Annotated in this window: 47 protein-coding genes, 1 tRNA gene and 2 rRNA genes; 21 read left to right on the top strand and 29 right to left on the bottom strand. The window is 64.3% G+C overall.

All coding sequences use genetic code 11. From position 1 onward, the window contains the following. The coding region (locus tag EO136_RS07610; RefSeq protein ID WP_127143128.1) for an IS630 family transposase at positions 1 to 536 on the top strand (536 nt) is incomplete at its 5' end. A gap of 107 nt (positions 537 to 643) precedes the next feature. On the opposite strand, the gene modB is transcribed toward EO136_RS07610, so the two are convergent. The 4 genes from modB to eda all read right to left on the bottom strand — a co-directional run bounded on the left by modB (position 644) and on the right by eda (position 3,143). Then, positions 644 to 1,327: a molybdate ABC transporter permease subunit gene (gene modB, locus EO136_RS07605; protein WP_127143868.1), complete on the bottom strand. Its 684-nt coding sequence runs from the start codon at positions 1,325 to 1,327 to the stop codon at positions 644 to 646. Next, positions 1,327 to 2,064, bottom strand: coding sequence for a molybdate ABC transporter substrate-binding protein (gene modA / locus EO136_RS07600; protein ID WP_127143858.1), 738 nt, complete (start codon positions 2,062 to 2,064; stop codon positions 1,327 to 1,329). The genes modB and modA overlap by 1 nt, the downstream gene beginning before the upstream one ends. A gap of 67 nt (positions 2,065 to 2,131) precedes the next feature. Next, on the bottom strand, positions 2,132 to 2,506 hold the full coding sequence (locus EO136_RS07595; RefSeq protein WP_127143857.1) for a winged helix-turn-helix domain-containing protein: 375 nt from the start codon (positions 2,504 to 2,506) through the stop codon (positions 2,132 to 2,134). A gap of 1 nt (position 2,507) precedes the next feature. Next, entirely contained in the window at positions 2,508 to 3,143 is a 636-nt protein-coding gene (gene eda, locus EO136_RS07590) for a bifunctional 4-hydroxy-2-oxoglutarate aldolase/2-dehydro-3-deoxy-phosphogluconate aldolase (protein ID WP_206513289.1), read from the bottom strand. 171 nt (positions 3,144 to 3,314) lie between these two features. On the opposite strand from eda, the gene nadA reads away from it, so the two are divergent. The 3 genes from nadA to EO136_RS07575 all read left to right on the top strand — a co-directional run bounded on the left by nadA (position 3,315) and on the right by EO136_RS07575 (position 6,804). Beyond that, positions 3,315 to 4,382 (top strand): quinolinate synthase NadA, encoded by a 1,068-nt coding sequence (gene nadA / locus EO136_RS07585; RefSeq protein WP_127143856.1) that lies wholly within the window; start codon positions 3,315 to 3,317, stop codon positions 4,380 to 4,382. An 82-nt stretch (positions 4,383 to 4,464) separates the two neighbouring features. Further along, positions 4,465 to 5,103 (top strand): class I SAM-dependent methyltransferase, encoded by a 639-nt coding sequence (locus EO136_RS07580; RefSeq protein ID WP_127143855.1) that lies wholly within the window; start codon positions 4,465 to 4,467, stop codon positions 5,101 to 5,103. A gap of 99 nt (positions 5,104 to 5,202) precedes the next feature. Beyond that, positions 5,203 to 6,804: an L-aspartate oxidase gene (locus tag EO136_RS07575; protein ID WP_127143854.1), complete on the top strand. Its 1,602-nt coding sequence runs from the start codon at positions 5,203 to 5,205 to the stop codon at positions 6,802 to 6,804. A gap of 14 nt (positions 6,805 to 6,818) precedes the next feature. Here EO136_RS07575 and EO136_RS07570 read toward each other — a convergent pair whose 3' ends face one another. From EO136_RS07570 to EO136_RS07555, 4 genes are all read right to left on the bottom strand, one after another. Then, a complete protein-coding gene (locus tag EO136_RS07570; protein ID WP_127143853.1) occupies positions 6,819 to 7,685 on the bottom strand; it encodes a c-type cytochrome in 867 nt (288 codons plus the stop codon). Positions 7,686 to 7,791: 106 nt separating this feature from the next. After that, a complete protein-coding gene (locus EO136_RS07565) occupies positions 7,792 to 8,217 on the bottom strand; it encodes a thioredoxin family protein (RefSeq protein ID WP_206513288.1) in 426 nt (141 codons plus the stop codon). Between the two features lie 23 nt (positions 8,218 to 8,240). Beyond that, on the bottom strand, positions 8,241 to 8,966 hold the full coding sequence (locus EO136_RS07560) for a cytochrome c biogenesis CcdA family protein (RefSeq protein WP_164730484.1): 726 nt from the start codon (positions 8,964 to 8,966) through the stop codon (positions 8,241 to 8,243). A gap of 137 nt (positions 8,967 to 9,103) precedes the next feature. Beyond that, a complete protein-coding gene (locus tag EO136_RS07555) occupies positions 9,104 to 10,060 on the bottom strand; it encodes a carbohydrate kinase family protein (RefSeq protein ID WP_127143851.1) in 957 nt (318 codons plus the stop codon). 145 nt (positions 10,061 to 10,205) lie between these two features. Between EO136_RS07555 and EO136_RS07550 the strand changes: the two genes are divergently transcribed. After that, positions 10,206 to 10,601 (top strand): GNAT family N-acetyltransferase, encoded by a 396-nt coding sequence (locus tag EO136_RS07550; RefSeq protein WP_127143850.1) that lies wholly within the window; start codon positions 10,206 to 10,208, stop codon positions 10,599 to 10,601. Between the two features lie 2 nt (positions 10,602 to 10,603). Further along, a complete protein-coding gene (locus EO136_RS07545) occupies positions 10,604 to 10,816 on the top strand; it encodes a SlyX family protein (RefSeq protein ID WP_127143849.1) in 213 nt (70 codons plus the stop codon). A gap of 15 nt (positions 10,817 to 10,831) precedes the next feature. Here EO136_RS07545 and EO136_RS07540 read toward each other — a convergent pair whose 3' ends face one another. Next, on the bottom strand, positions 10,832 to 11,404 hold the full coding sequence (locus tag EO136_RS07540; RefSeq protein ID WP_127143848.1) for a thermonuclease family protein: 573 nt from the start codon (positions 11,402 to 11,404) through the stop codon (positions 10,832 to 10,834). 289 nt (positions 11,405 to 11,693) lie between these two features. Here EO136_RS07540 and EO136_RS07535 point away from each other — a divergent pair, with 289 nt between their 5' ends. Both EO136_RS07535 and EO136_RS07530 read left to right on the top strand, forming a co-directional pair. Then, a complete protein-coding gene (locus EO136_RS07535) occupies positions 11,694 to 12,443 on the top strand; it encodes a GntR family transcriptional regulator (RefSeq protein WP_127143847.1) in 750 nt (249 codons plus the stop codon). Between the two features lie 112 nt (positions 12,444 to 12,555). Next, positions 12,556 to 13,482, top strand: a complete 927-nt coding sequence (locus EO136_RS07530) for a VOC family protein (protein WP_127143846.1) — start codon at positions 12,556 to 12,558, stop codon at positions 13,480 to 13,482. Here EO136_RS07530 and EO136_RS07525 read toward each other — a convergent pair. Next, the gene (locus EO136_RS07525) at positions 13,479 to 13,853 is read right to left on the bottom strand and encodes a RidA family protein (RefSeq protein WP_127143865.1); all 375 of its coding nucleotides are present in this window, start codon (positions 13,851 to 13,853) and stop codon (positions 13,479 to 13,481) included. The genes EO136_RS07530 and EO136_RS07525 overlap by 4 nt on opposite strands. A gap of 128 nt (positions 13,854 to 13,981) precedes the next feature. On the opposite strand from EO136_RS07525, the gene EO136_RS07520 reads away from it, so the two are divergent. Then, a complete protein-coding gene (locus EO136_RS07520; RefSeq protein ID WP_127143845.1) occupies positions 13,982 to 14,281 on the top strand; it encodes a GNAT family N-acetyltransferase in 300 nt (99 codons plus the stop codon). A gap of 65 nt (positions 14,282 to 14,346) precedes the next feature. Here the strand turns inward: EO136_RS07520 and EO136_RS07515 are convergent, their stop codons facing one another. The 3 genes from EO136_RS07515 to EO136_RS07505 all read right to left on the bottom strand — a co-directional run bounded on the left by EO136_RS07515 (position 14,347) and on the right by EO136_RS07505 (position 17,761). Beyond that, positions 14,347 to 16,107, bottom strand: coding sequence for a sensor domain-containing diguanylate cyclase (locus EO136_RS07515; protein WP_127143844.1), 1,761 nt, complete (start codon positions 16,105 to 16,107; stop codon positions 14,347 to 14,349). A 109-nt stretch (positions 16,108 to 16,216) separates the two neighbouring features. Further along, positions 16,217 to 16,822 (bottom strand): alpha/beta hydrolase, encoded by a 606-nt coding sequence (locus tag EO136_RS07510; protein ID WP_127143843.1) that lies wholly within the window; start codon positions 16,820 to 16,822, stop codon positions 16,217 to 16,219. Between the two features lie 3 nt (positions 16,823 to 16,825). Next, positions 16,826 to 17,761 carry a ring-cleaving dioxygenase gene (locus EO136_RS07505; protein ID WP_127143842.1) on the bottom strand — a complete coding sequence of 312 codons (936 nt, stop codon included), beginning with the start codon at positions 17,759 to 17,761 and terminating at the stop codon, positions 16,826 to 16,828. Positions 17,762 to 17,971: 210 nt separating this feature from the next. Between EO136_RS07505 and EO136_RS07500 the strand changes: the two genes are divergently transcribed. The 3 genes from EO136_RS07500 to EO136_RS07490 all read left to right on the top strand — a co-directional run bounded on the left by EO136_RS07500 (position 17,972) and on the right by EO136_RS07490 (position 20,544). Then, positions 17,972 to 18,592: a flavin reductase family protein gene (locus EO136_RS07500; protein WP_246018291.1), complete on the top strand. Its 621-nt coding sequence runs from the start codon at positions 17,972 to 17,974 to the stop codon at positions 18,590 to 18,592. 105 nt (positions 18,593 to 18,697) lie between these two features. After that, positions 18,698 to 19,591 carry an alpha/beta hydrolase gene (locus tag EO136_RS07495; RefSeq protein WP_246018290.1) on the top strand — a complete coding sequence of 298 codons (894 nt, stop codon included), beginning with the start codon at positions 18,698 to 18,700 and terminating at the stop codon, positions 19,589 to 19,591. Between the two features lie 50 nt (positions 19,592 to 19,641). Continuing rightward, complete coding sequence (locus tag EO136_RS07490) at positions 19,642 to 20,544, top strand: alpha/beta hydrolase (protein WP_206513287.1); 903 nt, start codon at positions 19,642 to 19,644, stop codon at positions 20,542 to 20,544. Positions 20,545 to 20,547: 3 nt separating this feature from the next. Here EO136_RS07490 and EO136_RS07485 read toward each other — a convergent pair whose 3' ends face one another. From EO136_RS07485 to EO136_RS07450, 8 genes are all read right to left on the bottom strand, one after another. Beyond that, entirely contained in the window at positions 20,548 to 21,726 is a 1,179-nt protein-coding gene (locus EO136_RS07485) for a pyridoxal phosphate-dependent aminotransferase (RefSeq protein WP_127143840.1), read from the bottom strand. A gap of 325 nt (positions 21,727 to 22,051) precedes the next feature. Further along, the gene (gene bfr, locus EO136_RS07480; RefSeq protein ID WP_127143839.1) at positions 22,052 to 22,537 is read right to left on the bottom strand and encodes a bacterioferritin; all 486 of its coding nucleotides are present in this window, start codon (positions 22,535 to 22,537) and stop codon (positions 22,052 to 22,054) included. Continuing rightward, entirely contained in the window at positions 22,503 to 22,796 is a 294-nt protein-coding gene (locus tag EO136_RS07475; protein WP_246018289.1) for a (2Fe-2S)-binding protein, read from the bottom strand. The genes bfr and EO136_RS07475 overlap by 35 nt, the downstream gene beginning before the upstream one ends. Positions 22,797 to 22,981: 185 nt before the next feature. Then, the gene (locus EO136_RS07470; RefSeq protein WP_127143838.1) at positions 22,982 to 23,305 is read right to left on the bottom strand and encodes a hypothetical protein; all 324 of its coding nucleotides are present in this window, start codon (positions 23,303 to 23,305) and stop codon (positions 22,982 to 22,984) included. 88 nt (positions 23,306 to 23,393) lie between these two features. Beyond that, entirely contained in the window at positions 23,394 to 23,876 is a 483-nt protein-coding gene (locus EO136_RS18705) for a lysozyme inhibitor LprI family protein (protein ID WP_206513286.1), read from the bottom strand. Continuing rightward, positions 23,873 to 24,631 (bottom strand): DUF599 domain-containing protein, encoded by a 759-nt coding sequence (locus EO136_RS07460; protein WP_246018288.1) that lies wholly within the window; start codon positions 24,629 to 24,631, stop codon positions 23,873 to 23,875. The genes EO136_RS18705 and EO136_RS07460 overlap by 4 nt, the downstream gene beginning before the upstream one ends. Then, entirely contained in the window at positions 24,618 to 25,319 is a 702-nt protein-coding gene (locus tag EO136_RS07455; protein WP_127143837.1) for a hypothetical protein, read from the bottom strand. The genes EO136_RS07460 and EO136_RS07455 overlap by 14 nt, the downstream gene beginning before the upstream one ends. Positions 25,320 to 25,418: 99 nt before the next feature. Then, on the bottom strand, positions 25,419 to 26,453 hold the full coding sequence (locus EO136_RS07450) for an aldo/keto reductase (protein WP_127143836.1): 1,035 nt from the start codon (positions 26,451 to 26,453) through the stop codon (positions 25,419 to 25,421). Between the two features lie 217 nt (positions 26,454 to 26,670). Here EO136_RS07450 and EO136_RS07445 point away from each other — a divergent pair. Continuing rightward, positions 26,671 to 26,747: transfer RNA gene (locus tag EO136_RS07445), tRNA-Met, on the top strand. A gap of 168 nt (positions 26,748 to 26,915) precedes the next feature. Here EO136_RS07445 and EO136_RS07440 read toward each other — a convergent pair. From EO136_RS07440 to EO136_RS07425, 4 genes are all read right to left on the bottom strand, one after another. After that, positions 26,916 to 28,406, bottom strand: coding sequence for a tripartite tricarboxylate transporter permease (locus tag EO136_RS07440; protein WP_127143835.1), 1,491 nt, complete (start codon positions 28,404 to 28,406; stop codon positions 26,916 to 26,918). Positions 28,407 to 28,421: 15 nt separating this feature from the next. Beyond that, positions 28,422 to 28,907 carry a tripartite tricarboxylate transporter TctB family protein gene (locus EO136_RS07435; RefSeq protein ID WP_164730483.1) on the bottom strand — a complete coding sequence of 162 codons (486 nt, stop codon included), beginning with the start codon at positions 28,905 to 28,907 and terminating at the stop codon, positions 28,422 to 28,424. A gap of 219 nt (positions 28,908 to 29,126) precedes the next feature. Beyond that, the gene (locus EO136_RS07430; protein ID WP_127143833.1) at positions 29,127 to 30,101 is read right to left on the bottom strand and encodes a Bug family tripartite tricarboxylate transporter substrate binding protein; all 975 of its coding nucleotides are present in this window, start codon (positions 30,099 to 30,101) and stop codon (positions 29,127 to 29,129) included. Positions 30,102 to 30,174: 73 nt separating this feature from the next. Continuing rightward, a complete protein-coding gene (locus tag EO136_RS07425) occupies positions 30,175 to 30,645 on the bottom strand; it encodes a cupin domain-containing protein (protein ID WP_127143832.1) in 471 nt (156 codons plus the stop codon). Positions 30,646 to 30,930: 285 nt separating this feature from the next. On the opposite strand from EO136_RS07425, the gene EO136_RS07420 reads away from it, so the two are divergent. Next, positions 30,931 to 31,359 carry a YciI family protein gene (locus tag EO136_RS07420; protein ID WP_127143831.1) on the top strand — a complete coding sequence of 143 codons (429 nt, stop codon included), beginning with the start codon at positions 30,931 to 30,933 and terminating at the stop codon, positions 31,357 to 31,359. A gap of 58 nt (positions 31,360 to 31,417) precedes the next feature. On the opposite strand, the gene EO136_RS07415 is transcribed toward EO136_RS07420, so the two are convergent. Beyond that, positions 31,418 to 32,158 (bottom strand): FCD domain-containing protein, encoded by a 741-nt coding sequence (locus EO136_RS07415; protein ID WP_164730482.1) that lies wholly within the window; start codon positions 32,156 to 32,158, stop codon positions 31,418 to 31,420. 383 nt (positions 32,159 to 32,541) lie between these two features. Between EO136_RS07415 and EO136_RS07410 the strand changes: the two genes are divergently transcribed. The 3 genes from EO136_RS07410 (at position 32,542) to EO136_RS07400 (ending at position 35,799) form a co-directional block, all read left to right on the top strand. Next, positions 32,542 to 33,528 carry a Bug family tripartite tricarboxylate transporter substrate binding protein gene (locus EO136_RS07410; RefSeq protein WP_127143829.1) on the top strand — a complete coding sequence of 329 codons (987 nt, stop codon included), beginning with the start codon at positions 32,542 to 32,544 and terminating at the stop codon, positions 33,526 to 33,528. A 247-nt stretch (positions 33,529 to 33,775) separates the two neighbouring features. After that, complete coding sequence (locus EO136_RS07405) at positions 33,776 to 34,219, top strand: tripartite tricarboxylate transporter TctB family protein (RefSeq protein ID WP_164730481.1); 444 nt, start codon at positions 33,776 to 33,778, stop codon at positions 34,217 to 34,219. Between the two features lie 38 nt (positions 34,220 to 34,257). Then, a complete protein-coding gene (locus tag EO136_RS07400; RefSeq protein ID WP_127143827.1) occupies positions 34,258 to 35,799 on the top strand; it encodes a tripartite tricarboxylate transporter permease in 1,542 nt (513 codons plus the stop codon). A 122-nt stretch (positions 35,800 to 35,921) separates the two neighbouring features. Here EO136_RS07400 and EO136_RS07395 read toward each other — a convergent pair whose 3' ends face one another. Then, a complete protein-coding gene (locus tag EO136_RS07395) occupies positions 35,922 to 37,010 on the bottom strand; it encodes a CobW family GTP-binding protein (protein ID WP_127143826.1) in 1,089 nt (362 codons plus the stop codon). A gap of 62 nt (positions 37,011 to 37,072) precedes the next feature. On the opposite strand from EO136_RS07395, the gene EO136_RS07390 reads away from it, so the two are divergent. The 4 genes from EO136_RS07390 (at position 37,073) to EO136_RS19085 (ending at position 41,722) form a co-directional block, all read left to right on the top strand. Next, positions 37,073 to 38,284, top strand: a complete 1,212-nt coding sequence (locus tag EO136_RS07390) for an LVIVD repeat-containing protein (RefSeq protein WP_246018287.1) — start codon at positions 37,073 to 37,075, stop codon at positions 38,282 to 38,284. Between the two features lie 87 nt (positions 38,285 to 38,371). Further along, on the top strand, positions 38,372 to 39,133 hold the full coding sequence (locus tag EO136_RS07385) for a hypothetical protein (RefSeq protein WP_127143825.1): 762 nt from the start codon (positions 38,372 to 38,374) through the stop codon (positions 39,131 to 39,133). Between the two features lie 161 nt (positions 39,134 to 39,294). After that, positions 39,295 to 41,181, top strand: coding sequence for a potassium/proton antiporter (locus EO136_RS07380; protein WP_127143824.1), 1,887 nt, complete (start codon positions 39,295 to 39,297; stop codon positions 41,179 to 41,181). A 388-nt stretch (positions 41,182 to 41,569) separates the two neighbouring features. Continuing rightward, a complete protein-coding gene (locus EO136_RS19085) occupies positions 41,570 to 41,722 on the top strand; it encodes a 4a-hydroxytetrahydrobiopterin dehydratase (RefSeq protein WP_425466592.1) in 153 nt (50 codons plus the stop codon). A gap of 451 nt (positions 41,723 to 42,173) precedes the next feature. Here EO136_RS19085 and rrf read toward each other — a convergent pair. Beyond that, positions 42,174 to 42,289, bottom strand: a 5S ribosomal RNA gene (rrf, locus tag EO136_RS07370). Positions 42,290 to 42,369: 80 nt separating this feature from the next. Beyond that, positions 42,370 to 45,104, bottom strand: a 23S ribosomal RNA gene (locus tag EO136_RS07365). Between the last annotated feature and the right edge of the window lie 363 nt (positions 45,105 to 45,467).

Here is a 45,467-nt window from a genome sequence, read left to right as displayed (position 1 = left end):
CCTATCTGGACCCCAATCGGCTGGTGTTCATCGACGAGACCTGGATCAAGACCAACATGGCTCCGATCCGGGGATGGGGACCAAGAGGTCAACGCCTGCGCGGCTTCGCCCCGAACGGCCATTGGCGCACCATGACCTTTTTGGGCGCTTTGCGCTGCGACGGGCTGATCGCGCCCTGCGTTTTCGACGGCCCGATCAACGGGACATCGTTCCGGGCCTATGTCGAACAAGTGCTCCTGCCCACCCTCCGGCCCGGCGATATCGTCGTCATGGACAATCTCGGCTCCCACAAGGCCGCCATCATCCGGCAGATGATCAAAAGTGCGGGAGCACGGCTCTGGTTCCTGCCGCCCTACTCACCCGACCTCAACCCCATCGAGCAGGCCTTCTCCAAGATAAAGCATTGGATGCGTATGGCCCAGAAACGAACCGTCGATGAAACCTGGCGACACATCGGGCGCCTCGTGCAGACAATCTCCCCACACGAATGTGCAAACTACATCCAAAATGCCGGGTATGCTTCCGTCACAAAATGACAGAGTCTAGAGCGTTTCCAGGACAAGTGGAAAACACTTTTCCGGCTCGGAAACGCGACACATCAAAGGCTTGGAGCTCCTGTTCTGATCTAATCAGAACAGGAGCGCTAAGGCTGGACCCGCGACAACCGCCGGTCCATGCCCATGGTGATCGCCAGCGCGACAAAGGCAAAGACGACCAGTCCGAGAGCGATCACATGCGCCTCGGCCCAGCGCAACTGCTCGACATAGTCGAACACCGCGATCGAGAGCACCTTGGTCTCGCCCTCGATATTACCCCCGATCATCAGGACCACGCCGAACTCGCCCACCGTATGCGCGAACCCCAGCACCGCTGCGCTCATATAGCCGGGCCGGGCAAGCGGCAGGATAACGAGCACGAAGGCCTTGCGAAACGAGAAGCCCAGCGACAGCGCCGCCTCGAGCGGTTCCTTGCCGATGGCGATGAACGCGTTGCGCAGGGGCTGGACGACGAAGGGCAGCGAATAGAACACCGAACCGATGACCAGCCCGGGAAAGCTGAAGGCCAGCGTTCGGCCCCCCAACAAGCCTGCCACCGCCCCGCCCGGGCCATTGGCACCCAGAAGGATCAGCATGTAAAAGCCGAGCACCGTGGGCGGCAGGACCAGTGGCAGCGCCACCACCGCATTGACCACCACCGTCCAGCGCGACCGCGAACGCGCCAGCCACCAGGCCAGGGGTGTGCCAAGAACCAGCAGGATCACCGTTGTCCAGCCGGCCAGCGCCAGTGTCAGCCTGATCGCGGGCCATATCTCGAGGAAAAGCTCCATCACCGATCGGCGACCGAATAGCCAAAGGACGCGATGATCGTGACGCCCTGTTCACTGCCGAGAAACTCAAGGAACGCCCGTGCGGCAGCGTTGTCGGGAGACAAAAGGACCGCATCCTGAGCGATCGGATCGTGCATATCCTCATCCACGATCCAGCGCGAGCCGTCCGCGCGGCCCATGACCTGGGACAGGGCGACGAACCCCAGCTCGGCATTGCCCGTATCGATGAACTGATAGGTTTGCGAGATGTTCTGGCCCACCACCAGCCGGGGCGAGACATCCTCCAGGAGCCCCAGCGCCTCCATGGTCTGGACCGCCGCGGCCCCATAGGGCGCGGCCGCGGGTTCGGCGATCGCAAGATTGGCGAAATCGCCCTCCAGAGCTTCTGGTCCCGTCACGCGGTCTGGATCCACGCTGAACAGGACCAGCCGCCCCACGGCATAGGAAAACAGGCTCTCGGACTCACCGAGCCCTTCGGCGACCAGTCGGGTCGGCGTGGCCGCATCGGCGGACAGGAACGCATCGAACGGCGCGCCCTGGATGATCTGCGCATAGAGCTGTCCGGTCGCCCCGAAGCTGAAACTCACCTCCAGCCCCGTCTCCTCGGCGAAGGCTGAACCCAGCTCCTGTGCCGCCGCTGTGAAATTCGCAGCCACCGCAATCTGGGCATCCCGGGCAATGGCCGGCAGCGACACCACACTGCCGGCGAAGGCGACAACAAGAAGGGAAAGGCGCATTGAGAACCTCGATATGTCTTACTGAACATATCGAACCTGACACGGATATCGATCGCACGGCAACCCGTTATTTCCCTTGGGACCGATCGCCCTTGAGTCGGCGCAGCGCCGCGACATCCTCGGCGATCGCCGCCGCGGTCTTGTCCTCGATCGCGCGATAAAGGCGCAGCACGTCATGGCCCGTCTCGGTCAGGCTCGCCCCGCCTTGGTCCTTGCCGCCGCGCGCGGCCTCGACCAGCGGTGAGTCAAATGCGCCGTTGAGCGCCTGCACCAGCCCCCAGGCGCGCTTGTAGCTCATGCCCATGGCCTTGCCCGCCGCGCTGATCGAGCCTGTCTGCGCGATCAGCTCGAGCAGATCGGCCCGCCCGGGCCCGATATAGGCGTCCGCGTCAACGACGATGCGCAGATGCCCGAGGCCCGAGGGCGGAACGGGCCGGGCCATCTCAGCCCTTGAGCGCCGCTGCTTCGGCGGCCAGCGCGACGATCTTGTCGAAATCGCCCGCCGCGATCGCATCGCCCGGCACCACCCAGGATCCGCCCACGCAGATCACGTTCGAGAGCGCCAGATAGGATTTGGCCTTGAACAAATCGATCCCGCCCGTGGGGCAGAATTTGAGGTCCGGAAGCGGGGACGCAAAGGACTTGAGCACCGGCGCCCCGCCCATCGCCTCGGCGGGGAAGAACTTCAGGAAGCTGTAGCCCATGAGCGAGGCCGCCATCGCCTCTGTGGGCGAGGTGACCCCGGGAAGCAGCGGCGGATCGATCGCCTCGGCGTCCTCGAGCAGTTTGACCGGCGCGCCCGGAGAAACCATGAACTGGCAGCCCGCATCCTGGGACGCCTTCATGTCGTCGAGCTTGCGCACCGTGCCCGATCCCACGATCGCGCCCTCGACCTTGGCCATCTCGGCGATCACCTTGAGCGCGTTGGGCGTGCGCAGGGTGACCTCGAGCACCTTGAGCCCGCCGGCCACCAGCGCCTCGGCGAGCGCCCGGGCGGTATCGACATCGTCGTGGATGATGACCGGCACCACCGGTGCCAGCGAAAGCGTCGAATGCAGGCGTGCTGCGTCCTGGGCCATGATGTTCTCCAAGCTCTGCAGTTCTCGGCGGGCGCCTTTTTGCGCTCACCCGAAAGTACGATCCCCTCTAGCACGGGCTTTGTTGAAAAGGGAGGCGAAACTGCCTAAGTATGCGCGCGGCCGCAGGGGCGGCCCCGGGCGCTCGAATGCGCCGACAAGCGGGGAGTGGACATGATCCAGCAGATCAATGCCATAACACCGCTCGCCGAAGCGCGGGCCGGTCTTGCAGAGGCCTTCGACCTCAAATTCACCGATGCGGTCGAGCGCGAAACGCGCCCGGTCTTCGACCGCATCCGGGACCGCATCCCGGAAGTCGAATGGCCTTTCCTCGCGCCCCTGATCTTCGAGATCAACCGGCTCAAGCGCGAGAAGGACGCGGTCATCCTCGCCCACAACTACCAGACACCCCAGATCTATTACGGGGTCGCCGACATCGTGGGCGACAGCCTGCAGCTCGCGGTCGAGGCCACAAGGGTCGAGGCTTCGGTCATCGTCCAGTGCGGCGTGCATTTCATGGCCGAGACCTCCAAGCTGCTCAACCCCTCCAAGACCGTCCTGATCCCCGACAGCCGGGCGGGTTGCTCGCTCGCCTCCTCGATCACCGCCGAGGACGTGCGCGCCATGCGTGCCCAGTATCCCGGCGTGCCTGTTGTCACCTATGTCAATTCCTCGGCCGCGGTCAAAGCCGAGACCGATGTGTGCTGCACCTCGTCCAATGCGCTCAAAATCGTCGAAGCGGTCGAGGGCGACACTGTGATGATGATCCCCGACCAGTATCTCGCCCAGAACACGGCGAAAAAGACCAAAAAGAAGATCGTCACCTGGGCCGGCGCCTGCGAGGTCCACGAGACCTTCACCGCCGGCGACATCGCCGAATTGCGCGCCGCCTACCCCGGCGCCCGGATCATTGCGCATCCCGAATGCCCGCCCGAAGTCATCGACGTGGTCGATTTCGCCGGCTCTACCGCCGCGATGATCGATTGGGTGAAGTCCGAAAAACCCGCCCGGGTCGTCATGGTCACCGAATGCTCGATGAGCGACAACGTCGCGGCGGAGACCGAGGGTGTGGCGTTCCTGCGCGGCTGCAACATCTGCCCGCACATGAAGCGCATCAATCTCGAGAACGTGCTCTGGAGCCTGCACACCGGTGACGAGGAAGTCACCGTACCCGAGCACCTCATCGCCCCGGCCCGCGCCGCGGTCGAACGCATGATCGAGATGTCCGCCCGCCCCTCCTGATCGCGCGAGCCTTTCCCGACCCCTTGCCAGCCGGCCCGTTCCAGCGCAATCGTTCTGGACCTGAGGACGGGGGGGCACGCACATGGACACCAGCGAACGCCAGATCCGGTTCTGGAACCGGATCGCGGCCAAATACGCCAACGATCCCATCGAGGACGAGGCGGGCTACGAACGCACCCTCGAGGTCACCCGCACATGGCTTGGGCCCGAAACCCGGGCCTTCGAGTTCGGATGCGGCACAGGCTCGACCGCAATCCGGCTCGCACCTCACCTCAGGTCCATCCATGCCACCGACACCTCTCCGGCCATGATCGACATCGCCAATCGCAAGGCAGAGGCGGCCGGGGTGCACAACATCACCTTTGCCGTCGGGTCGGCCGACGCCGCAGGCGGTGCGGACGCCCATGACGCGGTGCTCGCCTTCAACGTCATCCACCTCATCCCCGACTGGCGCGCGGTGCTGGCCCGCCTCGGCGAACGCATGGCCCCCGGGGCGCTCTTTATCTCCAAGACCGCCTGCATCGCCGAGCTCAACCCCATGATCCGCCTCGCCATCCCCCTGATGGGTCTCCTCGGCAAGGCGCCGCCCGTCGCGGTCTTTCCCGAGCGCGAGCTTCTCGACGGCATCAAGGCGGCCGGCTTCGAGATCCTCGCCAATGAACGCCACGGCACCCGCGGCAAGGACGTACGCGCCGTCGTCATCGCGCGTAAAAAGGCCTGATCCCGCTCAGGGCAGGCAGAGGCCGAGCCCGCCTGCCCCTTGTCAGCAGAGGGCCCCGGGCCTAAACCGGCTGGCGCACCAGAGTGCCCCGGGGAGCCCATGACCGTTTTCGACAACACGTTCAACGCCGAGGGCGTCGTCATCGTCGGCGCCGGCCTGGCCGGCCTGTTCTGCGCGCTCAAGCTCAGCCCCCGTCCCGTCACCGTCCTCTCGCCCATGCCGCTGGGTGCCGGCGCTTCCTCGGCCTGGGCCCAGGGCGGGGTCGCCGCCGCGGTCGGGGCCGGCGACAGCGCGCTGGCCCATGCGCGCGACACCGAAATGGCCGGCGCCGGCATCGTCGATCACGGCGCGGCCACCTCGATCACCGCCGAAGGCGCTGCCCGCATCGCCGATCTCGCGGCGCTGGGCATTCCCTTTGACCGCGACGATTTCGGCAATTTCATCCTCTCGCGCGAAGCGGCCCATTCGGCCAATCGCGTGGTGCGCGTCTCGGGCGACCGGGCCGGACACGCCATCATGCAGACCCTGATCGCGAAAGTTCGCGAGACCCCCTCGATCCGGGTGGTCGAGGGCATCACCGCGGTCGATCTCGCCCGTGCCGACGGTCGTGTCGTGGGCGTGATCTGCCGCAAGCTTGGTGACCGGTTCCTCGAGCCGGTCTTCATCCGGGCCCGCGCCACCGTGCTGGCCGCCGGGGGCCTGGGCGGGCTCTATGCGGTCACCACCAATCCTCCCTCGGTGCGCGGCCACGCCATGGGCATGGCGGCCCGAGCCGGCGCAGTGATCGCGGACGCGGAATTCGTCCAGTTCCACCCCACCGCCATCGCCTGCGACACCGACCCCGCCCCGCTCGCCACCGAAGCGCTGCGGGGAGAAGGCGCGCTCCTGGTCAACGAGACCGGGGAGCGCTTCATGCTCGACGTGCACCCCGATGCCGAACTGGCCCCCCGCGATATCGTCGCACGCGCCGGGTTCCGCCAGCTCCGCGCCGGGCACAGAGTCTTTCTCGATACCCGCGCGGCGCTGGGCGAAAGGATCCTCACCGCCTATCCCACCGTGGCGCGCTCGTGCGAGCGGGCGGGGATCGATCCGGTGCGCGACCCCATCCCCGTTACCCCCGCCGCCCATTACCACATGGGCGGGGTCAAGGTGGATACCGACGGGCGTTCATCGCTTCCCGGCCTCTGGGTCTGTGGTGAGGCCTCGTGCACGGGCCTGCACGGCGCCAACCGGCTGGCGTCCAACTCCCTGCTCGAAGCCGTGGTCTATGGCGCCCGCATTGCCGAGGATATCTCCGGGCTCGAACCGCTGAGTGCCCCGCTTCCCCCGTTTGAAGGCATTGCCTTTGATCCGGTCAAGGCCGCCGACGCAGAAGCCCTCCTGCGCAACCTGCCCGCCGTCCGGGATATGCGCACCGCCATGACCGCCCATGTGGGTCTCGAGCGCGACCGGGAGGGCCTGCGCGAGGCTCTGCGGATCATCGCCACCCTCGAGCGCACCGCAAGCGGGGTCACCCGGGCCTATCTCAACATGCTCACATCCGCCACGCTCGTGGCCGCATCGGCGCTCCTGCGCACCGAAAGCCGGGGTGGGCATTTCCGCACCGACCATCCGGTGCCCGATCCCGCCTGGGAACGCCATACCGAGCTCACCCTGCCCGAGGCGCTCGCCATCCGGGCCGAGGCCGCCGGAACGGCGTGAGCGTTTCGAGACGCTTAATCCTCGTCGAGAAGATAGGCCGCCACCGCATCGAGATCGGTTTCGGTCCAGTGCACGGTGCTCTCGGAAATCACCAGTGCCATGTCCCCGCCCGGAACATCGAACCCCGGCGTCACCCCGCCCATCAGGACCTCGATCATCCACTCCCGGTCATAGCCCATCTGCGCGAGCGCCTGGGGGGTGATGTCGGGACCGATCCCGCCCGAAAGCGGCCCGCTCGGGTCAACCGCGCCCACCACCGAGCGCGGAGAATGGCAGGCCCCGCAATGGGCCGGACCGTTGACGATATAGGCGCCCCGGTTCCACGCTTCGGACCGCCCGGGATCGGCGACGAAGGTCTCTGGGGAAAAGAACGCCGCTTTCCATGCCCCCAGCCCGAACCGCATCGAAAACGGAAAGCCCAGATCGTTCTCGCCCGACGCCTGGGCCACGGGGGGCACGTTTGTCAGCGCCGCGTAAAGGTCGACAACGTCCTGGTCGGTAAGCGAGGCATAGAACTCGTAGGGCAAGGCCGGATAATAATGGCCGCCTTCTGGGCGCTCGCCCCGGGTCATGGCCCGTGAGAATTCCGCAAGCGTCCAATCCCCGATTCCGTATTGGGGATCGGAAGTGATGTTGGGCGCAACAAAACGCCCATAGGGCGATTCGATCGGGGCCCCGCCCGCGAGATAGGCGCCCTGCCTCGCGACATCGGTGTGGCACGCCACGCACCCGCCGAGCCGGATGAGATAGTCCCCGTGCCCGGCATCGGCAGTGAGCGTCAGGTCCCGCTCGGGCGCCGAGGGGCTCAAAAGCACGAGGGCTCCGGCCCCCGCGATGGCAATCGCCAGCACCGACACTCCCGCGATCACCAGCTTGCGCATGCGCCCCGTCCCCTCTTGCCGTTGCGGCAAGAAACCAGAGCCGGCCCGCGCTGGCAATCGCAATCGCTCCCTTGTGAGGGCCTTCCGCCGGTTGAGGTGGCGGCGATCAGATCGCCATGGTGAACATGGCCTCGATCGCCTCGCGCCGGGTTTCGGCCACCAGACGCGAGATTTCCTCCTCTCCATCCATCAGCACGAGCGTGGACCGCCGCGGGATCGCGAGCCGGGCGACGAGCTCGCCCTGGCGTTCGCGGTCCCAGTCGACCCTTATGACCGGCACGTTGAGATAGGCTTGGCTCTCGGCCTGCAACTCGCCTATCACCCGCTGTTGGAGCGCGCAGGTCGTGCACCAGGACGCCCAGAAATTGACGATATAGGGCGATCCGGACGCCGCGAACTCCGCGAGGATTTCGGGCGTGTACTCATAATGGACCACCTGCGCGCTCGCCGCACGCATCAGGCCCGCACCCGCGGCAAGGCCGGCGCCTGCGGTCACACCAAGGGTCAGGAACAGTCTTCGCGACAGACGCATGGTCGAAATCTCCCTTCGAGATGTCAGATGGAAACCGATAGATCGAACAGGCCCTCGGGCAGGAGCGTGAGCGCCCAGAACTCCACCATCCGGTCCAGCCCGAACCAGATCGCGAGCCCCACCACCACGAGGGCGAACCCCATGAGCGGCTTGGCGATGCGCGCCACCGCCATCAGCCGTTCGCGCCGGCGCGCGATCAGCTCGCGCCCGCCATAAGCGAGCGCCAGAACGATGGTGCCCGCCCCCAGCGAAAACACCGCCATGATCGAAAAGGCATAGATGAGATTCTCGCCCTGGCTGGCCAGCGCGATGGCGCCGCCGAGCGTGGGCCCGATGCAGGGCGACCACACCACCCCCAAAAGCAGCCCCGCCAGCCCCTGGCGCCAGAGGCTGTCGGGCGAGGCCTTTTCGATCGCCGAGAGGGCCCGGTCACCCCCGCCCGCAAGGCTCCCGCTCATGCGCGCGAAGGCCGCATTGGCCTGCGGCACCAGCAGCACCACGCCGAACCCGATCATCACGATCGCGGCGATCCGCGCGATGTCCTCGGGGAAAAGTCCCAGCGACTGGGCAAGTCCGTATCCGGCGATCCCCGCGAGGGTGAACCCTGCCGAAAGCCCGCCGGCGAGCGCCAGGGGCCCGAGCAGGTTGCGTGTGGCCGAACCGGCAAGAATGATGGGCAGCAGCAGCAGTACGCAGGGGTTGAGCAGCGTGAGCAGGCCCGCCAGATACGCAAATCCGAAATCGACCAAATCCAATTCCCCCTGCCCCGCACGGGCTCAGGCGAAATCGGCTCGGGCGTGAAACTGTGCTGATGTGCACACATACGCCCCGCCGCAGGATTTGGAGGCTCAATCCGCTTTCACTTTGCGGTGAGCCAGGGGGCGCTTCAACCAGAGATGATCGCGTCCACCTCGGCCCGGCCGGGGGGATTGCACCCCACATGGGCGCAGTTAAGCCCTGCGGTCACCGTCCCAAAGCGCAAAATCTCGGTCAGCGCCAGCCCGTCCAGGGTGCCGGGCACGCCCGGACGCAACGCGTCCCGGTCGGCCAGCGCCGTCAGCACCCCCGCCATCAGACTGTCCCCGGCCCCCACGGTATCGCCCATCACGTCGGGGGAATGGACCGGGGCGGAGGCCTCCCCGCGCGTGGTGAATGCCCGCGCGCCCTTTTCGCCCATGGTCACCACCACCAGTTCGGCATTGGGCCGGGCCAGCAGCCCGCTCGCATGCGCATCGAGCGTCCTGCCCGGCTCGAGCAGCTCGAGATCCTCGTCCGAGACTTTGATCACATGCGCGAGGTCGAGGAACCGCTCGAGCCGCGCCTTGTAAGCGGGGAAATCCGAGATCAGCCGCGGGCGCACATTGGGGTCGATCGAGATCAGGCACCCGCGCGCCGCCACATCCCCGACGATCTCGAGCCAGATTTCGGCATCCTCGGGCTCGATGGGCAGGAAGCCCCCGATCTGGAACGCCGAGATGGTGTCGGGCAGCGCCGCGCGCAGGCGGTCGACCGAGATATCACGCTCGGCCGTGCCCTGCCGGTAAAAGGCGTAGCTGGGCAGCCCCTTGTCGTTGCGCGTCACCACCGCCAGGGTGGTGTTGCACGCCGAGCGCCCGGCAATGAGCTGGTCCACCCCGGCCGCGTCGAGAGGCGCGGCCAGCATCTCCCCGAAGCTGTCCTTCGAGATCGGGCACAGAAATCCGGTCCGGTTGCCCAGCTTGCCCAGCGCCAGAGCGCAATTGTAGGGCGACCCGCCCGCATGGGCGGTCATCTCCAGCCCCCTGGGCCCGGCCTGGGGCGCGGCAACGAGATCGATGAGGCTTTCCCCGGCGACGACGAACATGGCTTCCCCCTCGATTGGCCGATTGCGAACGCGTGAGGCGCTTTTAGCGCGTTTGGCCCGCAAGGGCCATGTGCGGCTTTGCGTGCTGCCGGATTTTCAGATAGCTCTGTGCGTGGGGGCTTTGTCAGACGATGGATATCAACAGATGAACGTGGAGATCAGGATCGATCCCTACCCGGGCCAGCACGACATTAACGATTTGTGGCGCGACACCTGGGAGATAGACGGCATCGCTGATTTCAATGCGGTGCTGACCCGCAGCCTCGTGCATGTGGGGGCCTTTATCGACGGCACGCGGCTGGTGGGCTTTGCCAACATGGCCTGGGACGGGGGCTTTCACGCCTTCCTCGTGGACGTGTGCGTCCATCCCGACCACCGCGACGAAGGGGTCGGCCAGAAGCTCGTGCAGACCATCATCGACATCGCCCGCAACCGCGGCGCCAAGTGGATCCACGTGGATTTCGAGCCCCATCTCAAGCCCTTCTACCTCAGCTGCGGCTTTGAGAGCACCGAAGCGGGCGTGCTCAAGATCAGGTCCTGACCATGGCCGAAGGAAACGAGGACCGCATCGTCGAACTCGAGATTCGCAACGCCCAGGCCGAAAACGCGATCGAGGACATGAGCGGCGCGGTCACCGACCAGTGGAGCCGCATCGAAACCCTCGAGCGCCGGATCGAGCAGCTCACCGACCGCGTCGCCCGGCTCGAGGCGGTGATCCGCGAGACCGGCGTCGAACCGCCCCCGCCCCATTACTGAGTGCAGCCGCCCCGATCAGCCGCACCAGCCCTCGCGGCGTCCGCCCCAGGGGCGCGCCAGCCCCTCATCGACCAGTATCATGCCCAGCGACTGCCCGTCGCGTTCGAGCACCCTGAGCTTGCGCCCGTACCTGTCGGTGTCCCGGCTGCCCTCGCGCACCATCTCGAACGGTCCGGAACTGACCAGCGATATCATCCGCTCGGTCGCCGCATCGCCCAGCGCCTTTTCGCTTTCGCACTGATAGTCCCGCACCTCAGGCGTATCGATATCGGCGATCCGTACCGATACCCCGTCGATCCGGATCGTGTCTCCGTCGATCACGCAGCTTCCCCCCCGGGATGTGCACGGGCCGAACCGGATATGTACGGTCTCGCTCAGCGCCGGAGCCCGCGAGGGGGCTAGGCCCAGCCCGGTTCGGTCCAGCGCCCCCTGACCGATCGCGCCATACCCGATAAGCGCCACCAGCACGAAGCCGAGCACGATCTCGGCCAGCCGCGGGCGCGGTCGCCGTGCCCTTCGGCCGGTTCTGCGCCCGCCCGCGATCACGATGCTGAAGATGGCGCGGCCGGCGCTGGCGAGTCTGCTCATGGGGCGGATCCTTTGTCCTCCCCCTCGCCTAACCCGGCGCTGCTTACCAATTGGTAAGAACACGATGAGGGGAGACCCCGAGGTGGCCTCGCCCCCGCTCTGGTCAGGGCCTCGCTCCGTGTTATAAGCGCAGAAGGCCAGCCTTCAGCGGCAGGCACCCAGAGCGTTTCCAGGAAAAGCGGGAACACTTTCCCGCTGGGCAACGCGACAAAACAATGACTTGGGGCTCCTGTTCTGATTCAATCAGAACAGCAGACGTTCCAGAGCGATCAGGCAAGACTGACCCGCAATGACCGACCGGCCCGGCGCCTACGCCTTTCTCGAAAGGCCCGAACATCTCCAGCGCGGATCGCTGGCGAGCCATGTGGCCGATCGGCTTCGGCAGGCCATCGTCTCGCTTCAGCTCCGGCCCGGCGCCATGCTTGACAAGGCCGAGATCTGTGCCCGGCTCGGGGTGTCGCGTTCTCCCGTTGCCGAAGCGGTGGCGCGCCTGCAGTCCGAAGGGCTGGTGGATGTCCTTCCCCAACGCGGCTCGGTGGTCTCCCTTGTCTCGCTCACCGCGGTGCGCGAATACATCGTCATCCGCACCGGGCTGGAATGCGAAACCGTTCGGCTCCTGGCCGCCGGGCGCCCCGAGGGGCTGATCGCTGCGCTCGACGAAAGCCTTGCGCGCCAGAGCGCCGCAGAGCATGAGGGCGATGCCGAGGCCTTCCACGCCGCGGACCTGCACTTCCACGAGATCCTCGTTGCCGCCACCGGATTCCGACGCATGAAGGCCGTGGTCGACACTGCGCGCAACAATCTCGACCGGGCCCGGCACCTTTCGGACCGGGTACGCATGCTGACCCTGGTCGTCGAGGAACACAGGGCCATCCGCGATGCGCTCGAGCGCGGCGATGGCGACGCCGCCGTCGCGGCCATGCGCACCCACCTCACCGGCATGGTCAATTCGGTCTTTGAGTTCGCGCGCACCAACCCCACGCTCTTCAGCGACGGCGAACTGGCGATCGACAGCCCGGGCGTCTCCCCGCCCGACTGATCGCCCTGTTGCCTGTTTGCGGACAGAGCGTTCCGCCGCCCGGGCTTAATCGCGCGCGGGCGAGGGCCTAGATTGGCCGTCGAAGGGACACCCATCCCAACGGAGTATTCCAATGGCCACCGACCTTGCCCCCATCGCCACCCGGGCCCTCGTTCCCGACACTACCCGGCTCGGGCCCGTCCACATCGCGGTCACCGACCCCGGGCGCGCGCTCTCGATCTGGCGCGATGTCGTGGGCCTCACCGTCATCGCGAGTGCCCCCGACCGTCTGGTGCTGGGGGTGGACCAGACCCCGCTCATCGTCCTGCATCCCGGCGCGCGCGGACCGGTGCCCCGGGGCACCACCGGGCTCTATCACGTTGCGCTGCACGTCCCGACCCGCCGTGATTTCGCCCGGGCACTCAACCGCGCCATCGCCGCCCGCGTGCGGGTTTCGCCCACCGACCACCTGGTTTCCGAAGCGCTCTATCTGTGGGACACCGACGGCAATGGCATCGAAATCACCTTCGAGACTCCCTGGCGCGGCCGGTTCGTTGAAGACGACGACCTGCGGGCCGAAACCCCGGAGGGCAAACACCACTCTGGCCGCGAGCCCATCGACGTGCCCGGGCTTCTCGCCGAACTGGACGGCGACCCCACCCCGCTCGCGCCCATGGCTCCCGGCACACGGATCGGACATGTCCACGTCCATGTAGGCGATCTCGAGCGCGCCATGGTGTTTTACCGCGACACGCTCGGCTTTGCCGGACAGCTTCTCAGCCGCCGATACGGCATGGGAGACGTGACGCTCTCTTATGCGCCCCACATCCTCGCCTTCAACGTCTGGTCCGGCCCCGACGCGCCACCGCCACCCCCGGGCTCCGCGGGCCTGCGCTGGTTCGAGATCGTCATGCCCGATGCCGCGTCACGCGACGCACTGCACACGCGGCTCGAAACCGCCGGCACCCCGGTCGAGCTTGCCGACGGGGTGCTGTACACTCAGGACCCCTGGGCCAACGCGATCAGGATAAGCGCCGCAGGCGAACCGGGGAGAGGCTAAGGCCGCTTGGCGATCAGGTCGATTTCCACCAGCGCCCCGACGGCCAGCCCCGTCACCCCGATCGTGGTGCGCGCCGGCAGGCGCATGGAGGCGAAATAGGACTGATAGGTGGCATTCATCTCGGCATAGTCGCGGTCGAACTCGCGCAGATAGATCCGCGCCATTGTGATGTTCTCAAGCCCCAGCCCCACCCCTTCGAGCACGATTATCAGATTGTCCATGACCCGGCGCGTCTGCGCCACGATGCCATCGGGAAGCGGCGCGTCGGGCGCATCGGGATCGGTGGGCATCTGGCCGGTGATAAACACCCAGCCTTCGGCCTCCACCGCATGGGAGAACGGTGCGACCGGGCGCGGGCCGCGCTCGATCATGTAATGGACGGGCAGGCTCATGAACGGAACTCCTCTTGTCGGAACGCGATTGTTCATCCGATGCTGGCAGCAACGCGGTCGACGCATCGGGCCCGCCAGACTCACCACCGTATGAAAGGAAACCGTCCATGACCAGCGAACTTGTCGTCACCCACGAGGCCGCCGACGGACGCGGCCGGTTCATCGCCGATCTGGGCGAAGGGCACGAGGCCGAGCTCACCTATGGCATCCGGGAAGCCGACGGCGCATGGATCGTCGATCACACTGGCGTACCGCGCGCCTTCGAAGGCAAGGGCATCGCCCTGCGTCTTGTGACCCATGTGGTGGAAAAAGCGCGCGAGGCAGACAAATCGATCGTCCCGGTCTGCCCATATGTGGTCATGCAGTTCCGCCGCCACCCCGACTGGGCCGACGTGCTGACCAGCTAAAGCGTTTCCAGGAAAATGCCTGTCCCACATCCCGATCTGAGATGGAAACTGCTCGAGGGCGCAGCTCAAGCGGAAACGCGCGCCGTATCATCGTCTTCTGTCGCGACGATCACCGCCCTGTCCCGGCCTTCATGCTTGGCGCGATAAAGCGCCTGGTCGGCAAGGTCGGTGGCCCGCTGCAGAGACTCCCCGGGGGAAACCACGCACGCGCCGATACTCGCGGTCAGCCCCGGCGACGCCGCGCCATCCTGGGGCACGGGCACGGTCCGCGTCATCTCGAGCAGTTCCCCCGCGATCCGGTTCAGCACAGCCGCATCGCACCCGCGGATCACCACCACGAATTCGTCCCCGCCCCAACGCCCGCACAAATCCGAGCGCCTTATCGCCTGCGAGAGCCTCTCGGCCAGCGCGATGAGCACCGCGTCCCCGGTCGCATGGCCCAGGGAATCGTTGATGGCCTTGAACCCGTCCACGTCGATCAGGATCAGCCCGATGGTGGTCTTGCGCTGACGCGCCCAGTCCGAGAAATCGGCAAAGCCCTGCGCGACACCGCGCCGGTTGAAGATGCCCGTCAGCGAATCGCGGTTGACCAGATCCTCGAGATCTTCGGTGCGTTCCTTCACCTGCCGTTCGAGATCGCGCTGGGACGCGGTGACCGCCGAGACCATGGCCACCAGAGTGCGTGAGAGCCGCCCGATTTCGTCATTGCCGCGGTCGAGCCTGATCTGGCCACGCTTGCCTTGCCGCAATCCGTCGATCCCAGCCTCGATCGTCTCGAGCCGGTCGAGCACCGCGGTTTTAAACAGCACCGTCATGCCCAGCGCCGCCGCCAGCAGCACGATGAGCGCCAGCCCGCCCACCGGCTGGAACAGGGATTGGCCAACGATGACGTCCGGGTCCATGAGCGTGACGTTGTACCAGTCTATGCCCCCCAGATAGCCCACGCCCACAAGCATGGGACTGCCCGCCAGAGACACCATCGCAGTGGGGACACTGCCCTCCCCACCCTCACGCGCACCCTCCATGAGCCGCGTCAGCGCGGTCCTGTCTGCCTCGGTGTCGAGCATGGCAAAGATCGTCTGCTGATCCGCTATGTCTTTGGTCAGCGAATGGAAATCGACCAGTGAGGCATCGGGATGCGCCTGGACGGCGCCCGTGGCGTCCACGAACATCGATTCGATTCCCGGTTGGTCAATATCGACGACCTCGCGAATGAAGGCGGACAGGTTGATGCCCGTGCCCACGATTCCCAGCACCCGCCCCTCGCGGTTGATGACGCAGTTGATCCAGACATTGGTCAGCCGCAGCACGTCGTCATGATCGACATTGAGGTAGCAGCCCTCGCCGCGTGCCCGCGTCGTGAAATACCAGCCGTCGCGCGGATTGTCCGAGCGCACCGTGTAGCGATAGGGATCGTCCGAGTAGCTTTGCTGGGCGTCGTTGAAATAGTAATTGCCCGAAGCGTCGAGCACGATGAAAGCGCTCCGGTCGGTAAAGGCGGCCCGGTAGTGCTCGAAGGCGGCCAGGCCCCGCGCTTGGACATCGGGATCGAACTCGTTGTCGGCCCAGTCCATGATCGCCGGGTCGCGCGCCAGCGTGCCCGCCAGGGTCAGTTCCTTATCGAGCGCAGCCATGCCCCTGTAGCGATCGTACTGTGCCTGCTTGGACGCCAGGGCGCTGCCCAGCGTCAGAGTCGTCTCGCTCGAGATCCGCTCGAAGATAAAATAGGCGGGGACCAGCAGAACGGCGAAAACGCCCACGACCATGAGCAGGACGCGGGTGCGCAGCGTGGCCAGGAGCGGAGGACGCTCGGGTGACGGAGCCATGGCTGGATCGCTGAATTGGTCAAGCGGCGACACCACCACGGTCGTCGCCTGACCCAGATTAGGAAAGCAGTGGTTTAAACCGCGTTAACCCCTGTGCGGGGCTGGTTTCTCAGCCGATTCGCCCCAGGAATTCCCGTGCGCCCGCCAGTTCTTCCTGCCGCGCTTCGTGCCCGCCCTCGTGCCAGACGCTCTCGACCGCCGCGCCCTGACGGGCGAAATAGTCGATAAGATTTTGTGTACTGGCCTCGGTGGTCAGCGGGTCGTTGCGCCCGGCGGTGACAAGGATATCGGTGCCCGCAAGCCCGGGCACATCCTCTGGATCCCAAGGAATCAGCGGATGCATCAGCACAGCCGCATTAAACAGACCCGGATGGGCCAGCAGCACCGAAGCCAGGATGTTGGCACCGTTCGAATAGCCCAGCCCGATCACCTTGCCGGTCGCTCCCAGTCCCTTGACGAAGGCGGCCATGGTTTCGGTGCGCTTGGCGAGGTCTTCCATATCGTAGACCCCTTCCGCGGCCCGGCGGAAAAAGCGCAGCGCCCCGTTCTCGGAGACGTCGCCGCGCGGCGAGACGATCCGCGCCTGGGGCAACAGCTGACGGCCCAGATCGAAGAACTGGTTCTCGTCGCCCCCGGTGCCGTGCAGCACCACGAGCGTGGTGGCATCCTCGGCTTTGGCCTTGTGCTCGCGGAAGGCGTAAAGCGGCTTGGTCATGGGTCAGTCCTCCTTGATCTCGGGCAGATAGTCAACGAGCCGGTCGCGAAGATGCTCGTGCTGGGTGGGCAACTTTAGCGCGGTGCCCAGTTCCGCTTCGTCCTCGTCGCGGGCAAAGCCCGGCTCGTCGGTCGCGACCTCGAACAGCACCCCGCCCGGGGTGCGGAAGTAGATCGCATAGAAATAGTCCCTGTCGATGGACGGTGTCACATGATGCCCCGCCTCGGCCAGCGCGTCGCGCACCTTGGCCTGCTCGGCCCGATTGGCCACCGAAAAGGCCACGTGATGAACCGATCCCGCGCCCTGTTCCGCCCTCGGCATGTTGGGCAACACCTGAATATCGACGACATCGGCACCGTTGCCGTTCGCGACCCCGTACCGGGTGATCCCGTTGGCGCTCTGGCGATGGGTGTAACCCATGAACTTGAGCACGTCCTCGGTCGCAGCGCCGTCGCGCAGGCGCAGGGTCACGGAGTGAAAGCCCCGGATCGCCGCGTCCTCGGGCACGCCCGCGCCCAGCCAGGGCGCACGCGTATCACCCGATGTTTCCACCAGCGCCAGCCGGTCGCCCTCGGGCCCCGCGAACCGCAGCCGCTTTTCCCCGAAACGCTCTTCGGCCATCACCGCGTCCGCGCCATGATCGGGCAGGCGACCGGCCCAGTACCCAAGGCTGCCCTCGGGCACCGAGAACGCGGTTTCCCCGACTTCACCGGTTCCCGGACGGCCCTTCACGATATGGGGGAAGGGAAAATGGGTCATCACCGACCCCGGCGTGCCCTGCGCGTCACCATAATAAAGGTGGTAGACCGAGGGCTCGTCGAAATTGACCGTGATCTTGACCCGGCGCAATCCGAGCGCCTTGGAAAAGAACCGGTTGTTGAGATTGGGGTCCCGCGCCATGGCGGTAACGTGATGGAGCCCCCTGATCGAATCGAGCATGGCAAATCTCCTGGATGGATGAACCTGTCTTGCCCGTGATATAGGGAGCGCACCCCGCCCGACCATCCGCACTTTGCTACCCTTATCGTTCGACAATCAAGAACGATGGGTCCACGCCCTCGGGCTCGCGCAGGCGCCCGCCCCCCGGTATGGTCGGCGTCAACACTCCCCGGCAGAGCGCCGGCGCCCCACCAAAAGGAGAGCCCGCACTTGGCACGCTTTCATTCCTACGAGCCTGCAGACGGCCACCGCCTGCCCCATGATCCCTTGAAGGCTATCGTCGCGCCCCGCCCCATCGGCTGGATCTCCACCCTCGATGGCGAGGGCCGCACCAACCTCGCGCCCTATAGTTTCTTTGCCATGGTCAGCGGCAACCCGCCGATCCTCATGATCTCGAGCGAGGGCCACAAGCACACCATTGCCAACATCGAGGCGACCGGCGCTTTCGTCTATAACCTCGCCACCCGCGCCCAGGCCGAGGCGATGAATCTCTCCTCGGGCACGTTCCCGCAAGGCGTCGACGAGTTCGAGAGGGCAGGGCTCGAAAAGCTGCCCTCCGCGAGCGTCGCGCCGCCCCGGGTCGCCGGCTCGCCCGCCCATCTGGAATGCCGGGTGATCGAAACGCGCCCTATCCGCGACATGGGCGGCCAGCCCACCGGGGCGATCATGGCGCTTGGCCAGGTGGTCCATGTTCACATCGACGAGAGCGTTCTGGTCGACGGGCTCTTTGACATCGTGCGCGCCGGAACCATCGCACGGTGCGGATACCGGGGCGATTACGTCACCGCGACGTCGGTTTTCGAGATGATCCGCCCCACGATCGAGACCTGAACCGGACCCGTTCCGCTCAATTGCGCCGCATTTCTGCCCCAGAAGCGACCGATTGGGCTCCCATAAGCCAGGTTTGTCGATTACCTCCGAAAACAGCAAACGCCCATGCCCCTGACCCGTCGCCATGTGCTCGGCGCGCTCGGCTCCTCGCTCGCTGCCGCCATGCTCCCCATCCCCGCCCATGCGGTTTCTCTGATGGATCCGCTCAATATCGGCACGGCCATGGATGGCGGTGCAGTCAGGCTGGGCCACGCCATTCCCTATGCGGGCGGCCCGCGCGGCATGCTCGACGTCTATGGGCCCGAAAATCCCAAGGGCAACGCCCCCGTCCTGCAGTTCGTTTACGGCGGAGGCTGGAACCGGGGCGAGCGCTTCGAGTACGAATTCGTCGGCCGCGCCTTTGCCGCAAGGGGCTTTGTGACCGTCATCGCCGACTATCGGCTCGTGCCGGAAGTCACCTTCCCCGCCTTTCTCTACGATTGCGCAGTGGCCACAAAATGGATCGAGGACAACATCTCGGGCTATGGCGGGGACGCCAACAAGCTCTTCCTCGCCGGCCATTCGGCCGGAGCCTACAATGCGGTGATGCTCGGGCTGGACCCCGCTTTCCTGCGCGATGCCGGGGCGACGATCCCGGTGCGCGGCGTGGCTGGCCTCGCCGGGCCCTATGATTTCTACCCCTTCGACTTCAACGAGGTGCGCGAAGCCTTCGGGTACGCGCCCAACCCCGAAGGCACCCAGCCCATTCGGGTAGTCAACGAGAACGCCCCGCCGATGTTTCTGGCCTCGGGCCTGTCGGACCTTATCGTGAAGGCCCACAACACCCGCACCCTCGCCGCCAGGCTGCGCGAGTACAACGTGCCGGTCGACGAGCGCTACTACGAGGGCATCGGCCACATGGAAATCGTGACCTCGCTGGGCGCCATGCTGCGCTGGCGCGCGCCCGTGCTCGACGATATGGTCGCCTTTTTTGCCAGCCTGGGCGCACTCGACGCCTGATCGGGCCGGAGCGATGAAACCATAAGCGGGTCTGGCGCGTATCCGTCGTCATGACCGATCACACGTCCGGCCGCATGGCCCGCCTCTTTCGCCCCCTGCGCGCCGCCGGCGTGGCCGCCCTCACTCTCGTCATGGGCGGGTGCAGCGCAGTGGGCATGTTCAATGCCGTTGTGCCTAAGGATGGCAATACAGAGGTCGTCCGCGACATCGCCTATGGCGAGGCGCAGCGCCAGACGCTCGACATCTATCGCCCCGCGGCCACAGGCCAGGCACCCCTGCCCGTGGTGTTCTTTGCCTATGGCGGGGGATGGTCGGACGGCAGCAAGGCCGAATACGCCTTCGTCGGACACGCGCTCGCCGCGCGCGGCTTTCTCACCGTGATCGCCGATTACGGGCTCGTGCCCGACTATCGCTACCCCGCCTTTCTGGACGACACCCGCCTCGCGCTCGAATGGGTGGGCCGCAACGTTGCCGATCACGGCGGCGACCCCGGTCGAGTGCTGCTGGCGGGCCATTCCGCCGGGGCCTATAACGTCGCAATGATCGCGCTGGCCGACCAGTTCGCGCCTGAACCGGACGCAGGGGTCAGGCTCATCGGAGTGGCGGGACTATCGGGTCCCTACGATTTTTATCCCTTCGACGTCGACGCCTCGCGCGACGCCTTCGGGCACGCGCCCGAACCGCTCGAGACCCAACCGATCTCTCACGTCAGCGAAAACGCGCCGCCATTCCTGCTCATCCATGGTGGGGGCGACAAAACCGTGATGCCTCGTAACAGCATCAGGCTCGCCGAGCTTCTCACCGAGGCCGGGGTGCATGCGGAGCTGGAAATCTACGATTCAGTGGACCATGCCGGTCCGCTCGTCGCCATCTCGCGGCCCCTGCGCTGGCAGAACCCGACTCTTGAGCGCATGGTCGATTTTTTCAACGCCCGGCTGTTCGCGCAGCTCTGAACCTCACTCGCGCGCGAGAAATCCTTCGAGCCGATCGAGGCCGCGCGCGATCTTTTCGGGCCGGGCGGCAAAGCACCAGCGCAGCCAGCCCTTGCCCTCGGGCCCGAACGCCCGGCCCGGGGCCAGACCCAGCCCCGCCGTACCGAGCAGCGTCTTGGCCAGCGCCATATCGTCGTCATGGCCCGCAACGCGGAAAAAACTGTACATCGCCCCATCGGCGTCCGGCGCCTCGATCCGCCCCAGCCGCGCGAACCCCTCCATCAAAAGCGCCCGGGAGCGGCCGAACGCCTCGACGATTCCGGTCACCGCCGCTTCGCCCTCCGGGTCGGTCAGCGCCGCCAGCGCTGCCTTCTGGACAAAGACGGGCACGCAGGACGTGTTATACTCGATGATCTTTTCCAGCGCTGGCGCCAGCGCGGCGGGCAACGTCAGCCAGCCCACCCGCCAGCCGGTCATCAGCCATGCTTTGGAGAAAGAATTGACGAGAATCAGCCGGTCCTCGGGCTCGGCGTGGTCGGACATTCCAGGCGCCACCCGCGCGCCGGTATAGACCAGTCGCTCATAGACCTCGTCCGACAGCACCCATATCCCGAGCCTCCGGCAATGGGTGAGCAGCGCCTTCTGGCTTTGTGCATCGAGCGTGAACCCTGTGGGATTGTTGGGCGCGTTGAACACCAGCAGGGTGACGCTCTCGTCCAGCGTCTCGATCAGCCGATCGACATCGAGGCTCCAGCTCCCCTCCCGAACCACGAGCGGGAACCGGATCACTTCGGCGCCCAGGATCTTTGGGATTTCCGCGATGTTGGGCCAGATCGGGGTGACGACCACCGCCCTGTCGCCCGGGCTCAGAACGAGCTGTGCCGCCAGCATCAGCGCAGAGACCCCCGACCCGGTCACCCCGATACGCGCAGGTTCGATTGTTCCCCCGCGCAGTCCGTTGCCATAGGCCGCGATCGCCTCGCGCAGCGCCGGAATGCCCAGATTCTGCGAATAGAACGTCTCGCACGCCTCGAGCGAGCGCGTCGCCGCATCGACGATGAACCGGGGCGTGGGGATATCGCTTTCCCCGAACCAGAACGCATCGATATCGGTGCGCCCCATCCCTCCATTGGCGATCTCCCGGATCGCCGAAGCGGAAAGGGCACTGATCGCAGCGCGTTCGCGCGGTGCAAATGAGGTCATGGCTCGACGTCCTGAAAACTCTCTACTGGCTGGAAGCTAGAGCTCCTGCTCTGATTGATTCAGAACAGGAGCTCTAAGACTTTGATTTGTCGCGTTTCCGAACCGGGCAAGTGTCTCCACTTGTCCTGGAAACGCTCTGTACGCCCTGGCCCGCCCTCTTGTCCCTGCGGCCAGACGCTCCAGACGCGTCGCCGTACTCCCCACCGCTGTGCCCAAACGGGTCGCGGATGAACCTGCGCGCATGGCAGGCCGGCTTGGTGGGGCAAGGATGAGGCAGCGGTGTGTGCCGCGGGCCTCGCGCAAGGGCGAGACCCGCAGGACGGGATCATTCGGCCTCGTTGGCCGGGGATGCGTTGAGCAGCCCGTATTTTTCCTCGCCGAGCTTGGAGAGCAGCTCCAGCTCGGTCTCGAGAAAGTCGATATGGCCTTCCTCGTCCATCAAAAGCTCTTCAAAGAGCTTCATCGTGACGTAGTCGCCCAATTCGTTGCAGATCTCGCGTGATGTCTTGTAGCTGGCCCGGGCATCGTGCTCGCCGGCAAGGTCCGCTTCGAGCACCTCGCGCACGGTCTGGCCGATCCGCAAGGGCGCGACACGCTGCAGATTGGGATGGCCTTCAAGGAAGATGATTCTCTCGATCAGCTTGTCGGCGTGGTGCATTTCCTCGATCGACTCTGCACGCTCCTTGGCCGCGAGCCGCCGGTAACCCCAGTCTTCGAGCAACCGGAAATGGACCCAGTACTGGTTGACGGCCCCAAGTTCGAGAAAGAGGGCTTCGTTAAGCCGCTCGATGATCTTTTCTTCGCCTTTCACCTTCACCTCCAATGCGCGTGGACTTGCGCAGCGCCTGAACTCGAAGCCGAACGTCGATCAGACTGGCTCCGTTCCCGGCGAGCTTGAGGTGGTAATTCTCGGTGACCTTTTGGATAATGTCCACAAGGTTCGGCACGCAACCGCAGCATTGTCCCCGCTTGCCGAGCTCGCGATAGATGCGCGCGGGCACCACGAGCTGCCAGGGGTCCTCCTCGAGAACATCGAGAACCACGTTCTCGATCTCGCGGGTTGTGATCATGTTGCACTGGCAAACCAGCATGGCACTACGCTGCTCGAAAGACGTCAGGGTCGAACTCGCGCCATACATACGCAGCCAAACCTGATTGTCAATGTCACCTTAGCGAGTCGGGCCACTCTTCCGATCACGATTTTGCGTCTCGGGCCCATCCAAAAGCTCCGAAAACAGAGCCGGGGTCAGGACGATCAGCCGCGCCTGTCCCCGGCGTCGTGATCGTCCTCGAACCCGTCATCCGGATCGATTTCATCGCCCTCACCGTGGTCGGCAGGCTCATCGTCCTCGATCCCGTCCTCGGATGCCGCCCCGTCCGGTTCGGCCTGGGCGGTCTCGTCCCCGTCCCATTTGATAAAGAAGATATAGACCGCGTATCCGGCCATGCCGCCAAAGACCATGGCCCAGCCGTAATTTCCGGCCGAGAGGTCCCAAAGCGCGATGCCCACGCAGATCGCCACGACGATAGCACGCACCCAGAGCGGGCGGAACCAGGGGTGGTCGGCGTCCTTGTGCATGGCTTTCGGGCTCTCCGGGAGGTTCGGGTTGCCCGCTTGTCGCATGCGGGCCCGGGCCGCTCAAGCCCCCTGCACCGCGAACCAGGCGCTAATTGCCGTGATCGCGTTCCACCTCGAGCGCGATCGCCCGGCGCGCGGTGTGATCGAGCACGCACGACGCGCCCGCGATCTGGCGCATGGTGCCCTCACCCCAAAGGGCATACTGGAAGGCACAATCGGCATCGCGGAACGCGATCCAGGCGCGCTGGGCGTCCCGCAGGCTGTCGGCCGGCGCATCCGCCAGCCCGTCCCGCAAAGCGCCATAGGCAGTGTTGAGCCGGTCGTCCCACACCGCGCTCTCGGCCATCAGGCACGCGGCGATCCCCATCGTCGTCGCCCCGCCCGGCGCCTCCTGGCAGGCATCGGCCGCTACCCCGACGCAGGCGGAAAGCGCGTCGGCATCGCCCGCCTCGTCCGCGCAGGCCTCGAGCAACCCGGCATCGAACGCCTCGATATGCCCGTCCTGCGCAGCGAGCGGGGAGGCCGACGCCAGCGCGAGAAGGGCCACCAGCCCCAGGCCGGCGCGGGTCAATGGGGCGTCACGCGGCTGACCAGCCAGCGTGCCTCGGAGAAATATTCCCGGTGCACGAGCACCGCGATGGTCAGGACCGTGGCGGCCACCGATGCCCAGCTGGACACGAACCAGGCGACCATGGGCACGGCGAAATAATACGCCCTGATCCCGGAATTGAAGCTCTTTGCCGCCATGCCGTTGATCCTCGCGATGGTCCTGATCTCTTCGGGTGGGGTCTGGACGGTATGATCCGACGCCCCGATCAGGATGCAGAAATGGTTGAACTGACGCAGCGAGAGCGTGAAGCTCAGGAACGCCGAAATGAACAGCACCAGCATGGCGATGTTGTGAACCTGCAGATCGCTCTGGGAATAGGGTGACCCGAACGCAACGGTCGCCAGTGCCGGCGCGACCAGCGGCAATTGCCCGATCACGGTAAAGAGCGCCAGGATCAGCAGCGCCGTGGTCGAGGCAAAGAACGACACCGCCCCCATGATGTTGCCCGCCAGGATCGCGTCGAACGGGTTCTCCCGCCGGCTCGCCTGGGTCACCCAGTTGAACCGCTGCTCATTCATCAGCGCTGAAAGTGAGGGCCGACGCTTGTCGAGCCATTTCGACATTGCGCCATAGAGATAAAGCGCAGCCAGCGGCAGGACGGAAGCAAAGAGCGCAAAAAGGTTCATGGCGGGGGTATCGGTCCGGTAGAGCGGGATCGTCCGCTCACCATAGCGCGCCACGGCACGGATGGAAATCGTCCGCTCACCCGGCGGCACCCGCCGCGCGCTCGCCCGCCAGCGCCCGCTCGGCGACCACCCAGCCGAAGGCCGCCACCAGCGCCCCGACCACCGCCATGCCGATGACGACGCCCCCGCCCCCTTCGCCATGGCCCGAGGCCAGAAGCAGGGGCCGCAACTGGCTGACCGGGGGCAGAACGGAGAGCCAGGCCGGCATGGGGTCGATAAACGCAAAGCCCGCCGGCAGGCCCAGGGGCACCATCAGCGCCGTCGCCGCCAGCCCGTATTCACCCAGCGAGGACAACCGCACCGCCAGCGCGGTGCCCAGCGCAAGGAACGCGATTGCTCCCAGAAGCGTGGCGCCCATCAGCAGCGGCCAGTCGGTCGGCTGGGGCCGCACCGCTCCGATGATCGTCACCGACAAGAGGATGACCAGCATCAGGCTGATGAGCTTTGCCCCGAGATAGAGCCGGATCGGCACCCCCGGATCGGGCAGCACGGGCACCGGCCCGTCCCCCCGCTCGAGCAGGATCACCCAGCCGGCGAGAAACGGCCCCAGCACCGCCAGCTCGCTATAGGCAAGCAGCGCGAAGGCCCAGTCGGGCACCTGCGCGCCCGCCATCACCAGCACCATGAGATAAATCCCGAGCACAATGGCTCCGACGGCATGCACGCCCTGGCGCCACTGCGTAGCGATGTCGGCAAGCACCAGCCTTGCCAGCCTCATGATGTGTGCCCTCCGGCTCGTCCCGGACACATGTCCGATTGCCGCCGATTATGCCAGATCGGGCCTGCCGATGCACGAGGGCGCGCCGGTAGGACGGGCTCAGATCGGACGCGGATGGGCCCTGTGGATCGCCTCGATCCCCGCCATGACCTCGTCGGACAGGACGATCTCGCCCGCCCCGATATCGGCGGCGAGCTGGTCCATCGACGTCGCCCCGATGATCAGCGAGCTCATGAAGGGCCGCGTCAGACACCAGGCCAGCGCCATCTGGCAGGGATCGAGCCCGTGCTCGCGCGCCAGCGCCACATAGGCCGCGATCACCGGCTCGGAATGCTCCGAGAGCCGCCACATGTCCCCGATCGCCCCACGCGTGCCGGCCGGGCGCTGGCCGCCCATATACTTCCCGCTCAGCGCCCCCGCCGCCAGCGGCGAATAGGCCATGAGCGCGACGTCCTCGAAAAAGCACACTTCGGCCAGATCGAGGTCGAACTGGCGCCGGATGAGATTGTATTCGTTCTGGATCGAGGCCACGCGCGGCAGCCCGTGGGCTTCGGCAAGGCGCAGGAATTCCATCGTGCCCCAGCTCGTCTCGTTGGACAGCCCGATCGCCCGGATCTTGCCGGCCTCATGGGCCCGTCCCAGCGCCTCGAGAATCTCGAGCATTTCCCCCCGCGCGCGCTCCTTGTCCTGGGCGTAGGGGTTGAATATCCAGGAGCGGTCGAAATTGTAGTGCACGCGATTGGGCCAGTGGATCTGATAGAGGTCCAGATGGTCTGTCTGAAGGCGCTTCAGACTCGCCTCGAGCGCCTCGGTCACGTCCGCCCCCTTGAGCCGGCGGCCCTCGCGGATCCACTTGCGGCCCGGCCCCGCGACCTTGGACGCGAGCACCCAGTCCTCGCGCCGTCCGTTGGCGGCAAACCAGTTCCCGATCATCTCCTCGGTCGCCCCATAGGTCTCTGCCCTGGGCGGCACGGCGTAAAGTTCTGCGGTGTCGATGAAGTTGATGCCCTTGTCGAGGGCGAAATTCATCTGCTGGTGGGCCTCGTCCTGGGTGTTCTGCTCACCCCAGGTCATCGTTCCCAGGCAGATCTGGCTGACCGAAATGCCGGTTCTGCCCAACGGCATCATCTTCATTGAAATGTCCTTTGGTGAGAATATAGTGAAGCGCAATGCGGACCGGGAAGGGTGATAGCCCGGCAGCAGCGCGCTTGCAAACCCCAGGCTGGCCGGGGAAGCGGTTGTCGCGTTCAAAAAAATGTCGCACAGGCGCGAGGAAAGGGGTTTGCAAACCCGCTTTGCACCCCTATATAGGCGACATCGAACGGCTCGGAAGAGCCCGCCGGAATGGTGACGCGGGGTGGAGCAGCCCGGTAGCTCGTCAGGCTCATAACCTGAAGGTCGCAGGTTCAAATCCTGCCCCCGCAACCAATTTCCCTTTTCCCGGAAAAATCCTGTTGCGCCGCGATTGCATGGCTCTCGTGGCGATTTCGTGCGTCCTGTAGCCTGCCGCCCCGCGCCCTTGCAACCCGAACGAGAAAAGGGGGAAGCGGTGTCCCCGCTCCCCCATGCTGCACAGCGACGTTGAGGCCCGAGCGCTTACGTCTGCCGCGAGCGGATGAAGCCGAACACCGCCGTCGCGATCGCCAGCGCCAGGATCGTCATGGTGATCGGGCGGCTGAGAACGAAGCCCAGATCGCCATTGTTGACCACCAGCGCCCGGTTGAGGTTCGATTCGATGATCGGCCCCATCACGAACGCCAGCACGATCGGGATCACCGGGATCCGCACCTTCTCGAGCCAGAACGCCGCAGCGCCCAGCACCAGCACCATGATGATGTGGGCCGAATAATTCTGGTACGAATAGGTGCCGATCAGAAGGATCGCCAGAACGAAGGGCGCCAGCACATAGCGCGGCACGAGGGCCACCAGCGAGAACACCCGCACCCCCAGCACGCCCACGACCAGAAGCATCAGGGCCGAAACGATCAGGCCGATGAACACCGACATCACCAGCGGCCCGCCCTGGGAGAACAGAAGCGGTCCCGGCGCCACGCCCTTGCTGATCAGGAGCCCCAGAAGGATGGCGATGGCGCCCGATCCGGGAATGCCCAACGCGAGCGAAGGAATGAGCGAGCCGGCCACCAGCGCGTTGTTGGAGGTCTCGGGCGCCGACACGCCCTCGTCGAGCCCGGTCCCGAACTTCTCGGGGTGCTTGGACCAGCGCTTTTCCTCATTGTAGGCAAGCAGCGAGGAGACGGTCGCACCAGGTCCGGGAATGGCGCCCACCCCCGTCCCGATCACCGTGCCGCGCAGCATGGTGGGCAGAAGCCGGCGCATGTCCCGCCAGCCCACCTTGTTGTCCTCGGCATTGTCGAGCGCCGCGTTTTTCAGATCGGGCTCGGTTTCCTTGGAGGCGATCATCAGCCGGAACGCCTCGGGCATCGCCATCAGCCCGATGATCACCACGATCAGCGGCACGCCTTCCATCAGGGCAGCCTGGTCGAAGGTGAAGCGCAGGCCCGAAAAGCCCGAACTGCCGATCGTTGCGATAAAGAGCCCGATCCCGGTGGCAATGAACCCGCGCACCGGGCTGGTGCCAAAGAAGCTGCCGATGATCGAAAGCCCGAATATGCCCACCGCGAACATCTCGCTGGGCCCGAACTGCAGCCCCACCCAGGCGAGCGATGAGGCCGCGAAAAGGAAAATGAAGCTCGAGCACAGCGAGCCGAAGACCCCCGAATAGAGCGAGATCTTGAGCGCCCTGCCCGCCTTGCCGGCCCGGGCCATGGGATAGCCGTCCAGCACCGTGATCGCCGCCGCCGTGGTTCCGGGCGTCCGGATCAGGATGGCGGGGATCGACCCGCCATATTCGGCCGCGGCATAGATGGCGATAAAGAAGAGCACCCCGGTTTCCGGGCTCATCCCGAAGGTGAAGGGGAACATCAGCGCCAGCGCCTGGGCGCCGCCGAACCCGGGAAGCGCGCCGAGCGCGATCCCCACGACAACGCCCGCGAGGATGATCACGAGGTTGAACGGGTCAAAGACCGTGAACAGGGCCGGGCCGAAGTTTTCAAGTAACAATGTCATGACGACTCCGCTCGGTCAGAACGATATGAAGCGCGGCAGGAATGCCATTGGCAGCGAGACGTTGAGCGCAATCACGAACACCGCCCAAAGCACCAGCGTGGCCAGCGCCGCGCTCGCGATCGAGAGCACCGGTTTGCCGATCCGCCGGACGAGGAGCGCTGCGATCATCACGAACACCGCCGGCTCGAAGCCGACCATTCCCAGAGCCAGGATGAACCAGGTGATCGCCGCGATGGTGACGAGATAGTCGACCAGTTCGAACTCGACCTCGCCGTCCGGATCGCCGGCCGGGAGCCGGGGCTTGAGCATCACCGTCACGAACTGGATGGCCAGAAAGATGCTCAGATAGATCAGGATCAGGCGCGGCAGGAACGCGGCCCCCGGATAGCCCCGCATCGGTGACGCCGCCAGGCTGAACGTCTCGATGAAGAAAAACACCACCGCGGCAATCAATGCCGATGCGGTGGCAAGGTCGGCCCATTTTCGGCTGAACCGGATCATGACAAGGGTACCCCTTCGCGCGCCTTTTCGGAAAAGCCGCGCGGTCCGGGAGAACGAACCGCGCGGTGACGATACGGAAGTGAGGACGCCTTCCCGAAGAACCATGACCGGCAATCGCCGCTCTGCGATCCGTGGACCACAGGGCCGGCTCCAGCCAGGAAAGGCGCGTCATCCTTAAGCTGCGAGCGTCCCGGCTCCTCACCGGGACGCCTCAAGGGCTTAAAGGATGCCGTTGTCTTCCATAAAGCTGCGATAGTCGTCGAGTTCGGCCTGGAAGGACTCTGCCAGAACCTCGCCATCGCTCTCGAAATTGGCCTCCACGTGGGGACTGTTTTCCAGATACTCGGCGTATTCTGGGCTCTCGACCACCTGCTCGAGCGCGATGCGCAGGACGTCCTTGACCTCGTCGGGCGTACCCGACTTCACGAAGATGCCCTGCCACTGGTGCGAGATGTCGTATTCATAGCCCAGTTCCGCGGCCGTCGGCACGTCGGGCATGGCCTCGACCCGCTCTTCGTTGAGCACGACCAGCGGACGCATGTTACCCGCTTCCACATGCGGCTGGAGCTGGCCGATCGAGCCCAGGCCCATCGGCACGTGCTGGCCGAGGACGTCGCGGACCGCGTCGCCCGAACCCTCATAGGGAATGTGGTTCACATCCACGCCTGCGGCGCCATAGACCGAAAGGATATGCTTGTGGTGGATCGAGCCGATCTTGTTGCCGGCGATCGCCAGCGTCTCGGGGTTCTCACGGGCGTATTCGACCGTATCCTCGAAGGTCTCGAACTCGGAATCCACATGGGTGCCGAGCGCATAGATGAACTTCTCGACCCGTGCGAGGAATTCGAAGTCAGAGATTTCGGGTGTGAAGGTGGGCAGGTTCATGTACCCGCTCCAGCTCGCATTGGCGTGCAGCAGGGTGTAGCCGTCCGAATCGCGCTGGGCGACATGGACCGCAGCTTCATTGCCCGAACCCGCGCCGCGATAGCTGACATTGACCGGAACGCCCAGCACGTGATCCTGGGACAGGACCTGCGACATCATCTGGCACCACTGGGCAGCGGTGGACCCCGCCGAGGTCGAGCAGACCAGCTCGATGGGCTCGCTGGGATAACTGTCCTGGGCGGTAGCGGCCGAGAGTGCGAACGTGGATGTCAGCGCGACCGAGACAAGGCCCATTCCAAGTTTCATCATGAGATCATTTCCTCCCTTTGGTGGACGGCCAAAAGATCGGCCCGCCGCCCATAGGCCGTCGACGAATCCGGCGCTATTTCGCGTCCGGCTCGAAACCCTTTTCGTAGTAGGGGCCCGACATGGTGCCGTCCGCAGCCATGCCAACGATTCCGTGCGAGAGATCCTTGACCACGAAGAACACGACGTCCTCGTCGGGCAGCGCCACGGTGGCGTGCACCTTGTTGGCCGGGAAGAACAGCAGCGTTCCCGGACCCACGATGCGGTCTTCCTCGCCTTCGATGTGCACGCGCAGTTGGCCCTTGACCACGTAGTTCCACTGCTCATTGGGGTGCTTGTGGGGCCGCGCCCCGGTGCCGCGCGCCTTGGTCATAAGACCGACCTGGGTGCGCTCGCCCTCCACGACCGAACCGAAGGCCGTCGAATAGCCCGTGCCGGCGTCGAGCTTGTTGAGGTCGGCCAGGGCGAAGATGTAGCCCTCCTCGCCGGCCTTTACGGCGCCTGCGGTCATGGTCCGGCCCGCACCCTCGGGTGACGATTGCGACATTACGATCTCCTCCTTGCGGCCCGTGGGAAAGGCGCCTATCGGCGGCCATATACACCCGGGCATCATTATTCGAACATGGCTGCATGCTCATGCTTCACAATGATGTTCGAACATTTCTGCGATGTCAATCACATGATAAATAAAGATCGAAGGGGCCCACCCGCCGCCTGTCGCGCCGGTGCGGGGCCAGATTTTCGGGCGGCAATCTGTCTGTCCCGGGCGTGTGCTAACGTCTTCTGGAGAGCGGGCCGGCATTTGGCGGGCCCCGAGACACAGGAGAACCCTATGCGCTTCATGGTGATGATCAAGGCTTCGCCCGATACGGAACGGGGCGTCGAGCCCGAGGAGGGCCTGCTTTTGAAAATGGGCCGTTACAACGAAGAGCTTGTGGAGGCCGGCATCCTCGTGGATGGCGCGGGCCTGATGCCCACGTCCAGAGGTGCGCGTGTCGAGGTCAGGGACGGCAAGCCGCTGGTGACCGACGGGCCCTTCGCCGAAATCAAGGAAGTCATTGCCGGCTACTGGATCTGGGATTGCGCCTCATTGGCCGAGGCCATCGCGTGGGTCGCAAAATGCCCCATTGCCCATGGCCAGGACCGCTTCGAAATCCGCCAGCTCTATACGCTCGAGGACTTCGCGACCGAGGGCGAAGGCTACGACCAGCACAAGAAGGTCGAGGCCCGGATGGCCGGGGGGGATGAGAACCTGTCCTGATTGAAACGGAACAGGACCTCCAGAACCCTGATCTGCCCCGAGCGATTTTACGCGGGTGTCAGCCCCGACGGCGCTTTCCGGACTCGAACTGGCCGAACGCACCCATGTTCTCGCGCACGATCTCCACGCTTCCCTGGAAGTGGCGCGCAAGGATTTCGCTCGCCCGGTCCGCATCGCGCTCGATCGTCGCCTCGGCGACGGTCCGGTGCTGCTCGCGCACCATGGCCACGAGGCTCTGGGAGGCGGAAATCTCGACGATGATCACCCGCCGGTAGCGCTGGAACTGGTCCGAGAGCATGTCGCAAAAATGCATGAGCCAGGGCGAGCCGCACGCCGCCAGGAGACTGCGGTGGAAGTGCGAATGGCGCCGTTCCCAGTCGTCGATCGTCTCCTGATCGTCCAGCGATGCGGGCAGTTGCGCCCGCTCGAGCCTGTGGACCGCGGCGAGGACCTCCGATTCCCAGTATTCGTCACCCTTCTCGATCGAGAGCCGCAGCGCCTTGCAGCTCAGATCGGTCCGCAGCCGGCACAGATCGTTCAGATCATCGAGTGATACCGGCGCCACGATATACCCCCGGTTCTCCTCGAACGAAACCAGCCGCTCGGAGGTCAGCCGCGAGAGCGCCTCGCGCAGCGGCGCGACGCCTACCCCGTAATGGGCGCTGAGCTGGCGCATGGGCAGCCGCCGGCCCGGATTGAGCCGTCCCGCGATCAGATCGCTGCGCAGGCGCGTATACACCTCCACGCTGAGCGTCTTGCTTTCATCATCACGCGCAGGCGCCGTGAAAAGGGTGGACACCGTCTGCTCCCGTCTTTCTTCAAGTCTTGCGGCCGGCGGCAGCCTCGCCATCCGCGCAATGCGTAACCTTATAACGTACCGGCCCGGAGCGATCAATCATTTCGGGAATGTTCGCAGGTGGCGCGCACCTGCCCCCGCGCCGAGACCAACCGGACCACGTTCGACCAAAGATTTAGCACGAGCACGACAAGTGTACCACGCCTTCTCGATGTACGAACATTTTTCTTTGATCGAACATTGACAACTTATATCGTTTATCGGACGATAATCGCCTGCCGGGAGCCCATGGCACCCAAGGCATCCATTTGCACATCGGGAGGAGACCGATGGGCGCAGACACGCGCCGCTAAGGGCGCCGTCTACCCTTGAGGAGGAAGGGAATCATGAAACGTCGGACATTTCTGAACCTGTCGGCGGCTGCCGGCTCTGCCACGCTCTTTACCCCATCGATTATCAAGGCCCAGGAAAGCTTTCCCTCAGGCCCCGTTCAGCTCATCGTACCCTTCGATCCGGGCGGCGGCGCCGACCGCTCGTTCCGGCTGATGGCCCCGTTCCTGGCCAATGAGCTAGGCGTACCTGTCAACGTGGTCAACATCGCCGGCGGCGGCGGCTGGGTGGCCTGGCAGCAGACCGCGCAGTGGGATGCCGAACAGCACGACCACATGCTGGGGACCATGAACTTCCCCCACGTCTTTTCCTATCTCGATCCGCGCATGCAGCGGCCCGAGACCATCGATTCGTTCAACCTGCTGGCCTGGCACTCGCTTGACCCCTGCGTATGGTGCGTGCGTGCCGATGAGGACCGGTTCACCGATTTCGCCTCGTTCATCGAATACGTGCAGGCCAATCCCGGCGATATCGTCATCTCATCGACCGCGGTGGGCTCGGACGACCACATGGGCGTCGCCTTCGCCGAAAAGTTCATCGACGGGTTCGATGTGCGAACGATCTTCTCGAACGGCGACAGCCAGAAGATCCAGGAACTGCTCGGCGGCGTCTCGGACGTCATCGCGGCCAATGTCGGCTACATGACCTCATTCGTAGAGAGCGGGGAAATGCGCTGGCTCACCGTGCTGCATCCCGACCGCTACGAACTGATCCCGGAGGTCGAGACGTTCGCGGAAGTGACGGGTGAAGAGAACGTCTCGTTCGCCGGCCGGTCCTTCGTGGTCGCCAATGGCCTCGCCGAGGAAAAGCGTGCTGTCTATCTCGAGGCTATCGAGCGGGTCCTCAACGACCCCGAATACATCGCCCAGGAAGAGGCCATGAACAACAACCTCATGTTCCTTGTGGGCGACGAGATGAACGCGCTGATCCAGGACACCCGCGAATATGTGGAATCGGTCGAGTTCTGGGAAGCCGAGGCCTGATCGTCTCCTCCCCAGGGCGCCCGGCAGGACGTCGCGAGACGTCGGCCGGGCGCCTCAGGAGCTGACAAGGACACCAGGGTCCACCCGCCTGGGCAGATGACGAACTTGGAGCGCCTGTTCCGCCCCCTCGGAACAGAAAATGCTCGACCCGGCCTGCCCTCCACCCCGGGGGCAGGCCGGAACTCCCCGTGCATCATACGGACAGGCCCCTGGGGTGGCCCGTCCCGATTTCGCAGAGAGGTCTGACATGGTTTCTATCTGGGGCGAACGCATTGCCGCGCTTCTTGGTGCGGCCTTCGCGCTCTACATGATGAGCCTTGCCTGGGGATTCCCGGCAGGGGGGCACCTGTTCCCGGTCTTTGCCTGCGGCGCCATGCTGGTGGTCTCGGTTCTCATGATCGTGCGCACCTTCATCTCTCCGGAAGTGTTCCAGAGACCGTTTGAGCCGCGCATCTCGGCCGAGGCGGTGATCCCGATCGTCGCGACCATCGCCACCGTGCTCTACATCCTGATCATCTTCCACCTCGGCTACTACACCTCGACGCTGATCTATCTGGTCGTATTCTCGCTTGCGGTCGGGGTGCGCAACATCAGGTCGATCGTGCTCACCGCGCTCGTGGCTCTGCCGCTCATGTACGTCTTTTTCGAAGTCTTCCTCCAGGCACGCATGCCCAAGGGTTGGTTGATCTAGGCGCGCGCCCGCTCGTCGCATCCGGAAGGGTCCCTGAAATGGAATTTCTTGGCTACGCTGCCGACATCTTCTCGATCGCCAATTTCAGCGCCATGCTTCTGGGCGTGTGTGTCGGGCTGATCATCGGAGCCATCCCCGGGCTCAACCCGCCCATGGCCATCGCGCTTTTGATCCCCGTCTCGTTCCAGTTCCCGCCCGAGACCGCCATCATCCTTTTGGTGTCGTGCTTTGCCGCTGGCATCTATGGCGGCTCGTTCTCCGCCATCCTCTTGCGGGCGCCCGGCACCTCGGCATCTGCGGCCTCGACCATCGAGGGCTTCGAGATGACCAAGAACGGTCAGGCCATCGAGGCGATCCGGATATCCACCTTCGCCTCGGTCGTCGGCGGCCTGCTTTCTGGCCTTGCTCTGATGTTCCTGGCCCCGCCGCTGGCGCGGTTTTCGCTCCTGTTCGGACCGGCCGAATTCTTCCTGATTGCCCTTCTGGGCCTGCTCTCGATCGCCGCTGTCTCGTTCGGCGCCCTCTTCCGCGGCCTGCTCGCGGGCATGGCGGGGCTGCTGCTGGCCACCTTCGGCACCGATCTGGCCTCGGGCTTTCCCCGCTACACCTTCGGCTATATCGGCTTCCAGGCCGGGTTCGACATCCTGCCCGCGATCGTGGGGCTCTTTGCCTTCGCCCAGGGGCTCGAGCTGATCTCCAAGGACACCAAGGGCACGATTTCGGGCGTCAGCAAGCTGAGCTGGAACATCTGGCCCAGCCTGCCCGAGATGTGGAAGCTGCGCTGGTCGCTGGTGCGCGGCTGGGTCACCGGCCTTGTCATGGGCATCATTCCCGCGGCTGGCGCGAGCGTCGCCCAATGGGTCGCCTATGCCTGGGAGGTCTCCTCGGCCAAGCCCGGCGACAAGTTCGGCAAGGGCGAGCCCAAGGGCCTCGCGGCCACAGAAGGCTCCAACAACGGTGTCACCGGCACATCGCTCATCCCCATGTTCGTCCTCGGGATTCCCGGCGGCATCTCCGCGGCGGTGATCTTTGGCGCGCTGATGATCCACGGACTCCAGCCCGGCATGCAGCTCTTCACCGCACGGCCCGAAGTCATCTACACCATCATGTGGGGCTTTTTGTTCGCCAACATCCTCATGGGCGGCGTGGCAGCCGTGGTCGCGCGGATGATCGCCTATCTCACCTTGATCCCGCGAGGCATCATCGGGCCGCTGATCCTCATCTTCTCGGTGGTGGGCGTCTACGCCGGCACCAACAACATCCACAATGTCTGGATCATGGTCGGCTTCGGGGTGGTGGGCTATTATGCCCAGAGGTTCAACTTCTCGCCCGCCGCACTCCTGCTCGGGCTCATTCTCGGGCCCATCGCCGAGAATGGCTTCCGCAACCTCATGACCATCACCAACAACAATCCCGTGCCCTACATCATGGGCCGGCCGATTGCGCTGGTGATCCTGGCCTGCATCCTCTTTGCCCTCTACGTCGCCTTCCGCCCGCGCGTTCTGCAAAAGGCGGTCAAGGCCGGCCCTCCGGTCACCGACGGGACTGATGCCGGCGATCCCGACGGGGATCGCCGGTGAGCGCGCGACCCGCACAAAAAAGCCCCCGCCGGCGTGATGCCGGCAGGGGCACCTGGGGGCAGCGCTTCGGCAAGGCCCGCCGCGGGAACGGCAGCCCGGCCCGGGCACCGCGGAGATCCGCGCTAGGCAGGCACCGAGATCGGCGCGTCGAGCGCGGCCCGATTCGCGCGATAGCTCGCGAGCGAAGCCTTGAGCGCGGTGGCGGGAATATCCCTTGCGATCACCACCAGTCGGCTGCGCCGGTCCTCATCGGGCCAGTCCCCCATCTCGGTGGGGGGAAAGAACACGTGCTGCACCCCATGGATCAGCACCGGCCGATCAAAGCCCTTCGGCTGCACGATGCCCTTGACCCGCAGGATGTCCGCACCCCTCAAGGCCAGGATCCAATCCAGCCAGCCGGCCAGCGTCTCCCAGTCCATATCCTCATCGAGCACCAGCGAAACCGACTGGATGTCGAACCCGTGTACCGACCCGTGTGCATGGTCGTGTCCATGATGATGCCCATGGTCGTGATCATGGTCGTGCCCGCACGCCCCGTCATGGACGTGGTCCTCAGCGTCCGGGTTGCCGGCGTCCTCCATCGCAAGGTGGTCCGCTGCCCGGCCAAGTTCGATGATCACTGCCGGATCGACGATGCCGCCGCTGACCGCAACGCGCGGCGCGGTGGGGTTGAGGCTGGCAAGCGCCGCCGAAACCCTCGCGGGGTTGGCTTCCGGCCGGTCCGTCTTGGTGACAAGCAGCAGGTCCGCCATCGCCGCCTGGGCGCGCGCCTCGGGATATTCGGTGATCGTGTCCGCTCCGTTGATGCCGTCCACCGTGGTGACGACCGCATGGAGGTGAAACCGCTCGGCGACCGCCTCGCTTGTGGCCAGCGTCTGGACGATCGGGGCAGGATCGGCCAGCCCGGTGGTCTCGACCATCACCCGGTCGAACGCGGGGATTTCCTCGGCCTCCACCCTGCGCAGCAGGTCGAGCAGGGTGTCGACCAGATCGCCCCGCACCGTGCAGCACAGACAGCCATTGTCGAGCAGCATCATCTGATCCATGGCGCTTTCGACCAGAAGGTGATCAAGCCCGATCTCGCCGAACTCGTTCACGATAACCGCCGTGCGCTCGAGGCGGGAATCCTTGAGCAGACCGTTGAGAAGCGTGGTTTTCCCGCTTCCCAGAAACCCCGTGATGATCGTCAGTGGCAGCGATGTGGCACTCATGTCGCCTCCTTTTTGCTGGCGAAACCCTAACAAGAATTCATAATATAAAAAAGAGGCAATCCATGAAAAAGGCAGAATCCAAGAACATCAAACTGCTTTCGCAGGACACATTGCTTGGAAACGGAAATGTTGGGGAAGGTGTCAGCCTTCAACTGACAAACGATGGAAGGCGAATTCTTTGGCTCGCCCACGAAAGCGCTCCAACCAATTTCACCGGCGTCGACGTGTCGGATCCGCGCAATCCCAAGGTCGTGGTCCAGACCCAGCTTCCGCACAACACGGTCCGGTCCAATTCCCTTGACGTGGTGGGCAACACCATGGCGGTCGCCTACCAGACCCAGACATGGGGACAGGAGCCCGCCGGCATCGAACTGTTCGACATCACCAAGCCTGAAGAGCCACGCTCGATCGGCTTTTACGATTGCTCGAGCCCGCATTCGCGAGGCTGCCACCAGGTCTGGTTCGTGGAGGAAGGCTGGCTCACCGCCGCGGCCCCCACAAAGGACTTCCAGCCCAAGGAAAGCTGGGACGACCAGCCCTTTCTCATGCTCGACATCTCCAACCCCTCCAAGCCCGAGGAAACCTGCTTCTGGTGGTATCCGGGCACCCGTGTGGGCGATGACGAGCCGGCACCCCCGCGCCACCCGCGCTTCAGCCAGGGCTGGCGGTGCCACAACACCAATGTCTATCCCGAGCGCCCCGACCGGGCCTATATCGGGTATATCGACGGCGGCGTGATGATCCTCGACATCGCCGACAAATCGGCGCCCAAGCTGGTCAGCCACTGGAATCCCCATCCCCCCGCCAACGGCTTCACCCACACCGTGCTGCCTCTGTTTGACCGCAACCTGATCGTGGCCTCGGACGAATGCGTCTACGATCTGGGCGAGGACTGGCCCAAGCGGGTCTGGGTGCTCGATGCCCAGGTCGAAGACAACCTCGTGCCCATCTCGACCCTGCCCATGCCCCCGGTCGAGGAGTTCGCACCGCGCGGCGGACGCTTCGGGGCTCACAACGTGCACGAGAACCGCCCCGGCCCCTCCTTCAGGTCCGACCAGATCGTCATCGGCACCTATTTCAATGGCGGGGTCCGGGTCCACGACATCGCCGACCCCTACGAACCCAAGGAAATCGCGCACTACGTGCCCGAAGCCCCCGAAGGCTCACCGGCGGGATCGATCCAGTTCAACGACGCCTATGTCGACGAGAACGGGCTGATCTACGCGGTGGACCGCTGGGCCGGCGGTCTCTACGTGCTCGAAATGGACATCTGACCCACGCGGTTCTGACCGCGGCAGAACGAAACCCGCAAATGAGTTCTCCCCGGGCCCTGCCCGGGGAGGCATAATGGGAGCCCGACCATGCAAAGACCCGATGCGCCCGCTGCGGCAACGCACCATCTGATCGCCTATGGTCGGGACCGCGTCCGCGAGGATGCACTCGTGGCGATCACCGAGGGCCGGGCCGCGGACATCGACCTGCCCGGCGCGCCCCTCGCCGCTGTTCCCGCCGACAGGCGCGCGCCGGTGCGCCTTCATGCGCTCGCCCATCCCTTCACCCTGCCCCCCGCCGCGACCGACATGCGGCACGCCGATCAGCAGCTCGACTTCCTCGCCGGACACCTCCGTCGCCTGTGCGGGTCGTTCTGGAAACCCGGCCTTGCCTTTTTTGACGCCTATTTCGACGCGATCAGAGCACAGATCACGCGCGATCAGGACCTGCTTGCAGCACGGTGCAGCGATATCGCAGGCCTGATCGAGCCCGCCCACTGGGCCTTCTGCGCGCCCATGCCCTTCCCCCGCGCCCGCATTCGCCCCGCAGCTCCCGGGCCGCTCTCTGCCGATGATTTCATCCCTGCGGACCTCGCCTTCCATACGTCATCGGGCCTTCTGGCCCTCTGGGTCGACAGCGGAAACAGCGTCCTGCCCGCCCAGCGCCGCGCTCGCGAACGGCTCAGCGAGGCCGGCGTCCGATGCCGCGGCCTCCCCGCTTCGGCCCTCAGGAGCGAAGGCCGGCAGCTCCTCGCACTGCTTGGCCCGGATTTTTCCGATTTCACAAGCACTTGCCCCCTCCCCCGCTCCCCATTCGCCCCCCGTCCGCTTCCGCGACCGGCCGCCGCCTAAGCCGATAATATTCGAGGGCGTGCGATTTTTTCGGCCGGCGGGGTCGAAAGCGGCCTGCTTGTGCCCTATTTCTTAAAGATATTTGAATAGTCCTTTATCTGCTCGCCTTTTCAGGCGCGGCGTTCACACCATATCGGCTTCCAGCCGCCGGAATTTGATCGATGATCGATTGGATTTACCCCGTCCTGCTCATCGGTGCGGGGCTCATAATTGCTTCTGTGCTCACGAGCCTGATCGCCTTCAGGTTCGGTGCTCCCTTGCTGCTCATCTTCCTTGGCATGGGCCTCGCCGCGGGCAGCGACGGGCTGGGCATCGAATTCTCCGACTACGACACCGCCTATTTCGTGGGCTCGCTGGCCCTCGCGGTCATCCTTTTCGATTCCGGCTTCGGCACGTCGATCCGTGCCTTGCGGCAGGCGGCCGCGCCCTCGGTGATTCTGGCCACCGTTGGCGTCCTGCTCACGACGGGGCTGGTCGGGCTTGCCGCCCGTTTCCTCTTCGGATTGGGCTGGGCCGAAGCGCTTCTCATGGGCGCCATCATCTCCTCGACCGACGCCGCCGCGGTGTTTTTCCTGCTGCGCGCCGGCGGCATCGCCATCCGCGAGAAAGTCCGCTCCACTCTTGAGGTCGAGTCCGGATCGAACGACCCCATGGCGATCTTTCTGACCATCCTGTTTGTCGAGCTTATCGTTTCGAATGCCGGCGTATCGGGCATGACCCATGAATTCCTGACCGGCTTCGCCCTCCAGATGGGCCTCGGGCTGGTGCTCGGCGTCGCCGGTGGCGCGCTGATCGTGCAGTTGATCAACCGGCTCGAACTCGAGGGAGCTCTCTACCCCATCATCGTTCTGGGCATGGCCGTGTTCCTTTTTGCCTTGACCGGCGCCTTGGGCGGCTCTGGAGCTCTTGCCGCCTATATCGCCGGGCTGGTGGCCGGAAACATGCGAATCCGCGGCAAATCCGCCCTCACCCGCTTCCAGGACGGCATGACCTGGCTGGCTCAGATCGTCATGTTCCTCATCCTGGGTCTGCTCGCCAACCCTTCCCAGTTTGGCGCAGTCGCCCTGCCCGCGGTCGGGCTGGCTCTCTTTCTCATGTTCATCGCCCGGCCCATTGCGGTCTGGCTGTGCCTCCTGCCCTTTCGCTATCACAGGGACGAAACCGCGTTCGTGTCCTGGGTGGGCCTGCGGGGCGCCGTCTCTATCCTGCTGGCCATCCTGCCGCTGATCGCGGGGCTGGAAAATGGCATCCTCCTTTTCAATGCCGCCTTCATCGTGGTGCTGACGTCTCTGCTTATCCAGGGCTGGACCATCGGCCCCATGGCACGCTGGCTCGGTCTCATCGTGCCCCCGCGGATCGGCCCGGTCGAACGCGTGGGGCTCGAACTCCCGGGCAGTGCCCATCACGAATTGATCGTCTACCATGTGGTCGCGGGCAGCCCGGTCGCCGAAGGCGAGCGCCTCCCGCGCTGGGCCCGTCCCTCGCTCGTGGTTCGCGACGGCCAGTCCATGCGCTACCAGTATGCCGGGCGCATCAAGGCCGGGGATTACATCTATATGTTCATCGCTCCGCGCTACACGCGCCTGCTCGACAGACTGTTTGCCAGCCCGACCAAGGTCGAAGCGGACGACAAGGACTTCTTCGGAGAGTTTCCAATCAACCCCGAACGGCCTCTTGATGCACTGGGCGATGCCTATGGCATGCCCATTCCCCACAATGTACCAGCCGATCGGAAGATCGCCGATTATATGCGCGAGCGGCTCGGTGGCACCGCCGAGGTCGGTGATCGCGTAGCCATTGGTCAACTCGAGCTGATCGTGCGCGAAGTCAACGTCGATGGCGACATCACCGCCGCCGGCCTCGCCATCGATCAGGAAGCCGGCCGGGCGCGTGTGCCCCTCTTCGTTTCTGGTCGCGAAATGATGGCGTTCCTGCGCGAACAGATCGCCCGCCGCAAAGGCCGCCGGGCGAGCCAAGCACAGCAGACGGCCGAACTGCAGGCGCCACCCTCCAGCATTGATGGCGCGAATACCAAATCATCGGACTGACGAGATCATGCCCTGCTCCGATTGAGGCTGAGCACGAGGTCCGGGTCCTTGTCCCGCGCCGGGCCGGAAAATGTCTCCATGCCAGATCGAGTCCGGGCCGGGCCATTGTCAGGGTAACACTCAGGTCTGCTGCGTCGGCCCTCGTCTGGTTCCCAATGCAGCACCGATTTCAATGCCAACCGGCACCTTGGAGCATCCGCGCCATTTAGAGCGTTTCCAGGACAAGTGGCAACACTTGCCCGGTTCGGAAACGCGACAAATCAAAGACTTGGAGCTCCTGTTCTGATTCAGTCAGAACAGGATATGCTCTAGCGCCAGTTTTTTTTCGCTCTTGGCCGTTTACATTGTATTTTTGTGTTTTGGATTTTTCTGTTTCGTTTGGGTTTGTGTGCCGGGTTGGTCTGGTTTCGGAGCGTTTGGGCATCATGCTGAGGTTTTTCATATGTATAGGCGTGTTGAGATTGGGCTCTGGACCCATGATGCGGTTGGCTTGACGGCTCTGGACTTTGCGCTTGCGGAGGCGATCGAGGGGCTGGTGTGAGGGTTGGAGTGCCGGGGGGTGCGTGGAGCCCTGGCCTGCGATGGCGTTGAGGGCGGGATATGGCGCGCGCAGGCGCGCTACCGGGCACCCGCGGGGAGAGGATTGCCATCCATTGCATAGCCTGGTGCCCTTGGCTGACGACCGCGATGGGCTGAAGCGTTGAAACATGGCCCCGAGCCAAAGCGCGGTCCGGCCGGGCTGTCGCGATGGGGGAGCTATGGCCTAAGGGGGGGCGGTGGCCAAGAAGCTGCGGCGTCTGTCCGCACATCGCGGAGCCGGGCCCCGGGGCCGGCAGTGGACATTTTCGCGAGCGGACCCTTTCGGGCCTTGCCGGCCAACCCCGGCCGGGGCGTGTTTAGCGGGGGATGTGAAACGCAAGAAGCCCCGCTGCGGTTATGCAGCGGGGCTTTTTGGATGAGGGTTAAAGAGAAGGGATATTTGTTCTTGTTAGACCTGGCGGCGACCTACTCTCCCGTGCCTTAAGACACAGTACCATTGGCGCTGAAGCGTTTAACGGTCGAGTTCGGAATGGGATCGGGTTCTGGGCGCTTCGCCATAGCCACCAGGTCGAACAAGAACAAATTGGTGTGAGACTGGTCTTTTTGAGATCTGTGCAACGTGCGGGTTGCAGGCATTGATAAATGAGAACGATCAAGCCGATCGAGCTATTAGTACCGGTAAGCTTCACGCATTGCTGCGCTTCCACACCCGGCCTATCGACGTGGTGGTCTTCCACGGCTCTGATAGGGAATACTGGTTTTGAAGGAGGCTTCCCGCTTAGATGCTTTCAGCGGTTATCCCGTCCGAACTTAGCTACCCTGCACTGCGGCTGGCGCCACAACAGGTCCACCAGAGGTTCGTCCATCCCGGTCCTCTCGTACTAGGGACAGCTCTTCTCAATATTCCAACACCCACGGCAGATAGGGACCGAACTGTCTCACGACGTTCTAAACCCAGCTCACGTACCACTTTAAACGGCGAACAGCCGTACCCTTGGGACCTGCTCCAGCCCCAGGATGTGATGAGCCGACATCGAGGTGCCAAACGATGCCGTCGATAAGGACTCTTGGGCATCATCAGCCTGTTATCCCCGGCGTACCTTTTATCCGTTGAGCGATGGCCCTTCCACGCGGGACCACCGGATCACTATGACCGACTTTCGTCTCTGCTCGAGTTGTCACTCTCGCAGTCAGGCAGGCTTATGCCATTGCACTCAACGACCGATTTCCGACCGGTCTGAGCCCACCATCGCGCGCCTCCGTTACTCTTTGGGAGGCGACCGCCCCAGTCAAACTACCCACCACACGCTGTCCCGGGTGCTGTTACACCGCGGTTAGACATCCATGACGATAAGGGTGGTATCTCACATTGCGGCTCCACGAGAACTGGCGTTCCCGCTTCAAAGCCTACCACCTATTCTGCACATGCCGACACGAATGCCAGCGTGAAGCTATAGTAAAGGTGCACGGGGTCTTTCCGTCTGACCGCAGGAACCCCGCATCTTCACGGGGAATTCAATTTCGCTGAGTCGATGCTGGAGACAGTGGGGAAGTCGTTACGCCATTCGTGCAGGTCGGAACTTACCCGACAAGGAATTTCGCTACCTTAGGACCGTTATAGTTACGGCCGCCGTTTACCGGGGCTTCAATTCAAGGCTTGCACCTCTCCTTTTAACCTTCCGGCACCGGGCAGGCGTCAGACCCTATACGTCGCCTTGCGGCTTCGCAGAGCCCTGTGTTTTTAATAAACAGTCGCCACCCCCTGGTCTGTGCCACCCCCCACCGGTTGCCCGATGAAGGGTCACGCTTATCCCGAAGTTACGCGTGCAATTTGCCGAGTTCCTTCAGCATCGTTCTCTCAAGCGCCTTGGTATGCTCTACCAGTCCACCTGTGTCGGTTTCGGGTACGGTCTATAAGCTGGGGCTATTTCCTGGAACCGCCTCACTGCACGTCCAATCCGATAAGGACATACAACTCTGGCAATCCGTCACTTCCCAGCAGGCTCACGAATATTAACGTGATTCCCATCGACTACGCCTTTCGGCCTCGCCTTAGGAGCCGGCTAACCCTGCGCTGATTAGCATTGCGCAGGAACCCTTGGACTTTCGGCGAGAGTGTCTCTCACACTCTTTGTCGCTACTCATGTCAGCATTCGCACTTGTGATACCTCCAGGATCCCTCACGGGTATCCCTTCGCAGGCTTACACAACGCTCCGCTACCGCGTACAGCAAAAGCTGCACACCCTAAGCTTCGGTGCATGGTTTGAGCCCCGTTACATTTTCGCCGCAGGAACGCTTGACCAGTGAGCTGTTACGCTATCTTTAAAGGATGGCTGCTTCTAAGCCAACCTCCTGGTTGTCTAAGCATTCCCACATGCTTTCCCACTTAACCATGACTTGGGGACCTTAGCTGTAGGTCAGGGCTGTTTCCCTTTCCACGACGGACCTTAGCACCCGCCGTGTGTCTGCCAGATAGTACTCTCGGGTATTCGGAGTTTGGTTAGGTTTGGTAATCCGGTGAGGACCCCTAGCCCATCCAGTGCTCTACCCCCCGAGGTATTCGTCTGACGCTCTACCTAAATAGATTTCGCGGAGAACCAGCTATTTCCGAGTTTGATTGGCCTTTCACCCCTAGCCACACGTCATCCCCGTCTTTTTCAACAGACGTGGGTTCGGTCCTCCAGTGCGTGTTACCGCACCTTCAACCTGCACATGGCTAGATCACTCGGTTTCGGGTCTGATCCAACGAACTCATTCGCCCTCTTAAGACTCGCTTTCGCTGCGCCTACACCTATCGGCTTAAGCTTGCTCGTTAGACCAAGTCGCTGACCCATTATACAAAAGGTACGCCATCACCCAGGACAAACCTTGGGCTCTGACTGTTTGTAGGCATCCAGTTTCAGGGACTGTTTCACTCCCCTTGTCGGGGTGCTTTTCACCTTTCCCTCACGGTACTTGTTCACTATCGGTCGCACACGAGTACTTAGGCTTGGAGGGTGGTCCCCCCATGTTCAGACAGGATTTCACGTGTCCCGCCTTACTCGAGGACAACAAGGTTTTCTACCGGTACGGGGCTATCACCCACTCTGGCCGCATTTTCCAATGCGTTCCCGTTCTTACCCTGTTGCCACTGGCCTGATCCGCGTTCGCTCGCCACTACTAACGGAGTCTCAATTGATGTCCTTTCCTCCGGGTACTGAGATGTTTCAGTTCCCCGGGTTCGCCTCCCTTGCGGGATACTCATTGCTGAGTGGGTTGCCCCATTCGGAAATCGCCGGATCAAAGCTTATTCGCAGCTCCCCGACGCTTATCGCAGCGTATCACGTCCTTCATCGCCTGTGTGCGCCAAGGCATCCACTGAACGCCCTTTTGGCACTTGATCGTTCTCATTACCAATGCCCGCAATCTCTCGATCATCGGGCATCGATGGTCAGATCATTTAAAGGATCGGATATACCGAACAGACCACCCGTTGCTCACCGGTGTGCACCACCGATGCGAGCGGCCCATCCGACCGGACAAAACCCCACAAGACGTGTCGCCACGCCTCCAGGTGCTGCCCTGATCCGATCCAAAGACCAGTTTCACGAGGTATCGTTTCTCCAAGGCAAAAAGCCTAATCCCGACTGGGGGATCGCCTGGGGTACAGGCAGGACAAACAATCCTTCTCTTCACAATGTATCGTCGAACAGGCACGCCCTTTTTCAAGAGACGGCCGAACCGTTTTCTTCCCTACACACGCAAA

It is taken from the genome of Pelagibacterium montanilacus (assembly GCF_003992665.1).
Classification (GTDB): domain Bacteria; phylum Pseudomonadota; class Alphaproteobacteria; order Rhizobiales; family Devosiaceae; genus Pelagibacterium; species Pelagibacterium montanilacus.
The sequence above is the reverse complement of the archived record's forward strand: the minus strand, read 5'-3'. Positions and strand labels throughout refer to the sequence as shown.

Bases quoted from the DNA above. Each gene is read 5' to 3' on its own strand.
- EO136_RS07525 (WP_127143865.1), bottom strand. From the start codon at position 13,853: ATGATCGAGCGCGGCCCGCGCCCGGTCGCACCGTTCTCCCATGCGGTG.
- EO136_RS07490 (WP_206513287.1), top strand. From the start codon at position 19,642: ATGACCGATCACACGTCCGGCCGCATGGCCCGCCTCTTTCGCCCCCTG.
- EO136_RS07520 (WP_127143845.1), top strand. From the start codon at position 13,982: ATGACCAGCGAACTTGTCGTCACCCACGAGGCCGCCGACGGACGCGGC.
- EO136_RS07420 (WP_127143831.1), top strand. From the start codon at position 30,931: ATGCGCTTCATGGTGATGATCAAGGCTTCGCCCGATACGGAACGGGGC.
- EO136_RS07505 (WP_127143842.1), bottom strand. From the start codon at position 17,761: ATGCTCGATTCGATCAGGGGGCTCCATCACGTTACCGCCATGGCGCGG.
- eda (WP_206513289.1), bottom strand. From the start codon at position 3,143: ATGGCCCAGGACGCAGCACGCCTGCATTCGACGCTTTCGCTGGCACCG.
- EO136_RS07510 (WP_127143843.1), bottom strand. From the start codon at position 16,822: ATGACCAAGCCGCTTTACGCCTTCCGCGAGCACAAGGCCAAAGCCGAG.
- EO136_RS07515 (WP_127143844.1), bottom strand. From the start codon at position 16,107: ATGGCTCCGTCACCCGAGCGTCCTCCGCTCCTGGCCACGCTGCGCACC.
- EO136_RS07455 (WP_127143837.1), bottom strand. From the start codon at position 25,319: ATGAGGCTGGCAAGGCTGGTGCTTGCCGACATCGCTACGCAGTGGCGC.
- modA (WP_127143858.1), bottom strand. From the start codon at position 2,064: ATGCGCCTTTCCCTTCTTGTTGTCGCCTTCGCCGGCAGTGTGGTGTCG.
- EO136_RS07550 (WP_127143850.1), top strand. From the start codon at position 10,206: ATGAACGTGGAGATCAGGATCGATCCCTACCCGGGCCAGCACGACATT.
- EO136_RS07380 (WP_127143824.1), top strand. From the start codon at position 39,295: ATGATCGATTGGATTTACCCCGTCCTGCTCATCGGTGCGGGGCTCATA.
- EO136_RS07425 (WP_127143832.1), bottom strand. From the start codon at position 30,645: ATGTCGCAATCGTCACCCGAGGGTGCGGGCCGGACCATGACCGCAGGC.
- EO136_RS07390 (WP_246018287.1), top strand. From the start codon at position 37,073: ATGAAAAAGGCAGAATCCAAGAACATCAAACTGCTTTCGCAGGACACA.
- EO136_RS07440 (WP_127143835.1), bottom strand. From the start codon at position 28,406: ATGACATTGTTACTTGAAAACTTCGGCCCGGCCCTGTTCACGGTCTTT.
- EO136_RS07565 (WP_206513288.1), bottom strand. From the start codon at position 8,217: ATGCGTCTGTCGCGAAGACTGTTCCTGACCCTTGGTGTGACCGCAGGC.
- EO136_RS07385 (WP_127143825.1), top strand. From the start codon at position 38,372: ATGCAAAGACCCGATGCGCCCGCTGCGGCAACGCACCATCTGATCGCC.
- EO136_RS07545 (WP_127143849.1), top strand. From the start codon at position 10,604: ATGGCCGAAGGAAACGAGGACCGCATCGTCGAACTCGAGATTCGCAAC.
- EO136_RS07470 (WP_127143838.1), bottom strand. From the start codon at position 23,305: ATGCACAAGGACGCCGACCACCCCTGGTTCCGCCCGCTCTGGGTGCGT.
- modB (WP_127143868.1), bottom strand. From the start codon at position 1,327: ATGGAGCTTTTCCTCGAGATATGGCCCGCGATCAGGCTGACACTGGCG.
- EO136_RS07595 (WP_127143857.1), bottom strand. From the start codon at position 2,506: ATGGCCCGGCCCGTTCCGCCCTCGGGCCTCGGGCATCTGCGCATCGTC.
- EO136_RS07410 (WP_127143829.1), top strand. From the start codon at position 32,542: ATGAAACGTCGGACATTTCTGAACCTGTCGGCGGCTGCCGGCTCTGCC.
- EO136_RS07575 (WP_127143854.1), top strand. From the start codon at position 5,203: ATGACCGTTTTCGACAACACGTTCAACGCCGAGGGCGTCGTCATCGTC.
- EO136_RS07475 (WP_246018289.1), bottom strand. From the start codon at position 22,796: ATGATCACAACCCGCGAGATCGAGAACGTGGTTCTCGATGTTCTCGAG.
- EO136_RS07450 (WP_127143836.1), bottom strand. From the start codon at position 26,453: ATGAAGATGATGCCGTTGGGCAGAACCGGCATTTCGGTCAGCCAGATC.
- EO136_RS07495 (WP_246018290.1), top strand. From the start codon at position 18,698: ATGCCCCTGACCCGTCGCCATGTGCTCGGCGCGCTCGGCTCCTCGCTC.
- EO136_RS07580 (WP_127143855.1), top strand. From the start codon at position 4,465: ATGGACACCAGCGAACGCCAGATCCGGTTCTGGAACCGGATCGCGGCC.
- EO136_RS07485 (WP_127143840.1), bottom strand. From the start codon at position 21,726: ATGACCTCATTTGCACCGCGCGAACGCGCTGCGATCAGTGCCCTTTCC.
- EO136_RS07530 (WP_127143846.1), top strand. From the start codon at position 12,556: ATGGCCACCGACCTTGCCCCCATCGCCACCCGGGCCCTCGTTCCCGAC.
- EO136_RS07555 (WP_127143851.1), bottom strand. From the start codon at position 10,060: ATGTTCGTCGTCGCCGGGGAAAGCCTCATCGATCTCGTTGCCGCGCCC.
- nadA (WP_127143856.1), top strand. From the start codon at position 3,315: ATGATCCAGCAGATCAATGCCATAACACCGCTCGCCGAAGCGCGGGCC.
- EO136_RS07405 (WP_164730481.1), top strand. From the start codon at position 33,776: ATGGTTTCTATCTGGGGCGAACGCATTGCCGCGCTTCTTGGTGCGGCC.
- EO136_RS07400 (WP_127143827.1), top strand. From the start codon at position 34,258: ATGGAATTTCTTGGCTACGCTGCCGACATCTTCTCGATCGCCAATTTC.
- EO136_RS07540 (WP_127143848.1), bottom strand. From the start codon at position 11,404: ATGAGCAGACTCGCCAGCGCCGGCCGCGCCATCTTCAGCATCGTGATC.
- EO136_RS07395 (WP_127143826.1), bottom strand. From the start codon at position 37,010: ATGAGTGCCACATCGCTGCCACTGACGATCATCACGGGGTTTCTGGGA.
- EO136_RS07435 (WP_164730483.1), bottom strand. From the start codon at position 28,907: ATGATCCGGTTCAGCCGAAAATGGGCCGACCTTGCCACCGCATCGGCA.
- EO136_RS07430 (WP_127143833.1), bottom strand. From the start codon at position 30,101: ATGATGAAACTTGGAATGGGCCTTGTCTCGGTCGCGCTGACATCCACG.
- EO136_RS07535 (WP_127143847.1), top strand. From the start codon at position 11,694: ATGACCGACCGGCCCGGCGCCTACGCCTTTCTCGAAAGGCCCGAACAT.
- EO136_RS07570 (WP_127143853.1), bottom strand. From the start codon at position 7,685: ATGCGCAAGCTGGTGATCGCGGGAGTGTCGGTGCTGGCGATTGCCATC.